This window comes from Nocardia vinacea NBRC 16497 (assembly GCF_000308835.1).
Lineage (GTDB): Bacteria > Actinomycetota > Actinomycetes > Mycobacteriales > Mycobacteriaceae > Nocardia > Nocardia vinacea.
In genome coordinates, this window is the sequence record NZ_BAGN01000155.1 from 1 (window position 1) to 50,129 (window position 50,129).

Consider the following 50,129-nt stretch of genomic DNA (forward strand, 5'->3'; position numbering starts at 1 on the left):
GTCCAGGACAGATCCTTGAGCCCCTCCGCGTCGCGCACCACGACGATGGTGTCGGGCCCCTTCGTCGGCAGCCCCGCCTCGCGCACCGCGGCACCCGCCGTCGTCCCGGCCGGCACCCGAACGAGGGCGACAGGGCTGATAGGTGCTGAGGTGGTCACGGCGAGAGACTCCTTGGCGTTGGCTGGCGGGCGTGTTCCCGCGCTGGTGCGGGCGGTTGCCCACGGGTCATCGTCGGAGGCGAATTGCTCCGGCGCGACCATGCTATCGGCACCCTGGCGGCCCCGCGTCGATGGACTCGGATCGCCGCGTCGCGGGTCGACCGGTGCCGTTGCACGAGACCAGAACGTGACATCCGACAAGCGGTTCGGTATGCGACCGCGACCGGTTCGATCCGGTGCGCCCGGCCGCGTTCGGATCCGACGCCGGGTTCGAGGGTATGGGCTCGAAGGATCGCGCTTAGTACGTACGTTCGGGCCGCTCCGGCCATTTCTGCCACGTCCAGGCGAAACGCGCACGCTCACCTGGCATTCGTGTGAGGCACCGATTACCTTGCGGGCGATCAGCTTTCGGCAGCGAGCCGAGCCAGGAGCGTCTTGCGTTCGGCGGCGGGCCGCTTCGGGCAGCTGGTGCACATTTCGCAGCCGGGCACCTCGAAGACCAGGCAGCACGAGATCCGGCGGACAAAGGTCCGCCCGTCGACGTCCACGAACCGTGGTACCGGCAGTTTCCCTCCGACTTCACTCGCAAGCCGCGCCCCGGCTTCGGGATTCCCCGCATCCAGGGCCCGGTTCCCGATGGCATCGGCGGCAATCGCCCAGAGTGACGGCACTCCCGCACCGGAGACCGCCGCTACGGGGCCGATCACGGCCGCCAAGGTCTCCCGCAACGCCTTCGCGCAGGCATGGTCCAGCGCGGCGTCGGTCTCATGCGGTGCACCGCTGTCACCCGGCGCGGCCCCGAGACCTCGACCTGCGACGGAGTGGATGTGGACTCGTTCTATCCCGCCGTCCGGGCGGACCTCGCAGTCGAGGCGGTCCAGGCACGGCTCCGGCGCGGGTTCCTCGTTCGCGTAGGCGCATGCGAGCTGTTCGACCAGTGCCGATGCGACCATGCACCACCAGAGCGTGCCGGAGACGCGCGGTTCGGTGGTACCCCAGGAGCGTCCCATTTCCGCGATGCGTGCCGACAGCCAGTCCGGTTCGGTCAGGGTGCGGCCGGGGACCGCGTTCACCATTTCAGGGGACTGCGCAACCACTGCCATTCGACTCCGATCCAGCCGCCGACCAACCCGAATGTTCCCAATACCCACAGTGTTGCGAGAACCAGCGCAAAGGTCATCACCGCCGCGAACACCCGCATGGCCGGGCCCCGTGCGGAGTACCACGCCATGCCCTGCCGGTACTTGTCACGCAGCCAGCCGAGCACTCGGCGCGCCCAGGCGAATTCGGTGGCCAGGATGCCGAGTCCGGCGAATACGATCGCCCAGCCGGGGCCGGGATAGGGAATCGCCAGGATTCCGACGACCAGCACCGCGATGCCGACCACCGCGACCCCGATCCGGTAGGCGAGGTTCAGCGTAGGCCGCGTGGCCAGCCGGGCGCGGAAGGCGCGCCATCCGGTGCGCGTGGGTTCGGATTCCAACTCGACACTCATCTCCATCAGCCTACGAGCGACATGCGTGGACCCGCCCGAGCGAGGTCGGACGGGTCCAGCTGTCATCGGCTCAGACGAGTTCCGGCGTGACCCGCGCGCCGCCGTTGTCGTCGATATGAGCGAGCCCGTTCACGGTCACCTCGATGACGCGTGCGCTGGCGATATCGAAGAACAATCCCGATACCGTCACGTCACGCTCGGCCATCGCCGCACGCACCGCGGGATGCCGGTGCAGAGTTTCCAACTGCACGGCCACATTGACCATGCTCAGCTGGTCGACCTCGCCGAATCCAGCGGCCGCGGCCGCCTGTGCCACCGGGTGCCCGAGCTGGAACTGCTCCAGGCTCGGATGGGCGTGGGCGAGCCAGGGTTCGATACCCGGTCCAGTGTCGGCGCCCGAATGCAGCGCCTTCATCGCTCCGCACGACGAATGCCCGCACACCACGATGGACCGCACATTCAATTCGTTGAGCGCGAAGACCAGTGCGGCCTCCACCGACGCGTCTCCGCTGTCCGGCACCAGATTGCCCACATTGCGCACCGTGAACATGTCACCCGGACCGCTGTTGGTGATGACATTCGGAACCACTCGGGAGTCCGCGCAGGTCAGGAAGAAGGTATCGGGATCCTGACGGTCACGCAGTTCGTCCAGATGCGGCCGCACGACATGGGCGTGGCTGCGGTGGTAGGCGGCGACACCCGAGGTCACCCGGTCGGCATTCGCGTCGTCACCGCGCCACGGGCCGAGGATCTCGTCGAGCACCGCGCGCCCGAATCCGCGGGCGGGCGGACCCGCGGTAGCGTGCGCCATCCGCGCACTGCCGATTTCCACGAAATCGACTGCGCCACCGGTGCTTTCCTGCTGCCGCACCCAGTCCTCGATGGCTTCGAAGGCGGCATGGTCGAGGAAGTCGACCGTCATCTCGACGGTGACGTCCACGCCTGCGGGCACTTTCGCGAATTCCGCGGACAGCTTCGGCAGCGCGAGGAAGGTGCAGGAGCCGTCGATGCTCAGCAGCCAGCGCTGCGAACCGGGAATCTGCTTGGCCGCCACGGCAACTCGAACAACGCGCCACAGCAGCAGACCGAAAGCCAAAGCCAGACCGATGATTACGCCTTCCAGCAAATTCAGGAAGACCACACCGAGGATGGTGACGGCATAGATGAGCAGATCGCCGGTGCGCCTGGCCATCTTGATGTGGGCCAGCTTCACCAGCTGGATACCGATGACGATCAGCAGACCAGCGAGCGCGGACTTCGGAATCTGCTGCACCACCCCAGCCAGGACGACCGAGAACAGCAGAATCCAGCAGCCGTGCAGCACTGCCGATGCACGGCTGCGGGCACCCGCCTGCACGTTGGTGGCACTGCGCACGATCACGCCGGTGACCGGCAGACCGCCTAGTAGACCCGAGAGCACATTGGCCGAGCCCTGACCGATCAGCTCACGGTCGAAATTGGTGCGCTTACCGGTGTGCATCTTGTCCACGGCCACCGCCGATAGCAGACTCTCGACGCTGGCGATGAGCGCGACGGTCAGAATCATCAGCGCCACCGCGGACCAGTCGCCGCTGGGGATCTGCGGCAGTCCGATGGCGTCGAACAGCGAGCCGTTCAACACGATTCGCTCGGCCTCGAAGGGCAGCACCAGCGACAACACCGTGCCGACCAAGACCGCCACCAGCGGTCCCGGCACCACCCGCACCTTGGCGGGCAGCCGGCGCCAGCCGAGCATGATCGCGATGACCACCGCGCCGATGATTGCGTCATCGCCGTGCAACGACAACAGTTGCGACGGCAACTGGGTGATGTTGTTCCAGGCGGAACTATGCGAGGACCCACCGAGCAGCACGTGAACCTGTTGCAGCGCAATGGTTATGCCGATGCCCGCGAGCATCGCGTGCACCACCACCGGCGCGACGGCCAACGCGGCCCGCGCAATCCGGCTCAGCCCGAATAGGATTTGCAGCACACCGGCCGCGACGACAATGAACGTGGTTGTCCGCCAGCCGAATTGGTTGATGGATTCGGCAACGACCACGGTCAGACCCGCGGCGGGGCCGCTGACCTGCAGAATCGAACCACCGAGCGTGCCCGCGACGATGCCACCGATGACGGCGGCGATGAGTCCGGCGGCGACGGGCGCACCGGAGGCGACGGCGATGCCGAGGGACAGCGGCAACGCGACGAGGAAGACCACGATAGAGGACGGCAGATCGTGGCGCAGGATCGATGTCAATCGATCGGACAGAGGTTCGGAACTGCGATGGCCCTTGCCCTGTTCAGTGGGCGGTAACGGTGGTGCGGCTACAGCGCTATCAATAGCCATTGACTTCTCCTTCGCCGACTCGGCGCGAACGCCGAGGTCGGTTGACGATCAAAATGTCCAACAGGGCACAGAACGCGAACCGGCATCTCGCGGTGAAGCAGTTCCCGACACGGCAACGGGTCGAGAGGTAAATCGCATTAAGGCTATTAGTAAAGGCTTAGCAAAGCCTGAGAAGTTGCCGAAAAGTGCCCGGATCCATACCTCCGAATCGACGTGAAACGCGACACATCCGTGCCGAGTTCGCCTGTCGGGCCGAATCATTCGGCCCGACAGCACGCGACTAGACGGGCTCGGCGGCGACGCCCCGCACATCGGCCGGCTCATCGAACGCCTCGACCGTCAACTCGTCATCGAACTCGGCAATACCGTCCATGGTGACCTCGATGACCCGGGCGGTCGCGAGATCGAAGAACAGTCCGGACACCGACACGCCCCGTTCCTCGATCCCGCGCCGGACCACGGGGTGGGCATGCAGCCGCTCCAATTGCAGTGCCACATTCACCATGCCGAGCTGGTCGACCGGCCCGAATCCGGCGAATGCCGCGGCATCGGCGACCGGATGTCCGAGCCGGAACCGGTCCAGGCTGGGCCGCGCGTACGCGAGCCAGTCGCCCAGCCCCGGCCCCGTGCGAACCTCTCGGTGCAATGCGTCCATCGCCCCGCAACCGGAGTGCCCGCAGACCACAACCGCTCGCACGTCCAGCTTCTCCAGCGCGTAGACCAGCGCGGCCTCCACCGAAACATCGCTGCCACCGGACGGGACCAGATTGCCCACGTTGCGGACGGTGAACAGATCCCCCGGCCCGCTATTGGTGATGACATTCGGCACGATACGGGCATCGGCGCAGGTCAGAAAGAAGGTGTCGGCGTCGGGCCGGTTGCGTAGTCCGTGGAGATGGGGGCGCATCAGATGGGCGTGGCCGCGGTGGTAGGCGGCGATACCGGCCGCGATCGGATCCGCCCGATTACCCGTCCGCCGCCACGGCCCGATGACCTCATCGATGACCTGGCGCGAGCGCCCACGCTCCGGCGGGCCCACCACCGCGGTCGCCATCCGCGCGCTACCGATTTCCACGAAATCGACTGTGCCACCGGCGGCCTCACGCAGACCGGCCCAGTCGGCGATCAGCTCATAGGAGGCGTGGTCGAGGAAGTCGACCGTCATCTCGATGGTCACGTCCACGTCGGCGGGGACCTTCGACAGCTCCGCGGTCAGCTTGGGCAGCGCGAGGAAGGTGCAGGTGCCATCGATGGTGATCAGCCAGCGGCGGGCATCGGCCACCGGTTCGGCATGGATGCTCACCCGCACCACCCGCCACAGCAGCAGGCCGAAGGCGAGTACGAGCCCGATCACCATGCCCTGCAACAGATTCAGGAACACCACACCCAGTACCGTGGCCACGTAGACGAACAGATCGCCGTTGCGCCGAGCCAACCGGATATGGGCCAGCTTCACCAGTTGTACGCCGACGAGGATGAGCAGCCCCGCGAGTGCCGCCTTGGGAATCTGCTGCACCAACCCGGCCAGCGCGACCGCGAACAGCAGGATCCACACACCGTGCAGCACCGTCGCGGCCCTGGTCCGCGCCCCCGCATGGGCATTGGTAATGCTGCGGACGATCACGGCCGCGATCGGCAGACCCCCGAGCAGACCCGACACCACATTGGCCGAGCCCTGCCCGATCAGCTCACGATCGAAATTGGTTCGATGGTCGGGACGCGACTTGTCCACCGCGACCGCCGAGAGCAGGCTCTCCACACTGGCAATCAGCGCGATCGTCACCATGGCCATCGCGACGGCGAACCAACTGCCGGACGGGATCGCGGGCAAACCGATGGAATCGAGCAGCGACCCGTTCAGCACGACACGCTCGACATGGGTCGGCAGTATCAGCGACAGGATCGTGGCGACCACCACGGCAACGAGCGGCCCCGGCACGACGCGGATCGAGAGCGGGAGGAACTTCCACCCGATCAGGATGACGATCACCACCAGACCGACGAACAGATCGCCGCGATGCACCGACATCAACTGATGGGGCAGCTGGATGAGGCTGGCGAACGATGAACTCAGCGAGTTGCCGCCGAGCAGAATATGCACCTGCTGCAGGGCGATGATCACGCCGATACCGGCGAGCATCGCATGGACCACGACCGGTGCGATGGCGAGCGCGCCGCGCGCAACGCGACTGAGCCCGAACAGAATCTGTAACAGGCCCGCGCCGATAGTGATGAAACAGGTAGCGGCCCAACCGAATTGGTGCACGCTCTCGGCGACGACAACGGTAAGACTGGCCGTCGGCCCGCTGACCTGGACGGCCGAGCCACCTAGTAGCCCGGCGACGACACCACCGACGACGGCGGCGATCAGGCCTGCGGCGACCGGGGCACCGGAGGCGACCGCGATACCGAGCGAAAGTGGTAGTGCGACAAGGAAAACCACGACCGAGGCGGGTAGATCGTGGCGGCCGACGGCGGCGAGACTCACTGGAAGACTTGCGCGAAGCGGCGACGTCCGTGGTGCGGGATCGGTGTCGGTGGACATTATTCTCCTTCGCCGAAACGGCGTGGAGCCGATCGGTTCATCGGTCGAACATGTACTGGCATCGAAAGCGAGCGGCGGGCGAAGCTTTCTGAGAACGCTGGGTGCTACATCTGCTCTACATGGAGCAGCCTCGTGAAGCAGTGACCCATGACGCGAAGGTCAGGCGCAATAGTAAAGACTTCGCAAAGCACATGGAAAGGCTTATGTTGCAAATGGGGCCAACTGCTATCAAAATGTGACCCAAGTCACAGCATGACAAAGGGGATCCCGAATCGGGTCGATCGGAGCTTCGACGAACACCGCGCCGATAAGAAAGAAGGTCGGGCACTCGCAGTGCACCGACCTCGTCCAGTGGGTGGTCCCAGCTGGTTTCGAACCAGCGACCTTCCGCGTGTGAGGCGGACGCTCTCCCGCTGAGCTATGGGACCGAACTTGGTGTTCGAGCGGCGGCGGAGCAGCCGTTCGAACGAGATGGAACCTTAGCACGCACCACCGGCGTCCCACCAAATCGCCACCCCGACACGGGTGATCGGCCGTCGACCTTTGCAACCAGCGTTGTTGCGGGGTCGTGAATTGCGAAGTGGTGCAGCAGGTCCCGGAGGGGCCATCCACACGAATAGCCGCGGATCACCCATCGGACTTCGCAGGGCGGGTTTCGGCTTCGATCTCGCCCGGCGGCATGGCCGGTCAGCGCCGACCGCTGAACCGCTTGCCGACGCCCCTGCCCTACGGCGAGTTCGGATGCGGCGCATGCGAAGGCACGACTCGGCCGATCCGAGCGCGTTTGCCCGTGGGTGCGCCCCCAACCTCTCGAACAACACGTATGTAATTCAACTTCAGGCCCTTCTACCAGCGGATTTGTAGGTTGCGCCGAACGTCGGCTAATGTTCTGTCTCGCACCACGGAGGGCCGCAAGCCCCCGGAGATGCAAATGCGGATGTAGCGCAGCTGGTAGCGCATCACCTTGCCAAGGTGAGGGTCGCGGGTTCGAATCCCGTCATCCGCTCGAGGAGTAGGGCCAGGCAATAGTAAAGCCTTCCCCCTTCGCACGGTGGAGTGGCCGAGTGGTGAGGCAACGGCCTGCAAAGCCGTGCACACGGGTTCGATTCCCGTCTCCACCTCGCGCGATTAGCTCAGCGGGAGAGCGCTTCCCTGACACGGAAGAGGTCACTGGTTCAATCCCAGTATCGCGCACCACCGTTTCTCCAGGTCAGCCCCGGTTTTTACCGGGGCTGACTTTGTTTGTGCCCACCACTCGGCATTCCGAAGCCGGCGTTGGGCCTGTTCCGCGTCACGGCGCCTCGCCACGTCCCTGGCGGCTACCCGAATACGCGAACTCGCGCAGTTGCCGGATGGTTTTCGGGACTATCTCGACCTCGGCGGGATGATTGATCATCGGGTCGAAGTAGTCGGTGCGGTGCTCGCCATCGGCCAGGCGCAGGTTGATTTCGGCGAGTTTGCGGGTCGGACCGCCGATCGGGCTGCTGATCAGATCGAAATGTACCTCGTGCCCGTGCAGGTGTTCTTCGAGTGCTTCGATCGAGGCGGATTTCGGTTGTGCCGCATCGGGTTCGGCGAATACCCAGGTGGTCATCGCATTGCCGAAACGGTAAGGCATCACGCCGCCGTACCTGGCGCGGGCCCAGCCCGTCGCGACGGTGATCACGAACCGTCCGATCATGCTTCGGCCTGTGGTCGCAAGAGCGAAGTCCCACGGCTTGTCGTCGCGATCCAGGACGCGAAAGGCGAGCCCGAGTACATCCGGGATGGGCCCCGGCAACCCAGTGCCCTTCGACAGGCGGGCGATGACGGCCCGTTCACCGCTGCCGAACAGGTTCTCGAACTCGTGTTCGGCGTGCAGCCGACCTGACAGGTGCAGTCCGTCAGGATGGAAAACCCGCGCATGCCGGAGCCTGGCCCCGGTTGCGAACGCGCTTCGCACAACTGCGGCAGATAGATCGACCATGGCGAGTCCTCCGAGGTAGACGACGTGTCGTCTCCCGGTTGCCCCGCGCGCAGCCGGATAAACGGCAGACGACTCGAGCCGGCGATGGCCCGATCCGGAACCACGTTCGATGTCGCGCCGTCGAACGACGTATGACCATGACGACGAGCAACGCGACCTCAGCGGCTCCTCGACCGCATGAACGACACAGATCCTGCCGATGTCAATGGACTAGGTGATCGGCCCAGGGGGACGGGAGGGCAGCGCTGGATATGTCGGCGATTTCCTGCAGGCGTGAAGTGGGGATTCCCAAGCGGCTCAGTTGGATCAGGCCCTGGGAGATGACGATGATGTGGGCGCTGAGGGCCGAGAGAGTGGAGAGGTCGGCGTTGTCTGGCGCAGCGACTCGTAGGCGGTCGGCCACGCCTTCTTCCATGGCAGCGGTGGTGCGGGTGCCGATGGTGGCGACTTCGGGGATGCGGGTGCCGAGTTGGGCGATGCTGTTGATCATGAGGCAGCCGCGGCGGTCGGGGTGAGCGGCGCAGTCGTCGATGACTGCCCGGAAGAGGGCGCGGACGGCGGTGCGCGGTGCGCCGGGCGCGGATGTGACGACCTCGCGGACGAAGCGTGCGCGGCGTTCGCAGTAGCGCTCGAAGGCGGTGAGGAACAGGCCGCGTTTATTGCCGTAAGCGGCGTAGATGCTGCCGTTCCCGACGCCGGTCGCGCGGGATACATCCTCCACCGATGTTTCGTCGAAACCCTTCGACCAGAACAACTCCGTCGCGGCATCGAGCAGGTTCGATTCATCGAACTGTCGTGGCCGTCCCATGCGCTCACCGTACCAACCGGGTCGTGATGTCGAGCACCTCACTTGTTCTGGAGGCGTGCCTCCATAATAATGGTTGACATGTCCGCAAAATTCGGTGGTACGGCCCGCAGGCGAGTCGGTGTGCTGGTTTTCGACAGCGTCAAGATGCTCGACTTCGTCGGTCCCGCGGAGGTATTCGTGGAGGCGAACCAGTCGGTGGACGGTTATGAGGTGGTACTCGTTTCGGCCGACGGCAAGGACGTGCACACCTCGATCGGCGCGCGCACGCAGGTAAGCTGCGCGGCGGCCGACGCGGGTCGCTTCGACACAGTGGTGATTCCGGGCAGCGAGTTGCCCGTGGAAAAATTCGCGACTCCCGAGGTGCTGGCGGCGGCACGCCACCTGTCGTCGCATACCCGGCGGATCGCGTCGATCTGCAGCGGCGCGTTCGTCCTGGCCCAGCTCGGACTGCTCGACGGCAGGCGGGCGACGACCCATTGGAAATTCACCGGTGACCTGGCGCGCCGGTTCCCATCGGTACTGGTGGAACCGGATGCGATTTTCGTGCGCGACGGCAACCTCTACAGTTCGGCCGGTGTCGCGGCCGGTGTGGATCTCGCGCTGGCGCTGGTAGAGCAGGACCATGGTGCCGATGTCGCCCGACGGGTGGCACAGTCACTGGTGGTGCATATGCAACGTGCCGGTGGACAGTCGCAGTTCTCGGCATCACTGAGCGGGCCCGCGCCTCGCAGTCCGCTGCTGCGCGGGGTCGTCGATCTGATCTGCGCGGACCCCGCATACCCGCATACCGTGCAGAGCCTCGCCGCGCACGCACGCGTCAGCATCCGGCACCTGACCCGGCTGTTCCGCACGGAGCTCCAACGTTCGCCCGCGGAGTATGTCGCGTTCATTCGGTTCGGCGTGGCCAGGGACATGTTGCACGCCGGACGCAGCGTGACCGAGGCGGCGATGGCCGCCGGATACGGCAATAGCGAGGCATTGCGGCGGGCGTTCGTGGCGCGGCTGGGCATTTCGCCGCTCAAGTATCAGCAGCGGTTCCGGACGACCGGTTCGCTCGTGGGAGCCGAACTCGCGGCAGTGGTGTCCTGATCGGAGGTATTTCCGGCCGGTGCAGGGGGGCGCGGACACCGGGAAGCAGCGGAAACTGCTGTCGGCACAGCGTCATATCGAGAAAGGACCGCGATGTCCCCCGCGTCAACCCCCACAGTTGTCCTCGTGCACGGCGCCTTCGCCGATGCGTCGAGTTGGTCGCCGGTCACCCAGCGGCTGCTCGACCAGGGCCACCGGGTCGTGGCACCGCCGGTGTTCAACCGCAGCCTGTCCGGCGATGCCGCCTACATCCGGGCGGTCGTCGAGCAGATCGATGGCCCGGTACTGCTGGCCGGGCATTCCTACGGCGGCGCGGTGATCACCGTCGCCGGTGTTGCCGAGAATGTCGTCGGCCTCGTCTATGTGTCGGGTTACGCGTTGGAGGAGGGCGAAAGCCTCGGCCAATTGCAGGGCCGGTTCGCGGATTCCGAGCTGGCAGCGCATCTGGTCTACACCTCGTACCCGGTCGACGGCGAAACGACCGGAACCGATGTATCCGTTGAAATCGACGCGTTCCCAGCCATTTTCGCGGATGGGGTCGATGCGGCGACGGCGCGGGTGCTCGCGGTGTCGCAGCGGCCGCTGTCGGCGACCGCGTTCGGTGAGCCCGCCGCCGTGGCGGCCTGGAAGACCAGGCCCGCCTGGGGAATTGTGTCCAGCGCCGATCGCACCATCAATCCGGATGTCGAGCGTTATGGCTATGAACGGGCCGGGCTGCGGGCGGTCGTCGAGATCGACGCACCGCACCTGGTGATGCAGACCCATCCGGACCGGGTCGCGTCCGTCATCACCGACGCGATCGCCGAATTGTCCTGATCCACAACACAAGAGAAAGGCACTACCATGTCAGGTAATCCGTTGGGCATCTCGCTCGAGCAGGCGGCGCAGGAGTTCGTCGACGCCACCTCGCAGCCGCCGTTCCTCTACCAGCTCGCCCCGGAGGAGGGGCGCAAGGCGGTGGATTCGGTGCAGGATTCGCCGATTTTCAAGCCGGAGATCGACGAGGAGTGGGTCACGGTCGACGGCGGTCCGACCGGGTCGGTGCGGGCGCGCATCGTCAAGCCGCAGGGTGTCACCGAGGTACTGCCCGTGATCGTCTACACCCATGGCGCGGGTTGGGTTTTCGGCGATGCACACACCCACGACCGGCTCGTGCGCGATCTCGCCGTCGGGGTGCGCGCGGCCGTTGTCTTTCCCGAATACGATCGCTCGCCGGAGGTGCGGTACCCGGTGGCCAACGAGCAGTCCTACCGGGTCGCCCAGTGGGTTACGACCGACGGCGCCGAGCACGGTCTCGACGCGTCTCGGATCGCGGTCGCGGGTGATTCGGTCGGCGGCAATATGGCCATCGCGCTGACGCTCATGGCGAAGGAACGCGGCGACCTCTCGTTCGCACAGCAGGTGCTGTTCTACCCGGTGACCGACGCCAACTTCGACACCGGTTCGTACCAGCAGTTCGCCGAGGGTTACTTTCTGACTCGCGCAGGGATGCAATGGTTCTGGGATCAGTACACCACCAGCGCCGAAGACCGTGCGCAGATCACCGTGTCGCCGCTGCGGGCCAGCACCGAGCAGTTGAGCGGGCTGCCGCCCGCGCTGGTCATCACCGCCGAGGCAGATGTGTTGCGCGATGAGGGCGAAGCCTTTGCCGGCAAGCTGCGCGCGGCGGGCGTGCCGGTGACGCAGGTGCGCTACGGGGGGATCATCCACGACTTCGTCATGGTGAACGCGATGCACGATACCCATGCGGCCAAAGCCGCTGTCGCACAGGCGGTTGCGACGCTGAAGGCCGCCCTGCACACAGCGTGACCACACCTCGTCCGCAAACAGATCAGGAGAAATCCATGACCGCTCCAACCATCGTGCTCGTCCACGGCGCGTTCGCCGATTCCTCCAGTTGGAACGGCGTCATCGAACGCCTACGCGCACAAGGACATTCCGTCATCGCCGCCGCAAATCCACTGCGCGGCCTCGACAGTGACGCGGCTTACATCGCGTCGGTCGTCGACGGCATCGAGGGCCGGTGCGTGCTCGTCGGGCACTCTTATGGCGGCAGTGTCATCACCGTGGCGGCCGAGGGGAAAGCCGATGTCACCGCATTGGTTTACATTGCCGCGTTCATTCCCGACGAGAACGAGAGCGCGCTGCAGCTGAGCGACAAGTTCCCCGGCTCCACCTTGGGGGCGGCCACCCGTCCCGCGAGCTACCCCCTGTCCGACGGGAGCACCGGCACCGAACTCTATATCCGCCAGGAGGAGTTCCACCGGCAGTTCGCCGCCGACGTTCCGGCGGAAACGGCTGAGCTGATGGCCACGACACAGCGGCCGGTCGCCCTCGCCGCGCTGCAGGAGACTGCTTCCGCGGCCGCATGGAAGTCGGTGTCCGCGTTCGCATTGCTGACCACCGACGATAAGAACATCCCCATCGAGGCGCAGCGGTTCATGGCCGAACGCGCCGGGGCCGACACCGTCGAAATCTCCGCCTCGCATGCGGTCTCGGTATCCGAGCCCGAGGCGGTCACCGACCTCATCGTCCGCGCGGTCGAACGCTAGTACGCCTCGAACCGGCTCGCGCCGCGCGGAATCGCGGCGCGAGTCCGGGTCAGGTCGGTGTGGTGTCGGGAGGTTGGGTTCGGCGGCGCTGCGCGGTGTCGATGATGCCTTCCAAGGGGCGGCCCTGGCTGATGGTGAGGACGGTTTGAGCTAATTGGGCGCAGGTCTCGTCTACGGCCCGGCGGGCGCGGTCGCGTTGGGCGGTGATGGTGGCGAATATGAGGGCGGTCAGCGCGACCGAGCCGTTGAAGGCCTGCAGGGTGATCATTTTGGCGGTCAGGTCGAGGCCGGTGAAGGCCGGGAAGTCGCGGGCCACGGCGACGATGGCGACGGTCGAGGCGATGAGGGCGCAGGGCAGGGCGCCGGCGAGGTGGAAGCGCATCGCGGCCCAGATCAGGAAGGGGAAGACCAGGAAGAGCAGGTTTGCCGACACCACGGTGGCCGATACCGCGACGACGAATGTGCCCGCCGCTAGCATCGCGGCCTCGATGACCCGTAACGGGCTGAGGGCCTTGGGTATCCGGATACCTTTGCCGACGAGGATGAGCGGTGCGATCAGGAGTACGCCCATGGCGTCGCCGGTCCACCACACCAACCAGGCGCCCCAGAAACCGTGTGCGGAAACCGTACCGGCCACGAGCAAGGTGACGGTACCGAGCGTTGCGCTGATCAGCATTGCGGCAAGGGCACCGAGGAAGACGAGTTCGAGTACGTCACGTACGCCAACGAAATCACTGCGAAACCCGACCCTTTTGAGCAGCAGGTACGCGACCACCGGAGCGGCCGTGTTGCCGAGGGCGATCATGAGGACGGCAGGAAGCGTCGGCCCGAGCAAGGCATTCACCGCCAACGCGCCCAGCGTGACGCCCGTCCAGGCACGCAGGCCGAATATGAACAGACATGCGAGGGCGACCCCGGTCGACGGCCACAGCGGCGTGACTTGATCGCCGACCAAGGCAAAACGCAACCCGACTTCGGCAGCCACAAAATACGCGACCGCCGCGACAATGATCCACAGCGCCGACTCGGCGTTGCTGCGGAAACGACCCACGACGTGAGCATAGAACCGTTTCCCACGACGATCAGGAAATATCGACGACGGCCCGGACAGCGAGGCCGAGCCGGCAGACACGGATAGGCCAGATTCGGCGGCCGATCGATGGGATGGGCCGGGTTGTCGGTGGTCGGCGTTAGGCTACGGCGCACATGTCGAGTGGAGCCGAGTCGTGGTCAGGGGTCGCAGGTGACGGCAAGCGAGGCCGATGGGCGGGATCGGGCCGCTGACTATGCCGATCCCGAGATGCTGGACGATATCGCCGGGGATGTGTCGTTCGATCTCGAGGAGATCAACGAGCTATTGGGGGAATTGATCGAGATGCGCGGGGATCGCAAGCGGCGCGATGCCGACATCGTGGGGTTTCGGCTCGGGGTGAGCGGGGAGGCGCCGGAGACGTTGGCGCGGATCGGTGCGCGATTCGATCTGTCGCGGGATCGGGCTCGACAGTTGCATACCCGAGCAGTGGCGCAGATTCTGCGGGAAGCGCAGCTGAGTGGACATCGGGCGGCCGAGGTGTTCGGGACGCGGTACCCGGTGGGGGCACGAGATCAGCAGTTGGTACGGGCGCTGTTGGTGGAGACCTATGCGACGGATGCCGATCTGGCCGCCAATGAGTTGGCTTATCTGAAGCTACGGCTGGCGGGGCATGCGGGCGAGGATGCCAAGCGGGTCGCCGGATATGTCATGCAGCGGATCATGGCGTGGCAGAAGAAGACGAACCGGCGGTTGGCGAAACTGCACGAGCCGCTCGCGACGAGTGAGCTGAATTCATGGTTGGGACAGGTCGATTGGCCCGCCTCCGCACCGGACCCCGCTCCCCTGCCGAACGCCTCCGCGCGCACGGTCGACGGCGACGACGAAGGACGCGGGCGGTTCTATCTCGACAAGGTCGGACGCGATATCGGGTTCGATTCCGGCTTGGAGGCTCGGCTGCTTCAGACGGTGAACGCGAGCGATCTGGTCGAGACGTTCCAGGAACAACCGAGTGCGGTCACCTTCGAAATAGACGGTGCGGAGCGAATCTACTACCCAACCATCGCCGCACGGCTGGCCGATGGCCGCGTCGTCCTGATCGATGTCGAACCGCTGGGACATGTCGGCTTCCACATCAATCGGATCAAGTCGGTGGCCGGTCGCGCGCATGCGCATGCCAACGGCTGGGGCTGGCTGGTGTGGACCGGCAGCAGGATCGGGATCCCAGATCTATTGCGGCGCAAGGTAGCTGCGGAGGCGGAGAGTCGACTGTGGGAGTTGGTCGAGCGCGGACCGGTGTACTGGTCCGCGCTGCGGCAGTTGCGTGCGGAGGTCGAGCTGGATCTGCTCGACCTGATCGCGCTGGTGCTGCGCAACGAATGGCGTTGGGACCGTGCGCCGTTCCGGTTGACCGGCAACCACCCGGCTGACCGCCTCAGCGCACGAACATCGCTCCCGCGATGAATGTCACGATCAGCATCATCGCGCAATAGGTGATCAGCTGCCAGTGACCGATCGCCTTCTGCAGACTCACGATGGTGGCACGCAGGCTTGCGTCGATGCGGTGGTGGTTGTCGAGCTTGCGCTTGACCTCGGCCAGCGAGTCCGCGCGCTCCTGTGCGGACTCCTCGGCGCGTTCCAGCCGGGTGGCGAGCTTCATGATCTGTTTCTGCTTGTCCCGCACGGTTTTTCGGGACAGGGCCAAGGTGGTGCGTTGGTTGACCAACTCCTGGCGCTGCCGAGCGATGACGCTGGCCTGCGTCCTCGTGTGGTGTTCCCAGTCGGTCACGGTGGCCCATCCTCCTGTCATCACATCGCGGTAGCCCCAAGCGATTTCGCCCCGCACCCAGCCGTACAGGAAATCGCGCAGTTCATAGGGTTCACGGCGCGGCAGGACGACCGCGCTGTTCGAGGTGTCCAACATGCCCTCCTCGGCCCGGTAATCGCAGGCGGGCGGCGCGAAGTCGGCGATGCCGAGCGCGGGCAGATGCCCGACCCAATAGCCCGGCGGGCACAGCCACAGCACCCCATCACATCCGGCGGTGCGCAGCCGCGTCGTGTGGTGCTGCGCCGATTCCCGATCCAGCGGACCGGTACGGACCTCGATGGCATACTGCCGATCACCACTGCGCCAGAGCACGTCCACCGGGACGTCACCCACCCGGCGGTCCACCTCGGCCACCTCCGCACCGTAGGACGCGAGCCGACCGCACAGCCAATACTTCAGCCGCTGGATATCCCATTGCGCGGCGGCACATTCCGGACATGTGCAGCCGTATCCCCCTGCCCCGACCGGTCCGCCGACGGGTGCGCGACCATCCGGCACCCGGGTGTCCGCGACGCGACCGTCCGACAACCCCAATTCGGCGAGCATCGCCCGACGCCCGCACGCCCGCTCGACGCGCTGCTTCGTTCTCACGCGACCTCACCCCTGCCCAAAACCACCGCAGGTCAAGTACGACCTACGCCATAGATCAAGAGTGCGTCAGCTTTGGCCCGCCCGCCAGCCCCCTATACCCCGCGCTCGGGTGCGCCACAACCCGCGAACACGCTCCGACCAGCCGATGTGCGCTGTCTCACAAGCGATTTCATTGCGACACGCGAGAGCATTGCCACAGTTATTCCGGTGATTGATAGTTGCGGCCATTCCTGGGACACGGCCGATACCGCCGAACGAGCGAACGAAAGCCGCGATGTAACCGGACGAAACGTGCACAGCGGGGCAACGGCCGGTCCTCGAACCGCGTCGGTACCGATCGACAGATAGAATCGGCCGGCCACGAGCGGAGTTTCGGGCGATACGGGGAAGAAGGTATGGGATGGACCACGACGAGCGGAGTGGCGAATCGATCGGCGCACTCTTGTCGAGTCTCGCGACGACCCTGCGCGAGGTGAGCAATAAACTCGACGCGGTCGCCGCCCACGTGGATGACGACCGTAACCTGGCCGGTCGCCTGGCCAAGTTGGAGGCGTGGGCTTTCCGTACCGGGGAGGATGTTTCGAAGATCGGGTCACGGTTGGAGCAGGTCGTCACCGTCGAGCCCAGTGACGAACCGGCTGAGCCCGCGCTGCGGATCCGCCCGGAACCCGCGCCCGCGACCAGGGAACGGCGCGAACCGATTCCGTCACGTCGCGACCGCCTCGATGCCGTCAACGGGCGAGCCGACACCACGAGCGCGCACACCGAGACCGGCCGCAACGGCCTCCCGGACATCACCACCGTGCTCAGCGAAACGCCGACCGGACGCAACAACCGCCCCGACACCACCGGAACCGACGAGCGTCTCGAGCCCGAGACCGGCCGCAACGAGCTCGTCACGCCGACGACCGGAGCCAACAGGCGCCTAGCGACCCCGACGGGACGTCTGGACGCCACGACCGGGCGCAACGAGCGGCTGAAAGCGCCCGAAGACATCGCGGCACGTCCCGCACGGACCGACTTCACCGCGCCGATCACCCGCACCGAACACCTCGACCCCTTCGGCCCCGCAACGCCCAACGACTCCCTCTCCCTCCCCGCACGGACACCGCAGCCCGTGCCGCCCGCGGTCCCCCCGACCTACCGCAGCGAACCGCTCTCCGCACCCACCTCGCGCCCCGAATGGCTCGACTCGGCCACACCCGCAGGCACCGAACCTTCCGCGCCGACCTACACCAACTCCCAGCCCGCGACCACCGGCGACCGGCTCGACTACGGCTCGATCGGCTCGAGTAACGGCCGCCTGGAGCCGCTCACCTCCCCGCCCCGCAACGGCTACGAATCCCCAACGCCCACAACCCGTCCCGACAGCGGTATGACCGCACCACGCACCGAGGACAACGGCGCACCGACCCCTGGCGCACACCGCGCGGGCACCGGCGAGGACACCTCGCACGTCGACAAGCTGCAGGCCATGCTCGACGAGCTCAAGCGCAACCCGCACGGCCCCTTCGGTCGCCCGGAACCGTCCTCCGCGCCGAACGAACTACCCGGCGTGGACCCGAATTTCGCGATCCGCACCGAGGGCTGAGCAACTCACTGGCCGGACGGGTCCAGCCCGAAGAGGGTGCCGCGAATCAATTCGCGTAGCCATCGGTGACCGTTGTCGGCGGTATTACGGGGGTGCCACGCCATGGCGATGGCGATTTCGGGGAGGGGCAGGGGGATTTCGAAGGCGCACAAGCCGAGTACGGTGCGCGTTGTCGCAGTGAGGGCGGCGGGGACTGGGCAGATCAGATCGCCGGAGCGGACCGCTAGCAGGGCGCTGGTGAGGTCGGGGACGGTGGCCACGACGCGGCGAGTGCGGCCGTGCAGGGCCAGGCGGTCATCGATGGGGCCGCGGGCGCGACCCCGGCGGGAGATACCCAGGTGGGCAGCAGCGGCGAACCGCGCCACCGTCACACGGTCGGTGATCAGCGGATGTTCCGGTGCGGCAACGCCGATCACGCGGTCGCGCAATACCCGCTGCACGGTGGTCTCGGGATCGGTGTGCTCGATAACGCCGACCTCGATATCGACGCGACCGTCACGCAGCGCGGCGGCGCCCTCGTCGCGATCCGGGAGCAGGTGCAGTGTCACGCCGGGCGCCTGTGCGCGGACGGCGGCCAACAGCGGCGTCGCCAATTCCCCGAGGACCATATCGCCCGCCTGCACCGCGAAGTCGCGCTTCAGCGTGGTCGGGTCGAGCGCGCCGCGCTGGGTGAGCAGCGTACGTCCCCGCTCCACCAGAACGCTGACCTCGTGACGTAATTCGAGTGCGCGCGGCGTCGGCACCAGATTGCGGCCCGCCCGCACCAGCAGCGGATCGCCGAGCACGTGACGCAGCCGGGCCAGCGTTCGGCTCATCGCGGGCGCCGAAGTGTGTAGCCGCTCGGCAGCCTGGGTGACACTGTTGGTCTCCAGCAGCGCATCCAGAGCAACCAGCAGATTCATGTCGAGGGCATCCACTCCTGGATTATCCAGAATGGAAAGACTCGTAACCAACATTGCATTGGTGATAATCCGTCGCGTCGACCTCGACGGCGCTGTCCGGCCCGGCCGTCGCCTCCCATCGGAAGGACTGCACACCCGTGCGACGCCGGTCACATTTTGAACTTCTTCGACTCGAAACCCACAGTTGCACTGGGCAAATCGATGGGCTCGGCCGAGGGAACGGATTCTGTTCCGATCTCGCATCCCTCCGGCGACAACCATCGCCGGGGCCATTGGTCGGCAAGCGCCGAGAGATCCCCTCCCCGGCGATCGTCGACGTCGATCGAACCTGTACATGCGCCGTACGCGATGCCGTGTCCGACCTACAACCCGTGAGCGCCGAGGAGAACCCCGGCAATCCCCAGGCGCACTCCGAGCAATCGACCTACGGCGTGCGCTGTTCGGCGGAGACCTGAGGCGCCATTTCCGGCGCCGCTGTCACCACCGGCCCCTTCGACCGCTCCGCGAGTCCACGATACGAAGACGGCTTGATCATCCGGAACCATTGTGCCGCACGGGTTCTGCGCGGCAGCCGGAATTTCAGGTCGGCGAGCATCTCGTCGATATTGTGGATCGAGAACGGCGTGATGGCGCCGCCGTGCGCGTGATGGCCGCCCGTGCGTTCAGCCATCCAGCGCAGCCGCTCATCGACGTGCGCGGTCATCTCCTCCTGTGTCGGCAGAGCGAGGCGGCCGCGCAACAGCGCGGCGGTCCAGTGCGCGCCGACCTCGGCGCTGAGCGTGCTGATGACCGAGGAGTTGTACCCCACGAAGCTCAGATTCGGCACGCCGATCGGCAGGATCTGCCGGTACAGGCGGAAATTGCCCTCGTCGTCGGTGAGCTGACGCTGTACGTACGGGGTGAGGAACGGCACCCGCTGGTGGAATCCGGTGGCGCAGATGACGATATCGGCCTGCAGGGTCGTACCATTCGACAGTCGCACCTGGTTCGCGGCCATCTCGGTGATGGTGCTGTCGCGGTGCACCGCGATCAGTCCCATCCCCACCCGCTCGAAGAAATCCTCGGTGACCAGGCTGACCGTGCTCTCCGCGATATCCTCGAAGCGCCCCTCCGGCACCAGCCCCAGCTCGCGCAGATGCGACTTCTTGGTGGCGAGCTCCTGGATCACATCGAGGTTGCTGTCGCGGAAGCTGTGCCCGGAACCGTGCAGGAACCGTTCGATCCGCCCGAGCTCCTGATAGCGGAAGTGCGCCTCCCCGAGCCTGGTCAGCATCAGCCGTTCGTAGTCGACCAGTCCGCGCGCCAACTTGCGCGGCATCTTCCACAGCAGTCGGCGGGCGACCACATTCGTCGAGGCCGCGACGTGACTGACCGCCTCGGCGATATCGCAGGCCGCCTTGCCATAGCCGACCACCACGACAGATTTGCCGCGCGCCCACTCGGCATCCAGGAACTCCGAGGCGTGCCCGATCTGCCCGCCCGCCTGCCGGAACCGCTCGACGCCCGGAAAGTCGGGCACCGCGGGCTCACTGAATATTCCGTTGGCGATGACCAGATGGTCGCAGGAGGTGCGGTGGATACCGATGTGGTCGCGGATCTCCAGCAACCAACCACTGTCGACCGGATCGGCCGCGACCACCTCGGTGCCGAGGCGCAGGCTCTCGCCGAAGCCGAAATGCCGCACGTACCCGTCGAGGTACTGCTGCATCTGCTGCCCGTCCGGCACGCGCGGATAGTCGTCGGGCATCGGGAAGTCGGAGAAGTGATATGTGTGTTTGCTGTTCTGTGCGCGCAGGCCGGGATACCGGCGCGTCGCACTCCATACTCCGCCGACGTCCGAGGTCCGATCGAATACTTCGACCGGAAACCCCTCCTGGCGCAACACCTTCGCGCAGGCGAGGCCTGCGATGCCCGCACCTACGATTGCGATGCGGTTCCCGCTCGTCATGGCACGGAGATTACGTCGCTCGCGCGAATGCGGCAAAGCCTCGGTGCGATTTCACGAAGTTGAACGGGGAGTGACTACAATCCTGGCCTTGTCGCGCGGCACGGTGGTGATATTGCGCACCCGTCCGCGCTCGCGTTTCGCTCCCTCGGGCCGGGCGAGGGTGTAGCGGGACAGGATCTCGCGCAGCACCGTGGTGCCCTCCATCAGCGAGAATCCGGCGCCGATGCAGCGGCGCACGCCGCCGCCGAAGGGCAGCCAGGTATTCGGTTCGACCTCGCCGTCGAGGAAGCGCGAAGGACGGAAGGTCCAGGTGTCGGGATAGTTGGCCGGGCTCCGGTGCGCCAGCAGGATCGAACAGCTGACCACGGTGCCCGCGGGCAGCTCCCAGCCGCCGATGGTCATATCCCTGGTGAGTTTGCGGACCGCGCCGGGAATCACGGTGCGCATCCGCATCGCCTCCTTCATCACGGCCTCGAGCGCCTTGTCGTCATCGATGCGGACCGCTTCGTAGGCGTCGCGTTGTACCTGCGGGTTGACCGAGAGTTCGTGCAGCGCCCAGGACAGCGCGGCCGCGGTGGTTTCGTGACCGGCGAGCAGCAGGGTGATGAGTTGATCGCGCAGTTCGGGATCGGTGAGGGGCGGATCGGACTCGGTATCGCCGCCCGCCTGCAGCAACCGGGACAGGACGTCGGTGCGTTCGGCCAGGTCGGGGGCGGTGCGCCGGGCCGTGATCTCGGCGTACAGCAGATCATCGATGGCGGCCATATCGGCATGGAAGGACTTCCACGGCGGATACTTCCGCAGCACCGGTTTCATCAGGCCGATGTACTGCAGCGGGCCGATATCGACGATGCGCCCCAGGCGTGGTGCGAGCGCGGACCGAGTGCGCTCATCGGTGACGCCGAAGACCACCCGCATGATCACCTCGAGGGTGAGCGCGTTCATCCGGTCGAGGGTGATGACCGTCGAACCGGGCCGCCAGCGGTCGACCTCCGCGGCCGCGATCTCGGCGACCAGATCCCGATAGCCGCGCAGGGCCGCGCCATTGAATGCGGGCATGAGCAATCGGCGGGCCCTGGCGTGTTCGGCTTCGTCGGTCATCAGCACCGAATGCTCGCCCATCACCGGACCGAGGATCTGATTGCCTTCGCCCGCGTGCAGGTCGCGTGGGTCGCCCGCGAAGATCTCCTTGATGTGTTCGGGGCGGGTGAATACGACGAGGTTCTGTGCGAACGGCGGCACATGCAGCGAGAAGACATCGCCGTAGCGACGCCGCACCGGGGGCAGCACCTGGGCGCGGTTACGGATGTACAGCAGGCCCTGCAGAAATGCGGGGATCGGCGGACCGGGTGGATACGCCGCAGTCATCGTTTCCCTCCGCATCCGGCGCCGGACGCATCGTTACGCCCGGTTCTCTGCACTGTTCCACAGTTGTCCGGCGTGACGGAAGACCCTGGGGCACAGCGCCTGATCAACGGGGCAGTCCGCCGTTCTGCGCACTACCCCGAACCCGGACTCAACGTAGGGCGGGTGCCCCTGCCAATTCCACGGGCAGATCCTGCAACCCCCGGATGAGCATGCTCTCCCGCCAACGCAATTCCCCACCGTCGGCCGCCAAGCGCAGATCCGGATACTGCTCGACCAACCTCGTGATCGCGATGCGCGCCTCCAACCGAGCCAGCCCGGCACCGAGGCAGTAGTGGATGCCGTGGCCGAACGCCAAGTGGCCCGATGTGGAGCGCTGCGGGTCGAACTCTGCGGCGTCGCTGAAGTGCCGTTCGTCGTGGTTGGCCGAACCCAGTGCGACGAGCACCATCTCGCCCGCGGGAATATCGATGCCGCCCAGCGTGAGCGGTTCGGTCGTGTAGCGCAAGGTCGCGACGTTCACCGGACCGTCGTAGCGCAGCATCTCCTCGATCAGGGCGGGCACCGCCTCGGTATTCCCGTGCAGCGCACGATAGCGCGGCGGATCCGACAGCAGGGTGAGCACGGTGTTGCCGATCAGATTGACCGTGGTCTCGTGACCCGCGACCAGGATGAGGAACACCATGGAGATCAGCTCGTCATCGGTGAGACGGTCACCGTCGGCATTGGCGGCGATCAAGTCCGAGACGAGATCCGCCCCCAGCCCCTCGGCCCGCCGCCGCGTGATCAGCTGCTCGAAATAGTCGGCGATGGCATCGGTCGCGTGCCGAATCTCCTCCGGGGTCGCGGTCGACAGCTCGACGATGATGCGCGACCACTCCCGGAAATCCGCGCGATCGGCCACCGGCACACCGAGTAGTTCGCAGATGACGGTGATGGGCAGCGGAAACGCGTACTCCGACAACAGATCCACCGGGCCCGCGGCGTCCGCGGCGATCCGGTCCAGGAGTTCGTCGGCGATGGCCAGCACGCGCGGGGCCAGTACCTCGATCCGGGCGGGCGCGAATGCGGGGGCGACCAGCCGGCGCAGCCGGGCGTGTCCCGGCGGATCGGTATTCAGCAGGTGGTAGCTGATCCGGGTATTCACCGCGCCGAGGCTGGTGTCCCCGATGCGCAGACCACGGGCCTTGCGGCTGGCGTCGGTGCGCGGGTCCTTGCGGATGGCAGGATGACGCAGCACCTCACGGGCGACGTCCAGATCCACCACCAGCCAGGCGCGGACGCCGGTATTCAACTCGATGGGGTGTACCGGGCCTTCGGCGCGCAGCCCTTCGTAGAAGGCATACGGTGTACGAAAGAAGTCCTGCGGCAGCTTTCTCATTCGACGGCCCTTCCCGTTCGCGAGTTGTCTTGCGCCCCTTCGATAGTGGCACGCGATAACGATCTCGACCACCCGCGCGTCGACCGTAGCGACCGAACCTGACCAAAAGGTCGACCGTCGCGCGTACGCATCCGACGAAAGGATGACTGCGACCGCCTCTCCAGGCACGGCCGCGGCCGGGCCGATACCCTCCGCAGATGGGATCGATTTCTCCCGTCCTGCGCGGAGCCCGGATCGCGAATTCGTTCGCCTTCGGGTTGCAGGGCTTTTTCTTCGCGGTGGTACTCACCGAACTGCCCCAGCAGAAGGATCGCTTCGACCTGTCCGATGGCCTGATCGCCGGTTCGGTCGTGCTGGTTTCGATCCTCGCCGGCGTCGGCAGCGTGGCGGCCGAGCAGGTGGCCACGCGGTGGTCGAGCCGGGTCACGGTGCGGATCGGACTGCTGGGAATCACGGTCACCGGATGCGCCATCGCGCTGGCCCCGAATATCCCTGTGCTGGCGATCGCACTCGGGTGCTATGGAATCGCGGTCGGCATCGTCGATGCGAGCACGAATATGCAGGGTGTATTCATTCAGCACGGGTACGGGAAATTCATCCTGTCCTCGTTCTACGGGGTGTGGAGTGCCGGATCGATCCTCGGCGCGCTGTTCGTATCCGCCTGCGAGGCATTGGATGTCACGCTGCGCGAATCGCTCTTTGCGGCGGCGGGCGTAGTTCTCGTGGTCGGGTTGGTGACCGGCCCACGCCTGCTCGGCGCCGCGGAGGCGGAGTCCGGCCCGGCGGAGGTGACAGTCAGCGAACCCTCAGCATCCCGAATGGTTCCGCTGCGCATGTATCTCGCCTTCGGCATTACGGCATCACTCGTGTTCGCGATCGATCTCGCCGTCAGCAACTGGTCGGCGCTGTACCTGAAGGAGGATCTGCTCGCCAGTTCTTCCACCGCGGCGTTGGCGTTGGCGGTCTATCAGTGTGCGTCGCTGGCCGCCAGACTGAGCGGGGATCTGTGGGTGCGCCGGCTCGGTGGACGCCGGGTGGTGCGCATCGCGGGGGCGATCGGCGTGCTCGGACTGGCCGTCGCGGTGGTCGCGCCCGGGCCGGTTGTCGCGATCGTCGGCTTCCTGATCGGCGGTTTCGGTACCGGCGTCGTCGCACCGCTGTGCTTCAGCGAGGCCGGACAACTGACCAGCGGACGGCAACTCGACGCACTGATCGCGCGCCTGAATCTGTTCAACTACGTGGGCACACTCGTCGGCGGCGGGCTGGTCGGCGCGATTGCCGCCGGATTCGGGCATCGGATCGGTTTCGTGATCCCCGTCCTGTTCATGGCAATCGTTATCGGACTCGCGCATGTATTCCATTCCCGTTCCGAACCGGATGAGCTTTCCGCGTCGAACGGAGGTCGTGCTGTACTGGACACATGAGCAACATCCCAGTCACCGTCGACCGGGCCGGATTATGGGACGCCGAGGCCCTCAGTGACGTTGCGGCCGCGACCTTTCCGCTCGCCTGTCCACCGCACGCTACCGCAGACGATATCGAGATCTTCATCGCCGAGGTGCTCTCCGGTGAACGCTTCGGCGAATATCTGAGCGACCCCACCCGGATCGTGCTCAAGGCGGTCGCGGGCGGCGATATCGTCGGCTACGCGATGTTGCACTACGGTGACCCGGCCGATCCCGACGTCGCCAAGGCCGTCGACCTGCGGCCGGCCGTCGAGATCAGCAAGATGTACGTACTGCCCGGCCACCATGGCGCCGGTGTGTCGAAGGCGCTGATGAACGCGTCGCTGAAGCAGGCCCGCGAGGAGGCGGTTGCCGGGGTGTGGCTCGGGGTCAACCGGGAGAATGAGCGCGCCCAGCGGTTCTATCTCAAGCACGGGTTCGAGCGGGTCGGCACCAAGACCTTCACCGTGGGTAGCCAGTTGCATCACGATTTCGTTATGCGCCGGGTTTTCTGACCGGCTCAGGCGACGAACTCGACCAACGCCGCATGGAAGTTCGGGTCCACGACGGCCATCAGGTGATCGCCGGACACGATCCGCAAGGTTGCGTCGGGCAGGGCGGCCGCGAGTCGATCGGGCTCGGCGGCGAACGGATCCTTATCGCCCGCCAGTACCAGGCTCGGCATGGTGATCTCGGCCAGTGTCTTTATCGGCTCGTCATCCAGGCCGGTCGCGACCGCCTCGATGGCATCGCGGTCGGCGCGCACTGCGTCGGCGAGGATCCGGAACATCATCGCGATCGGTGGTGTGCCCGCGCCGTCACCGCGCATGGCGGCGCGTAGATCGTCGATATCGATGACGCGCCGGTCGACGCCGCCGCAATCGAGCACACCGGAGCCGATGCCGCCCACAGCCAGCTTGCGCACCCGCTCATCCGCTCCCGCGACCAGCAGCGAGATGATCGCGCCCATCGAATAACCCACCTGCACAACGTCATCGAAGCCCAGCTCGTCGTAGAGCGCGCTGACGTCGCGCGCCATCCCCGCCCATGAATACCGCGCCGGATCATGGGGTTTCTCGGAACGACCGTGTCCGCGCGCATCCAGTGACACCACGGTGTGCCCGACGGCCTGCAGGGCACCGATCACACCGGTGGCCATCCAGTTGGCATTCGTATCGGCCACTACCCCGTGTTGCAGTACGACCGGGATGCCCTCGCCCTCCCACACGCGGTAGTTGAGCTCCAGTCCGTCCCAGGTCTTGAACGTCGTCATGACCGGATCGTAGCCCGCCCCAACGGTTGACAAGTTCTTTAAGTTCAGTATTTACTGAACATATCAGTCCTTGCGGAACGCGCAGGAACTAGAAGACTTCTCGAAGGAGCATCATGACCACCGCCGCGATCCGCACCGAGGGCCTGACCAAGCACTACGGCAAGCATGTCGCACTCACCGATCTGAACCTCGAGGTCGGCCAGGGCGAGGTGTTCGGGTTTCTCGGGCCCAACGGTGCGGGAAAGTCCACCACCATCCGCATCCTGCTGGATCTGATCCGACCGACTTCGGGCCGTGTCGAGGTGTTCGGCGTCGAGCCACGCGTCGGCGATGCGCAATTACGCGGGCGCATCGGTTACCTGCCGGGCGAACTCGAGATCGAGGGTCGCAATACCGCTCGTGAACTGCTCGCCTTCCTCGCCGATCTGCGCGGCGATGTCGCACCGAATCGGATCACCGACCTGGCCGATCTGCTCGATCTGGACCTGTCGAAGAAGGTCGGCGCGATGTCCAAGGGCAATAAGCAGAAGGTCGGCATTATCGCCGCCTTCATGCACAACCCGGATCTACTGATTCTCGACGAACCCACCTCCGGACTGGATCCGCTACTGCAGCAACGCTTTCTGGATCTCGTCGACGCGGCCAAACGCAACGGACAGACGGTGTTCATGTCCTCGCACATTCTCAGCGAGGTGCAGCAGACCGCCGATCGGGCGGTCATCATGCGCGCCGGGAAACTGCTCGGCACCGAGAATGTCGAGGATCTGCGCAGGCGTTCGCCGCGCTCGGTCGAATTGGTTTTCGGCGAGGACATTTTCGGCGACGACTTCGCCGGACTGCCCGGTGTGCGCGATCTGACCGTCGATGGAAAAACCTTGCGCTGCACCACCGAAGGCGAGGTCGACACGCTCTTCAAGATGGCCGCGAAATACCAACTGGTGAGCGTGCTGTCCACCGAGCCGGATCTCGAACAGATCTTCTTCAGCCGCTACGGGCGCTGATCAAACATCATCCGAATCATTTATCGCACAGGAGAATTCGTCATGACTCGCTCGGTCTTCACGCAGACCTTGAAGGAACAGCGGCGCGGCCTGATCGGCTGGTCGATCGGCTTCGCCGTTATCCCGATGATGTATCTGCCGTCCTACCAGTCGCTGAAGGAGCAGGGTTCGCTCGATATCAAGCAGAACACGATGTACGAGGCCATGGGTGTCAGCGATTTCGCCAGCGCCAGTGGCTATTTGAACGCGACGGTGTACTCGCTGATGGGTCTGCTGCTGATGCTGATCTTCGCGGTCACCTTCGCGAGCCGCTCGGTGGCACAGGAGGAGAACGGGATGCTGGATCTGCTTCTCGCACAACCGATCAACCGGATGAATCTGCTGCTGCAGCGATTCGCAGCACTGGCCGCGCAGACCGCGATCGCCACCACCGTGCTCACCCTGAGCGTTATCGCCGGGGCCGAGCGGGGTGGGCTGGAGGTACCCACCGGCAATATCGTGGCCGCAAGTGCCGGGCTCGGATTGCTGGCTCTGGCCGTCGGCGCGATCACACTGCTGGTGGGCGCGGCCACCGGAAAGCGTTCGGTGACACTGGGTTCGGCGTCGCTGATCGCGGTGGCGGGCTATCTGGCCAATAACCTCGGCGGTGATTTCGTGCGCAAGCTGTCGCCCTTCTACTGGGCCAATGGGGGCGCGCCGCTGGTGCACGGCTGGAACGTTATCCACCTGGTGGTGCTGGTCGTCGTTGCCGCGGTCGCCCTGGTGCTGGCGCTGAGCGCCTTCGATCGCCGCGATCTGGCGGTCTGATCGTCCGATACGGGGTGGGCCGACACGGTCCGCCCCGTTTACCGCTCTCCGTATTCTGGAAGGGATACTTCTCCGATGGGCACCACCGACAACGAGCAGACAACCGGACCGGCTCCGGAAAAGTTGGCATTCGTCGAGGATTTCGCGCTCGTACTGGAGCGGATGGGCCTCGTCCGGATGACGGGTCGGGCCGCGGGGTGGTTGCTGGTCAGCGATCCGCCGCAGCAGACCTTCGGCCAGATCGCCGATGCGCTGCAGGCCTCCAAGGGTTCCATCTCGTCGGCATTGAAGACGCTGGTCACCATGCGCTGGGTGGACAAGATCTCCAAGCCGGGCGATCGCAAGGACTACTACTCGATCCGGCCCGGAATTCTGCCGGAGCTGACCCGTCAGCAGAGCGGCATGTACACCGATCTCACCAATATGACCGCGCGCGGGCTAGCACTATTCGACGACCCGAATGGTGCTGACGCCGAACGGGTTCGGGATATGCACGAGTTCTTCGTGTGGATGGGCAAGGAACTGCCCGCGCTGATCGATCGGTGGTATGCCGAGCATCCCTCCTGAATCAGGCCAGCAGCTTCACCTTCAGTGCCGCGATATCGGTGGCCGACAGCTTCAATCCCTCGCGGACATAATTGTCGAAACTGCCGTAGCTCTGGTTCGCCTGGTCGAAGGCGGCGTCCAGCCATGCGGCCGAGACGCCGTTGAGCGGATCGTTCGGGCCGGCATTGCGGTACTGGTTGGACAGCAGGTAATCCTGCGTGACGGTATCGCGGTCCACGCCGAGGATGGTCAGCAGGACCGCGGACGTCCAGCCGGTGCGGTCCTTGCCCGCGGTGCAGTGGAAGACTACGGCGCCGTCGGTGTCGACGATGTCGCGTAGCACCGAGGCGAAGGCCTCGTTCGCGCCGGGCGCGGTGATGAATGCGCGGTACAGGTCATTGCCACCGGTGAGGGTGGTGACCAGGGTTTGCGGCGGAGCCTGACCGATGACATCGTTCCAGTTCGCGACCGCACCAGCGGGGAGGCGGTCGGCCGCAATGGTCCGCTCGTAGACGGTGCGCAGATCGTCGACCACGCGCACCTGACGGTCGGTCAGCACGGCTAGATCGGCCGGAGTCGCATTGTTGAGCTGACCGGTGCGGTAGACCAACCCGGTGCGCACCCAGTGTCCGTCGGCGGTGCGGTAGCCGCCCGCGTCACGGCCGTTCTGCACGCCCTGCAGGTTCAGCGCGCGGTCGAAGGTGACCGGATCGGCAACCTTGACCGGATCGGCCGGTGCGACGCCTGCCACCGGCCCGAAGGCGACGGTGAGACCGGCAGCGAGTGCGACCGGAAGTCGAAGGGAACGACGGACCATGACAGTGCTCCAATCATCGGCGTGAACCGGTCTCAGGGGCGCCGATCCGCTAGGCGGCAACCTCGAAGCGCGAAAGCGCCAGCAGACGGGAAATCGCACGCAGGTACTTCTTGCGGTAGCCACCGTCGAGCATCTCCTTGGAGAAGATCTCGTCCAGCTTCGCACCCGAAACCGTCACCGGAACGCTCGCGTCGTACAGCCGGTCCGCCAGTACGACGATCCGCAGCGCGACCGCCTGATCGGTCACCGCATGCACATTCGAAATGAATACCGACGACACCCCGGAGATCAGCGCGCCGTACTTCGACGGGTGCAGCGTGCTCAGATGCTTCAGCAACGCGTCGAATTCGTCGAGCGTGGAACCCGGTGTGGCAGAAGCACGTTCGGTGAGCAGCTCCGGCGAAGTGGGTTCGGGAGCGGGCGGCAGATCGCGGTGCCGGTAGTCCGGACCGTCGACGCGCACGGCCTCGAAGATCGAACCGAGCTTCTTGATCTCGCGCAGGAAGTCCTGGGCGGCGAAGCGGCCCTCCCCCAGCTGGCCCGGCAGGGTGTTGGAGGTGGCGGCAATTGAGACACCGCGCGCCGACAGCTCGGTCAGCAGCCGCGAGACCAGCATGGTGTCGCCGGGATCGTCGAGTTCGAATTCGTCGATGCACAGCACGCTGTTCGCCGCGAGCCGCTCGACGGCGTTGTTGAAGCCGAGTGCGCCAACGAGATTGGTGAGTTCACCGAAAGTGCCGAAGGATTTCGGCGCGGGCGCGCTGTGGAAGATGGAGGCAAGCAGGTGGGTCTTGCCGACGCCGAAGCCGCCGTCGAGGTAGAGCCCGGCGCCGCTGATCTGTTTCTTCTTCCCGAACAGGCTCTTCTTATTCGCCGCCTGATGGATCTTGGCGACCTGACCGGCGAAATCCTCGGCCTTGCGGACCGCGGCCGCCTGGGTCGGCTCCTTGGGATCGGGAATGTAGGAGGCGAAACTGACCTCGTCGAACATGGGCGGTGGCACCATCTGGGCGACCAACTGGTCCGCCGGAACCTCCGGATGGCGATCGACAAGGTGCTCTTGCATGCTGGAAGCCTAATGACGTGGTGTGATCTTTCTTCATGCAGCGTATCCACAATGCGATCCAGCTCACAGGACTGAGCCGGGACGAGCTCGCCGACCTGTACGCCTACCCCACCGAACTCGAGGCCCCTTGGGTCCGCGCCAATTTCGTCTCCAGCATCGACGGCTCCGCCACCAGCGACAATGTCTCCGAAGGCCTCGGCACCCCCGCTGACAAAACCGTCTTCATGCTGCTGCGCCAATTGGCCGATGTGATCGTGATCGGCGCGGGTACCGCGCGGGCGGAGAACTACGGCGGCGCCGGAACGGACCCGGTTTTCCGGCGCGCCCTTTACGACCGCGGCATCGGCGGACATCGCGACGGTGCGCCGCCACCGATCGCCGTGGTGACAGCGAGCGCTACCTTGGAGCCGGACGCACGGCTGTTCACCGATACCAAAGTTCCGACGCTGATCATTACGACCAGCACCGCGCCGGAGGATCGCAAACAGCAACTCGCCGATGCAGGCGCGCACGTCATCGAGGCGGGCGGTGTCGCTATCACCCCGCAGGGCCTGCTCAACACCCTCACCGACCTCGGGCTACAGCGCGTGCTGTGCGAAGGCGGTCCACATCTGTTCGGTGAGCTGCTGGAGGCGGATGCGGTCGACGAACTGTGCATCACCACCGCGCCGATCCTGGTGGGCGGTACCGCGCGCCGAATCTCGCTGTCGGCACACGAGTTCCGGGTACCGATGGTGCGCAGGCATATCCTGCTCGACGACGACGGCACCATGCTGACCCGCTGGACCCGTTCATGAACAAACCGCACGAACCTGGCAGGCTGTAGCGCATGCGCTGGACTCGGGCCGTCGTGCTGGCATCGACACTCTCGATCATGATCGCCGGATGCGGTGCGGGACCTTCCGATCGCCCCGGCGTCGCCGTCGAGCGCGCGCCGCAGGGCGGAGCGGGTCCGCACCCGACCACGGTCATCGCGCCGCCGCCGGATGCCGGTGTCCCCAAGACCGATCTGACCTGGCGCGATTGCACCACACCCACACTCGACCTACTCGGCCTCGGCCCAGCACCGTCCGGCCTGGTCCTGGACTGCGCCGAATACACCACCCCGATCGATTCGACCGGCGGTGTGCTCGGCAACTTCCGCACCGGCGCTATGCGGGCACGGCTGCCGCAGACCCCGACCGATGTCGCGCCGCTGGTCATCACCTCCGGCGCGGACCGCTCCTCCACCGCGACACTCGCCGGGCTCGCTGTCGGCGCGGGCAACGGGCTGCTCACCAGCCGCCCGATCGTCGCCGTGGACCGGCGCGGCCTCGGCACCTCGCAACCGATCGACTGCATGACCGCCGAGTCGCGCCGCGGCCTGGCCGATAACGGGCAATTCGGGCCGGGCGCAAGCGATCCCGTCGAAGCGGTGACCGGATTCAGCCAGGACGCCACCATCGCCTGCCGCGACTTCCTACAGCCCTATGAGGGCACCTTCGACGCACCGCACGCCGCCGATGACATCGAGCAGTTGCGCAGGCAGTGGCAGGTCGATCGGATCGACCTGCTCGGTTCGGGCAACGGTGCGAAGGTCGCGCTCAGCTACGCGCGCAAATTCGGCGACCACCTGGCGCGCCTGGTGCTGGACTCACCGGAGGCGGTCGGTACCGATGCCGTCACCCGCACCGAACAGCGCGTCCAGGGCGCGGAGGCGGCGGTGGCGGCATTCGCCCAGCGTTGTACGGGAGTCGGCTGCTCACTCGGCGCCGACCCACGTGCGGCGATCATCGATCTGGTGCGCAAGGCGAGCAGCGGCGGACTCGGTGATATCTCCGCGAATGCGCTGCTGACCGGGTTGTCGGGCTTCCTGGCCGGTCCGCGCGATCAATCCGCACATATCGCGGAACTCGCCGACGCGCTCTCGGCCGCCGGGCGCGGCGATCGCGGCCCGCTCGGGACGCTGATCCAGCGCGAAACCGCCGCCACCGCGGCCGACGGTCAGTTCGTCAACCGTTGCACCGACAACCAGCTGCCGCCGAGCCCCACCAAGGCCAAGGAGCTCGCGGACACCTGGGGTACCAAATACCCGGTCTTCGGCAGGTCAGCCGCCATCGGGATGATGGAATGCGTCGCCTGGCCGGTCAGCGCCGCGCCGCCGCTGCCGGAGAAGCTGGACCTGCCGGTTCTCGTGCTCGGCGGGGTCGCGGATCCGTTGGTCGGCGATGGCGGTCAAGCCTCGGTGACCGGTGCGCTCGGCGCCGCGGGCGCGCGCAAGGCGGCGATCACCTGGCAGGGTTGGGGACATCCGGTTTTCGCTCATTCCGGATGTGCGCAGCGGGCTCTCACCGACTACCTGAAGGACGCGAAACTGCCTGCTGATGGCACCGCTTGCCCCGCATGAGCGAGCGAATCAAAGGCACAGCCCCGTTAGGGGGATGACGGAGCCGAGCGCCGGCGAGGCGTAGTCACATGGGCGAGCGCAGCGAGCGCATCAAAAGACACAGCCCCGTTAGGGGATGACGGAGCCGAGCGCCAGCGAGGCGTAGTCATTTCCCCTAACCTCGGCGCGCCAGGTAGGTCCCGGCAACCGTCGCATGCGGATCCGGTGTACCGTGCCCCAGTGTTACTTCGACAGCTCGAGCCTCGCACCGCTCGCACCACCGCCGAGGTGATCAAGTTCGCACTCTGGCCCCTTGCGGTCATGACTGTGCTCAACCGGGTCTTCATCAAGGCAGTCAACGGGTTCATCACCGATGATTTCAAACCGGTCTACAACGCGTCGCTGGCATTCCTCAACCACCGACCGGTGTACACCGCGAACTACAATCTGGTGGATCCGCACTACTTGTATCCCCCGAGCGGCACGCTGCTGATCGCGCCTCTGGCGCTGATCGATCCGGAGAAGTCGCGCTGGTGCTTCATCCTGCTGAATGCCGCCGCCATCATCCTGGCCTGGTACCTGCTGCTCAAGCTGTTCAAGTTCACGGTGTCGTCGGTGGCGGCGCCGGCCCTGCTGCTGGCCATGTTCAGCTCCGAAACCGTTATCAACACACTGGTTTTCACCAATGTGAACGGATGCGTGCTGCTGGCCGAGGTGGCCTTCATCATGCTGCTGCTCGCACGTCGGGATCTGTGGGCCGGTGCGATATTGGGTTTGAGTATCGCGGTGAAACCGACGCTCGCACCGCTGGTGCTGATCGCGGCGGCGCGCGGGCAGTGGAAGGTGTTCTACACAGCTATCGGTGTCCCGGTCGCGCTCACCGCTGTCGCCTGGCCGCTGTCGAAGGACGCGGACAAGTTCTTCACCCGTACGGCGCGCTACATCTTCGAGTCCCGGGACTACTTCAACAGCGCGATCGTCGGCAATGCCGCGTACTACGGTCTGCCGCTGTGGCTGACCTGGGGCATTCGCATCGTGATGGGCGTAGTGGTGGCCATCTCGCTGTGGCTGCTGTACCGCTACTACCGCGAGGACGAACTGTTCTTCGTGACGACTTCGTCCGGTGTGCTGATGACCGCGTCGTTCCTGCTGTCCTCACTGGGGCAGATGTACTACTCGATGATGCTGTTCCCGCTGCTGATGTCGGTGGTGCTGCGCAATTCGGTGCTGCGGAACTGGCCGGCGTGGCTGGCGGTCTTCGGATTCATGTCCTACGACAAGTGGCTCTCGGACCGCTGGCAGGGCCTCGGGCGCAATCTGGAGTATCTGCGCATCACCTTCGGCTGGGGTCTGCTGCTGATCGTCATCACGTGTGTGCTCGGTGACCGGTATCTGGCGGCGCGACGGGAAGGTCGGCTGCAGTTCGGTATCGATCCGGAGTGGATGCGCTCGGCGCCGGATTCGCGGGATACCGCCGAAGAAGCACCGCTGGTGGTCGAGGCGGAGACGGCGTACGAAAGCACTCCCGGCGAGGCGACGAACGGCAGTGAATTGCTCGATGAACCCCGCGCGGGTGCACTCAAGTAGCGACGGGACAGTCGGCGCAGGCGTCGAAAAACTATTAGCGTGGAGCAATGAGTTCTGACGCCGACACGTCCCTACCCGCGCCCCGGATCCAGCTGACCCCACAGGAGTGGAAGGCCAAGCTGAATCCGGAGGAATACGCGGTGCTGCGACAGGCCGCGACCGAACGTCCGTTCATCGGCGAGTACACCGACACAAAGACCGAGGGCGTCTATGTGTGCCGGGCGTGCGGGGCCGAATTGTTCCGCAGCACCGAGAAATTCGATTCGCATTGCGGCTGGCCGTCGTTCTTCGACCCGGCGAAGTCGGAGGCGGTCATTCTGCGCTCCGACGACACACTCGGCATGCACCGGGTCGAAGTGCTGTGCGCGAACTGCCACAGCCACCTCGGCCACGTCTTCGAGGGCGAGGGATACAACACGCCCACCGATAAGCGCTATTGCATCAACTCCATCGCCCTGCAACTGCACCCCTCGGGCAGTGCAGCGGAGTAGAACGACTGCGGCGCTGAGCGAAAGATACAGACCGACCGGCTTGTTGCGCATGCCCCGAAAAACTGGGGCATGCGCAATCGGTCAGTAGCTCAGGGCAGCGCGGCTATGAGTTTTTCGATTTCGACGCGGGGGCCGGTGAAGAAGGGGACCTCTTCGCGCACGTGCAGGCGGGCCTCGGTGGCGCGCAGGTCACGCATGAGGTCGACGATGCGGTGCAATTCCGGGGCCTCGAAGGCGAGGATCCACTCGTAGTCGCCGAGAGCGAAGGAGCTGACGGTGTTGGCGCGCACATCCGGGTAGCCGCGTGCGGCCTTGCCGTGGTCGGCGAGCATCTTGCGGCGCTCGTCGTCGGGCAGCAGATACCACTCGTAGGAGCGCACGAACGGGTAGACGCAGATGTAGTTGCCCGGATCCTCACCGGCCAGGAACGCCGGAATGTGGCTCTTGTTGAATTCGGCGGGCCGATGCAGCGCCACATTGCTCCAGACCGGGGCGCTGGCCCGGCCCAGTTCGGTGGTGCGCCGGAAATCCGCGTACGCCGACTGCAGATCCTCGACCCGCTCGGCATGCGACCAGATCATGAAATCGGCATCGGCACGCATCCCCGCGACGTCATAGATGCCGCGAACCACGACATCACGCTCGGCGAGCCCATCGAAGAACGCCCGCGCCTCCTTGATGGCGGCCTCACGGTCGTCCCCCAGCACCCCCGGCTGCACCTGGAATACCGAGAACATCAGGTAGCGGATGGTGGAATTGAGTGCTTGATAGTCGAGTCGCGCCATGATTCCTATCGTGCCACTGCGGCGAATCGATGCATCCGTGCGGGCCGTTCCCGACGCGGATGTGCACGCCGTATCTCCGCGATTACACCGCGGTGGGCAGCATGCGACGCAGTGCCGATCAGGTCGCCGCGGCTCCGGTCATTGCACTGCAACCCGGTCGCAGCGCCGCGCTGGCGCAACGCCGATCTGGACGCCGCAGGTCGGGCCCTGACCACCGGAAGTCGCATTGCGGGGCGCCGATCACGATGCCGGAGCTCAGATCTGGCGCCGGCCATAGTCGCGGTCCGTGGCACAGCTTCCGCGGCTCAGGTCATGCCGCTGAACTGGGTGGCGCTGTGCTGATCAGGCGGCGGTGTGGGTCAAGGTGGTGGCTATGCGGTGGGCGGCGGCCGTGCCGGAGGCTACGCAGGCGGGGACGCCGACGCCGTGGAGGTACGCGCCCGCTATCGCGAGGCCCTCGAAGTCGGCTGTGGTGGATTCGATTTCGGCTATGCGGTCGAGGTGACCGGGGGCGTATTGGGCGAGACCGCCGGGCCAGCGTTGAACCACGGCCGAGATCGGTTCGATGGTGGCACCGGTGACGGTGGCGAGGTCTTCGGTGGCGGCGGTGATGAGTTCGGCGTCGGACCAAGTCTGGGTGGAGTCGTCGCCGAATTTGCCGAATGAGGCTCGGACGGCGGCGGTTTCGCGTTCGGCGAGATGGGTCCACTTGCGGCTCGACAGCGTGAACGCCTTGGCACGCAAGGGTTCTCCGGTGGCGACCAGGATGCCGGAGTTCTGCGGCAGCGCGGCATCGCGTGGAAGAGCAAGGGCCACAACGACAGACGACGACAGTTCGATGCCGGCGGCAGCCGATGCGGCGGCGGGCGCGAAGGAGCGCAGCAGGTTCGCGGTCACGGGGGCGGGGGTGGCGAGCACCACCGCGTCTACTGCGCCGATCGGTTCGAGTACCCAGCCGTGGGTCGCGCGGGTCAGGTGGGTGGCCGAGGTCGCGGTGATGAATTCCGCCTCGGACTTGACGGCCAATGCGTCGAGGAGCACCCGGTAACCGTCGCGAAGGCCGCCGAAAACCGGTGCGTTCGAGGGCGGCGGCATCGCGGCGGCGACCGCTGAGGTGAGGCTCGACGCACCGTTGTCGAGTGCGGCGGCCAGGGTCGGCAGCGCGGCACGCACCCCGATGGAACGCGAACTGCCCGCATAGACGCCACCGAGCAGCGGATCGACGCTGCGCTCGGCGACCTGCGCACCGAAACGGTCGGCGACCAGACTGTAGACGTCGATATCAGCGTCCGGGTACCAGGCCAGCGGCCGTCGCGCCTCCGCATCGATCCGCTCGAGTGTCTCGGCATCGACCAACCCGCGCATCGACTCGGCATCCGACGGAATGCCCATCAACGTGCGTTCCGGCAGCGGATGCGCGCTGCCCTGCGCCCAGACCAACGGCCGCAACCCGGCGGGCACCACCAACTGCGACTCCAGCCCGAGCTCGCGCAGCAGCGCGGGCACCTCCGGCCGCCGCCCGACGAACGCCTCCGCCCCGAGATCCAAAGGCTCCCCGGCCAATTCGCCGGTATACAGAATCCCGCCCAGCCGCGCGCCCCGATCGATGACCACGATCTCCGCATGTGCCCCCAGCAGCCCCCGTAACCGGTACGCCGCGACAAGCCCGCTGATCCCGCCACCGACCACCGCGATTCTCATGTCGCGACCGTAGCCCGCCAGCGGATCCGCACCGACCACACCCCTCACCTTCGTGACCGAGCACACGGTCGGCGTCCCGAGTCCGAGTACCGGGGCGGGTGTTTTCAACGGTCGCCGCGCAGCCGCGCCCGGATCTCCGGCTTGAGCACTTTGCCGATTTTCGAGCGCGGCAGATCAGGCCAGATCTCCACCTGCTTGGGAGTTTTCACCCCGCCGAGGCGCGCCTTGGTGTGCTCGCGCAGTTCGTCGCCGGTCGCGGTGTGACCGGCATGCAATTGGACGACAGCGGTGACCCGCTCGCCCCACTTATCGTCGGGCAGCCCGATGACCGCGCAGTCCTGCACCGCCGGATGGGTCAGCAGCGCCTGTTCGACCTCGGCGGAGTACACGTTGAATCCGCCGGTGATGATCATGTCCTTGGCCCGGTCGACGACGTAGAGGTAGTTGTCGGCATCGAGGTAACCGATGTCCCCGGTGTGATGCCAGCCGTACCGCGACACCTCGGCGGTCGCATCCGGATTCTTGTGGTACCCGGCCATCACCAGCGGACCTCTGACCACGATTTCGCCGCGCTCACCCGAGGGAAGCAGCCGGCCCTCGGCATCCATGATGGCCACCTGGGTGAGCGGGGTCGGCCGTCCGGCCGATGACAGACGTTCGGTGGCGATCGAGCCGTCGGGACGGAAGTGATCTTTCGGCGCCAGCGTAGCAACCATCATGGGCGCTTCGGACTGTCCGAACAGCTGACCCATGACCGGGCCGATCCGGTCCAGCGCGGCGGCCAGCCGGGCCGTCGACATCGGGGCAGCGCCGTACCAAAGGCACTGCAGCGAACCGAGATTCGCTTCCGGCAGCGCCGGATGATCCAGCAGCATGTAGATGAGTGTCGGCGGTAGGAAGGTGTGGGTGATCCGGTGCCGCTCGATCAACGTGAGAAATTCACCGAGATCCGGGGCGGGCATCACCACGATCTCACCGCCGAGGGTCAGGATCGGAAAGCACAGCACGCCCGCCGCGTGAGTAAGGGGTGCCAGCGCCAGGTAGCGGGGCCGAAGTTCGAATGGATAGCTCATCAGGGTCAGTGCGGTCATCGCCTCGATATTGTGGCCGGTGAGCCGGACCCCCTTCGGCCGTCCGGTCGTGCCACCGGTGCCGACCAGCATGGCGAGTTCGTCGATCGGCTCGATCTGCGTCGGATCGGCCGGACATTCGCGCACCCAGTCTTCGAAACATGTTGCGTCGGCGGCATTTCCGTCCAAACAGACCAGAGTCCGCAGCCCGGGGAGTTGCGGTGCGATGGCCGAAACGAGTGGTGCGAAGGCGGATTGGAAGATCAGGCAGGTGCAGTCGAAAAGGTCGAGCAGTTCCCGATTCTCCGCCGCCTCGTTGCGTGGATTGATCGGACACCACACCGCCCCGGCGCGGGCGATGCCGAAAACGCAGGCGAAGGCCAGTGTGTCGTTCGCCGACAGGATCGCGACCCGCTCGCCCGGCCGGATGCCGGATCGCGCCAATGCCCCGGCGATGCGCCACGACAACTGTTGCACCTGCGCATAGGTCAGCGTGCGCCCGTTCATGGTCAGGCAGGGTGCGGCGGCGCCGAGTGAAGCGCCCTTGTCGAGATAGTCGGTCAAACGCACGGTAATCCTCTACGGAAGCTGTTGTGGAAGTGGCCGATTCGGGCCACGGGCAGCGCGGTGCGCCCGTGGCCCGAGACCGCGATCAACGGTGCACGTTCAGGACCGGTTCACTGACCAACCCGAAACCGCGCAGTACTCCGAGCAGTTCCCGATGACCGAAGGCCTGGCACGCCGAGGCGAACCCGGTTCGTTTCGGCGGTGTCTGTAGCAACGCATTCGCGGCAAACACCTGCATCAGGCCGGTCTGCTTGTAGTTGCAATTCCCGTAGATCACACAGTGGGCACGCGCCAGCGGTCCGGACGCGTGCACGGAATCGAGCGAGGTGTTGATGCGCGGATTCTCCCGCGGCGGCATCTCGTCGCGCACCAGTGCGGCCTGTTCGGCCAGGACGCGATATTTCTCCTGCACCGGAAGGTCTTTGACCTGCTCGACAACCGCCTGCACGATCTGCGGCACACCCTGCATCAACGGCCGGTTGAAAACGCCGCCGAGCACCTTCACATTCGCGACCCGTGGATCGCGCTTGAACCACACCGGATGTGAGGTACCACCCCAAGGCAGTGCGAGCCCGATCTCGTGTTGGCCGGGCACCACCACGTCGTAGAGTCCGCCGTCCGCGGGCCACTCCACATACTGGTTCTGTTCGAGGTAGTAGGCCTTGGACAGCGCGGCATTGACCAGGATCGTCTTCGTGGACGCGACCGTCGGGAAGCCCTTCCAGAAGACCTGGATATCGAGTGTGTCCAGACCGGGGGTTTCCAGACAGATATTCGCCGCGATCTCGCCGGTGGTGTACATCTGCGCCACGCCCGGCGCGAGCAGCAGTCCGCGCGCGGCCATTTCGGCGCCGTACTGCTCATCGCAGTCGATCAGCCAATCCTGTTCGCCGGTGGTGTCGAGATAGTGGGTCCCGGCTGCCACGCAGGCCTGTACCACCTCGTGGCCGTATTGTGCGAACGGGCCGACGGTGTTGCAGACGACCCCGGCGCCACGAAACAGCTCGGTCAGCGTTGCGACCTCGTGCGCAACCTCGACGACCTCGTGTTCCACGGTGTCGATACCGGGAATCTTGTCGATCGCCTCCTGCAGCCGGGTCTTGTCCCGGCCCGCGGCGACGAACGGAATATTGAATTCGCGCAGATATTCACAGACCAGACGGCCGGTGTATCCGGATGCGCCGTAGACGACGACGGGCTTATCGGTGCTCATGGGATCTCGAACCTTTCGTTGTCGCAGTACTCACATGCCCATGCCGCCATCGACCGGCAGACCAGCACCGGTGATGAAGCGCGCGGCATCGGAGGCGAGGAACACCACTGCGTCGGCCATATCGGCAACCTCGCCGAGCCGTCCCTGCGGTGTCTGTTCGATGACGGCGCCGACGGCGGCTTCCGCACTGGGGAACAAGCCGATCCGAGCGACATCGCCGGCCAGCTGGGCACCCATCTCGGTCGGGACGAGTCCGGGGTATACGCAGTTCACCCGCACGCCGTAGCCGAGCTTCCCGGACTCCATCGCCGCGACCCTGGTGAGCCGATCCACCGCGGACTTGGTCGCCGAATACACCGAAATACCGGGAAAGGCGATGGTCGCGGCGACCGAGGCGATATTCACGATGGCGCCACCGCGCCCCGCCGGGCCGCCGGGCCGCATCGCGCGTAACGCGTGTTTGATGCCCAATGCGGTGCCGAGCACATTCACCTCGAGCATCCGGCGCACTTCTTCCGGATCGAGATCGACTACGAGGCTGGTGATTTCGACACCGGCGTTGTTCACCACGATGTCCAGGCCACCGAGCGTCGCGACGGTATCGGTGACCGCCTGCGCCCAGTTCGCGTCATCGGTGATATCGAGCGGCACGAATTCGGCCGTGGCGCCGCCGGCCCGCAACGCTTCTACGGTCTCCTTACCGAGATCCTCGCGCACATCGCCGATCGCGACCGCCGCTCCGGCGCGGGCCAGCGCCTCGGCCATACCCGCGCCGAGTCCTCGCGCACCACCGGTTACCAGGGCCGTGCGCCCGGCCAGGTCGTACCCACTCATCCGGCATCTCCTCCTCGAGATTTGTCCATTCGGCTTTCGCATTCGACTGATCGAATGCGACGTGGATCACAGTGTGCGCGCATCCTTGACGACCGTCAAGATTTTCTTTGACAGTCGTCAAGCTTTTCTTGCACGATCGTCAAATCAGCTGGTCGCCCGTTCCCGATACCGCGATACACTGGGCGAATTCACACGAGCGGTGACGGAGAGAAGCCACGATGACCGAAATCGTCGAAACCAGGCGGGATCGAATCGCGCGCCGACAGGTCGACAAATTCGGCGAGCGGCGCGCACAGCTGGCCGCCGCCGCACTGCACACTCTCGCCGAACTCGGCTATGCCCGGACCAGCCTGCGGGAGATCGCGCAGAAATCCGAGTTCACCCACGGCGTGCTGCACTACTACTTCAACGACAAGGTCGAGCTGATCACCCACGCGGTGCGGCAATACGAGCAGGTGTGCGTCACTCGTTACGACGACATCGTCGCCGCCGCGACAACGGCCGAACAACTCCGGCACGACTTCGGGGCGGCAATGGCGGCCACGCTGGACGCCGACGCGCCACTACACCGGCTCTGGTACGACTTGCGCAACCAGAGTCTGTTCGAGGAGTCCTTCCGCGATGACGTGCTCGAAATCGACGGCCATCGCGAGGAGATGATCCGCAACGTCGTCGACCGCTTCGCCGAGCTGTCGGGTCGACCGCTCCTGGTCCCCTCCGCCACGGCCTACGCCATCTTCGACGGCCTCTTCCAACAGGCGCTGCTGCGCAAACTCGCCGGACACAGCGATGCCGTCGACACGCTCGCCATCGAAGCCGCCGCCCTGCTCGACGTGGTGATCGGACAGCGCAAGCCCTAGCCGACCTCCGGAATTGCACTGTTGCACAGCCATTTACGGCCGCACATAGAGCGCGATCTGGGCGACGCGTCCGTTATGTCATTCGTTTACGGAGGGGGTCAAGGCGCACCGGAGATGATCAGGTCCACATGGTCGCGCGTGTGTTCGGTGGCGAAATGGGCGTCTTCGGCGGCCATCCACTGCTCCCACAGGGACAGGGTGTGCACGCCGTCGCGTTCGAGACCGCGCGCCAGACGCACCGCGCGCGGGGTGTCGATCCATACCGCGAGCGATAGCCGGTCGCGGACGACGGCGCGGGCCGAGGAGACACCTTCGAGAATGAGCACTCCCCCGGGACTGACATCGTGCCATTCGGCCAAATCCCGCTTGTCCCAGTCGTATCGCTGATATCGACCGACACGGCCCTGGGCGATCGGCACCAGCACCTGCTGTTCGAGCCGCGGCCACCAGGGGAGTTCGTTGTTTCCGGCCGCGAAGTCGTCGGTGTGTACCACCTGGGCATCGCACAGTGCCGCCAAAGATGCTCCGAACGTTGACTTTCCGGCTCCAGCCGGTCCGTCCACCGCCACCAGGCGGGTCGAACCGAGTCGCGGCGCGAGGGCGGCGACCCGACCCGCGATCTTCTCGACCGCCGGACTGCTACCCAGCGGCACAGGCCGACCGGTCGGTCACAGTTCGTGGACGAGTTGCACCAGGGCGGTCAGCACGCCCGGGTCGGTATCGGGCAGCACGCCGTGTCCGAGGTTGAAGATATGACCGGCCGCACCCATGGTGATCGCCTCATCGGCCTCGTGTGCGATGCGCCGCGCCTCGGCCTCGACGGCAGCGGATCCGGCGAACAGCACGGCCGGATCCAGGTTGCCCTGCAATGCTTTTCCGGGTCCGACCCGACGCACCGCCTCGGTCAGCGGCACCCGCCAATCGACGCCCACGACATCGGCGCCGGCCTCGCCCATCGCACCGAGCAACTCACCGGTCCCGACCCCGAAGTGGATCCGCGGCACCCCGGCCGCGGCGACCTCCGCGAACACCCGCTCCGAATGCGGCAGCACGAATTCGCGATAGTCGGCCAGCGAGAGCGCACCGGCCCACGAATCGAACAACTGCACGGCGTCCACACCGGCGGCCAACTGTGCCTGCAGGAAGGCGATGGTGATATCGGTCAGGACGCCGAGCAGCTCGTGCCAGGTCTTCGGGTCGGCGTGCATCATCGCCTTGGTGCGCTCGTGGTTCTTACTCGGGCCGCCCTCGACCAGATACGACGCGAGCGTGAACGGCGCACCGGCGAATCCGATCAGCGGCGTATCGCCGAGCGCATCGGTCAGCAGCTTCACCCCGTCGGTCACCGCGCCCACCTCTTCGGGCCGCAGCCGCGGCAGCGCGCGCACATCCGCGATGGTGCGCACCGGCGAGGCGATCACCGGCCCGACGCCGGCCACGATATCGAGATCGATACCGGCGGCCTTCAGCGGAACGACGATGTCGGAGAACAAGATCGCCGCATCGACACCGTGGCGCCGGATCGGCTGCATGGTGATCTCACACACCAGCTCCGGGTCGAAGCACGACTCCAGCATGCCGACGCCCTTGCGCAGTTCGCGGTACTCGGGCAGCGACCGTCCGGCCTGCCGCATGAACCACACCGGACGACGGCTCGGTGCGGCGCCGGTGGCGGCGGCCAGGAACGGGGCATCGGTCAACCGGCGACGGGTTTGAGTGCTCATCACCGCCTATCGTATGCGGCCCGCAAGGCCCTCTAGCGGCGCGCCTCCGACTGCGTCGGGCACGCAAGGTCTACCGTCGCTTCCGTGACACCGCTCGACTTCCGCGACGGAGCCGCACCGACCGAAGGACCCAACGGCGAGCCAGCTCAATTTCGCGCCGCGGTCGATGCGATGGGCACCGCAACCGTGCACCCTCGAATCGAGCTGGCACCGATCCGACCCCCACAACGCCTGGCACCCTTTTCGTACGCACTAGGCGCGGAAGTCAAACACCCCGAAACCAATGTGGTGCCGGTCGATTCCGAGGGCGACGCCTTCGGCAGGCTGATCCTGCTGCACGATCCCGAGGGCGCCGAAGCCTGGCACGGTATCTTCCGCTTGGTGGCCTACATCCAGGCCGATATCGATGCGGCACTGGCCACCGACCCGCTGCTGCCCGAGGTCGCCTGGAGCTGGCTGGTCGACGCGCTCGAAACCCGCGGCGAACCGTTCACCGCGCTCGGCGGCACCGTCACCTCCACCAGTTCGGTGCGCTACGGCGATATCGCCGGACCACCGCGCGCGCACCAATTGGAACTGCGCGCGTCCTGGACGGCGATGACCACCGATATGCGCCCGCACGTGGAAGGCTTCTGCGAAGTGCTGGCCTACGCGGCCGGTTTGCCGCCCGCCGGAATCACCCATCTGCGACCGGAGTCGTATACCAGCAACGACCACACCTGATCGCCACGTAAAGTTCAGGTTTATGTCGGTAGCAGACGAGTCCGAGCAAAGCAACACGCCACCAGAAAGCACGGCGGAGCCGCTGCTCATGCCTGCCGACGGTGTGCCCCCCGTACTCGTTACCGCAGCAGAGGTCGCCGCCGCCGCCGCTCGGCTCGCGGTCGGCACCGGTCCACTGGCCGTCGATGCCGAACGCGCCTCCGGCTTCCGGTACTCGGCGCGTGCCTACTTGATCCAGTTGCGGCGCGCGGGTTCGGGCAGTTTCCTGATCGATCCGATTCCGGTCGCCGATGCGCTCGAACCGCTGGCCGCCGCGATCAACGATCTGGAGTGGGTGCTGCATTCGGCGGACCAGGATCTACCCGGACTCGCCGAACTCGGTCTGCGCCCCGCGCGACTGTTCGACACCGAATTGGGGGGCAGGCTCGCCGGTTTCGAGCGCGTCGGCCTGGCAGCCATGGTGGAGCGGCTGCTCGGCCGTGCACTGCGCAAGGGACACGGTGCGGCCGACTGGTCGACCCGGCCGCTGCCCGACGATTGGCTGAACTACGCGGCACTCGATGTCGAATTGCTGCTCGAGCTGCGCGACGAGGTGGCCGCCTCGCTCGACGCCCAGCACAAGACCGATTGGGCCGCACAGGAATTCGAGCATGTCCGGATCACCGAACCCGGTACGCCGAAGGCCGACCGCTGGCGGCGCACCTCCGGCATCCACACCCTGCGCCGCACCCGCCAGCTGGCCATCGTGCGCGAACTGTGGACCACCAGGGATACCCTCGCCCGCACCCGCGACGTCGCCCCGGCCCGCATCCTCCCGGATGCCGCGATCATCGCCGCCGCGAATGCCGAACCGCGCACCATCGCCCAACTGCGCACCCTGCCGGTCTTCGGCGGGCCACGCCAACGCCGCTACTCCCGCGACTGGCTCGCCGCCGTGGACCGCGGCCGCACCCTCCCCGACACCGACCTACCACCCCTGACCCAGCCGTTCGAGGGACCGCCCCCGGTGAACCGCTGGGAGCGCCGTGATCCGGCCGCCGCCGCCCGCCTGGTTCGAGCACGCGCGGCGATGGGCGAACTGTCCATCGAGCACGCGATTCCGGTGGAGAATCTACTCTCCCCCGACCTGGTGCGCCGCTTGTGCTGGGACGGGCTCCCCGATTACGACCGTGTGGGCGAGCTTGACGACCTATCCGCCGCAATCGACGGATTCCTCAAGTCGGGCGGCGCCCGACCCTGGCAGCGCGAACTCGCGGTCCCCCGACTCGCCGCCGCCCTGACCCCAACCACCGAGTAGGCCGAACTCGGCGTTCAGGACGAGATCGCGACGGCGGTCTCGACGGTCTGCTTGAAGACCTGTAGGCCGTGCTCCATGGACGCGCCGAATGCGTCGGTGAGTTCGTGCGGCAGGGTGTCGTGAATCCAGACGAAGCGACTGCCGTCGGCGTGCGGGAAGACCTGCATGGACGAGTTGTCGTGCTCCGGGGTGACGCTCCCGCCGACGATCGAGAACACGATCCGGCGTTCGGCTTCGTCGAGTGCGATGAACCGTTCGTGCAGGACCGTGCCGTTCGCGAAGGTGACGATGCGCAGGTCCGGACCGTCGAGGGTGCTGTCGGTGACGAAGCCGGGCGCCATTCGGACCGGGCCCTGCGCGAAGTCGCCGATGATCGACCACAACTCCTCGGCGGGGGCCTCGACGATGATCTCCCTCTTGACCGATCCCATGACTGATCCTCCTGTACCGGAGCGGAGTCTCCGCTCGGGATAACTTCTGTTCCCGAAACGGTAGTTAGGTAACCAGCCATCGTCAATGGGCGGTTACTATTGACTTCATGTCCGACACAGTCGATGCCGCACCTGCGGCGCTCGCTCGTCTGGTGGAATTCGTCAACACCCGCCGCGCGGACGGCGACGCCATCGGCACACCCGAGCAATTGACGATTTGGCTCCGCACACATGAATTGCTGCCGGAGGGCTCGGCTGATACGGCCGCACAACAGCGAACCGCCCGAGTCCGCGAGGGGCTGCGCGCGCTACTCGCCACAAACAATGCCGAACCCGTCACCAGCCCCCGTCCGGACGGTCTGAACCCAGCGGCCCGCACCGAACTCGCCGCGCTCACCGCGGCGCTGCCACTGACTCTGGACGTGACCAGCACCCCGCCCCGCTTGGTCCCGCACACCAACGACGGCGTCGACCACGCCCTGGCCACCCTGCTCGCCGATGTCGCCACCGCCGTCGCGTCAGGCACCTGGTCACGCCTCAAGACCTGCCGAGAACCGAGCTGCCGCTGGGCCTTCTACGATCATTCCCGCAACCGCGGCCGCACCTGGTGCTCGATGGACGTCTGCGGCAATCGCGTGAAAGTCCGTGCCTCCCACCGCCGCAACGCAGCACGATAGTCACAGTCGCGCAGACCGGCTATCGCCTACGGGACGCGACCAGAGCGTACCGAAGCGGACCGGCACCGGGTAACCCGTCAATCGAGCCCTGCGATCACCGGTCGAAAGCACCAATGATGGTGCCGCCCAGCGCCGGTCGGCACCGGAGCGACAACCCCTGACTCAGCGTGCGTCGAGCCAGCCCGAGATGCGGCGGGCGATATCGGTCGCCGTAAGTCCGAGCTCTTCGTGCACCTCGTTGCGAGACGCATGGTCCAGGAAGTGCTGCGGCACACCGAGATCGCGGGTCGGCACATCCAAGCCCGCACTGCGCAAGCGCGCGGAAACGGTGGACCCGATACCGCCGTGCAGACCGCCGTCCTCCAGAGTCACTACGAGACGGTAGTTTTCGGCGAGCTTGACGACGGTATCGGAAACCGGCAGCACCCACCGCGGATCGATGGCCGTGACCGAAATACCTTCCGGCTCCAGCAGATCCGCGACCGCGACCGCGGTCGACGCGAAGGGGCCCACCGCGACCAGCAGTACATCACCGCGCTGGGCTCGGGCAGAGCCGCCCTCACGCTCGGGCAGCCGCAGCACATCGACCCCATCGAGCCGCTCGACGGCCGAAATATCCTCGGCCACACTGCCCTTCGGAAAGCGGATGGCGGTCGGTCCGTCGCTCACCGCGAGCGCCTCGGCCAACTCCTCACGCAACGTCGCCGCATCACGCGGGGCCGCAACGCGCATGCCGGGAATGATGCCGAGCACCGACAGATCCCACATGCCATTGTGCGAGGCACCGTCCGGACCGGTGATTCCAGCGCGATCCAGCACCACCGTCACCGGCTGCTTCAGCAGCGCGACATCCATCAGCAACTGGTCGAAGGCGCGGTTGAGGAACGTCGAGTAGATCGCCACCACCGGATGCATGCCGCCGAGGGCGAGTCCAGCCGCCGAGGCCATCGCATGCTGTTCGGCGATGCCGACATCGAACATCCGCTCCGGGAATCGCTCCCCGAATGCCGCCAGACCGGTCGGTCCGGGCATGGCCGCGGTGATCGCGACGATATCGTCGCGTTTCTCCGCATGCGCGATCAGCTCCTGGGAGAACACCGAGGTCCAGCCGAGCGCCTTGGGGCCGCCGAGCGGGCGGCCGGTGAGCGGATCGATCGGATCACAGGCGTGCATCTGGTCGGCGACGTGGTTCTCAGCGTGCGAGTAGCCGCGCCCCTTCTGCGTCACCACGTGCACGACCACCGGCCCGCCGAAATCCTTCGCGCGACGCAGTGCCGCCTCCAATGCGACGGTGTCGTGGCCGTCCACCGGCCCGACGTACTTCAGCCCGAGATCGCTGAACAGCTCCTGCGGACTCACCGCATCCTTGATCCCGGCCTTCACCGCATGCACCATCGAGTACGCGGATTCACCGACGCGCGGAATGCTCTTGAGGATCCGCTTCCCCGCATCCAGCGCATGCTCGTAGGCGGGCTGAGTGCGCAGCGCGGTCAACCGGTCGGCGAGGCCGCCGATGGTCGGCGCATAGGAGCGCCCGTTGTCGTTGACCACAACGACGACGGGCCGGTCCGGCGCGGCGGCGATATTGTTCAGCGCCTCCCAGCACATGCCCCCGGTGAGCGCGCCGTCGCCGACGACCGCGACCACATGCCGGTTCTGCCCGGTCAGCGCGAAGGCCTTCGCCAGACCGTCGGCATAGGACAGCGAGGCCGAGGCGTGCGAGGACTCGACCCAGTCGTGGGCGCTCTCGGATCGGCTCGGGTAGCCGGACAATCCACCCTGCTTGCGCAGCGTGTCGAACTGATCCTTGCGACCGGTGAGGATCTTGTGCACGTAGGCCTGATGCCCGGTGTCGAAGATCAACGGATCGGCCGGCGAGTCGAAGATCCGGTGTAGTGCGATGGTCAGCTCGACCACGCCGAGATTGGGGCCGAGGTGCCCGCCGGTGACGGCGACCTTCTGCACCAGGAACTCGCGAATCTCCTCCGCCAGTTCACCCAATTCGGCGACGGTCAGCCGTCGCAGGTCTTCGGGCGTATCGACCCGGGAAAGCACTCCCACCTGAACTCGCTCCCTCCGGATAGCGCATCTGATCCGATCAGTCTACGGAGCCGTGCCAGTGGCTCCGCACGACAATGCCCCGCCACCAGCCGACTTCGCGTGGAAGTGTGAGCCTCCACACGAATCGCCAGCCCATCCGAAGACAAGCTCGGGCGGACGAGTTCGCCGGTCCACGTAACGTTACCCAGCTTAGAGTGGACCTGTGGCCCTGCCCGAGCAGATGGTTCCGCAAACGGTCGACCCCGGGGTCGTGGCACGCATCGTCACCGATGTCTACGAATTGTGCCGCGGCGACGATTCCGGGGAACTCGCCGACTACATCCCCGAACTGGCTGCCGTACAACCCGATTCGTTCGGACTGTGCCTGGCCACCGCGGACGGTCGGGTCTACGGTACCGGTGACGTCACCACCGAGTTCACCATCCAGTCGATCTCCAAACCGTTCACCTACGCACTCGCACTGGCCGATCGGGGCATCGCGACCGTCGCCGAACACATCGACGTCGAGCCCTCCGGCGACGCGTTCAACGAAATCAGCCTGGATCCGGTGACCGAACGCCCGCGCAATCCGATGATCAATGCGGGCGCCATCACCGCGGCCGCACTCGTCAACGGCCGCGACCCGACCGACCGCTTCGAACGCATCCGGCGCTGTTACTCCCGTTTCGCCGGGCGCGAGCTCACCATGAACCAGGCGGTGTACGCATCGGAGGCGCGCACCGGATTCCGCAATCGCGCCATCGGCTACATGCTGCGCTCCTTCGGCATCATCGAATCCGATCCGGACGAGGCGGTCGACCGGTATTTCCGGCAGTGCTCGATCGATGTCACCTGCCGCGACCTCGCGCTGATGGCCGCGACATTGGCCAATAACGGACTCAACCCGCTGACCCACGAACGTGCACTGACCGCGGCCCTCACCGAACGCGTGCTCAGTGTGATGACCACCTGCGGCATGTACAACGCCGCGGGCGACTGGGTGACCACCGTCGGTCTACCCGCCAAGAGCGGTGTCGGCGGCGGCATCCTGGCCGTGCTGCCCGGCCAGATCGGCATCGCCGTCTATTCCCCTCGGCTGGATACACACGGCAACAGCGTGCGCGGTGTCGCGGCCTGCCGGGCGCTGTCGCAGCGGCTCGAATTGCACTTCCTGCACGTCACCCGGTCCGCGCGCACCGCGATCCGCGCCGCGTACACGGTGGCAGAGGTG

At 66.1% G+C, this 50,129-nt stretch carries 45 protein-coding genes and 4 tRNA genes; 23 read left to right on the top strand and 26 right to left on the bottom strand.

Translation table 11 applies throughout. From position 1 onward, the window contains the following. From ON44_RS50330 to ON44_RS20395, 6 genes are all read right to left on the bottom strand, one after another. A partial coding sequence (locus tag ON44_RS50330) for a hypothetical protein (protein ID WP_040692448.1) occupies positions 1-260 on the bottom strand: 260 nt, incomplete at its 3' end. A gap of 299 nt (positions 261-559) precedes the next feature. Continuing rightward, on the bottom strand, positions 560-1,261 hold the full coding sequence (locus ON44_RS20375) for a (2Fe-2S)-binding protein (protein WP_245567251.1): 702 nt from the start codon (positions 1,259-1,261) through the stop codon (positions 560-562). Further along, the gene (locus ON44_RS20380) at positions 1,228-1,653 is read right to left on the bottom strand and encodes a TIGR02611 family protein (protein WP_085998580.1); all 426 of its coding nucleotides are present in this window, start codon (positions 1,651-1,653) and stop codon (positions 1,228-1,230) included. Before ON44_RS20380 ends, ON44_RS20375 begins: the two co-directional genes overlap by 34 nt. Before the next feature lie 70 nt (positions 1,654-1,723). Continuing rightward, the gene (locus ON44_RS20385; protein WP_051182238.1) at positions 1,724-3,982 is read right to left on the bottom strand and encodes a solute carrier family 23 protein; all 2,259 of its coding nucleotides are present in this window, start codon (positions 3,980-3,982) and stop codon (positions 1,724-1,726) included. Between the two features lie 280 nt (positions 3,983-4,262). Continuing rightward, complete coding sequence (locus ON44_RS20390) at positions 4,263-6,527, bottom strand: SulP family inorganic anion transporter (protein ID WP_083898015.1); 2,265 nt, start codon at positions 6,525-6,527, stop codon at positions 4,263-4,265. 356 nt (positions 6,528-6,883) lie between these two features. Further along, positions 6,884-6,955 (bottom strand) — tRNA-Val (locus ON44_RS20395). Positions 6,956-7,460: 505 nt separating this feature from the next. Here ON44_RS20395 and ON44_RS20400 point away from each other — a divergent pair. The 3 genes from ON44_RS20400 (at position 7,461) to ON44_RS20410 (ending at position 7,724) form a co-directional block, all read left to right on the top strand. Next, a tRNA-Gly gene (locus ON44_RS20400) sits at positions 7,461-7,533 on the top strand. A gap of 44 nt (positions 7,534-7,577) precedes the next feature. Next, positions 7,578-7,648 (top strand) — tRNA-Cys (locus ON44_RS20405). A gap of 1 nt (position 7,649) precedes the next feature. Next, positions 7,650-7,724 (top strand) — tRNA-Val (locus ON44_RS20410). Positions 7,725-7,818: 94 nt separating this feature from the next. Here ON44_RS20410 and ON44_RS20415 read toward each other — a convergent pair. Then, positions 7,819-8,493, bottom strand: coding sequence for a hypothetical protein (locus ON44_RS20415; protein WP_040692454.1), 675 nt, complete (start codon positions 8,491-8,493; stop codon positions 7,819-7,821). 202 nt (positions 8,494-8,695) lie between these two features. Further along, positions 8,696-9,301: a TetR/AcrR family transcriptional regulator gene (locus ON44_RS20420; RefSeq protein WP_051182239.1), complete on the bottom strand. Its 606-nt coding sequence runs from the start codon at positions 9,299-9,301 to the stop codon at positions 8,696-8,698. A gap of 78 nt (positions 9,302-9,379) precedes the next feature. Here ON44_RS20420 and ON44_RS20425 point away from each other — a divergent pair, with 78 nt between their 5' ends. The 4 genes from ON44_RS20425 (at position 9,380) to ON44_RS20440 (ending at position 12,942) form a co-directional block, all read left to right on the top strand. Continuing rightward, positions 9,380-10,390: a GlxA family transcriptional regulator gene (locus ON44_RS20425; protein WP_051182240.1), complete on the top strand. Its 1,011-nt coding sequence runs from the start codon at positions 9,380-9,382 to the stop codon at positions 10,388-10,390. Between the two features lie 93 nt (positions 10,391-10,483). After that, positions 10,484-11,206 carry an alpha/beta fold hydrolase gene (locus ON44_RS20430; protein ID WP_040692455.1) on the top strand — a complete coding sequence of 241 codons (723 nt, stop codon included), beginning with the start codon at positions 10,484-10,486 and terminating at the stop codon, positions 11,204-11,206. Between the two features lie 27 nt (positions 11,207-11,233). After that, positions 11,234-12,199 (top strand): alpha/beta hydrolase, encoded by a 966-nt coding sequence (locus ON44_RS20435; RefSeq protein ID WP_040692456.1) that lies wholly within the window; start codon positions 11,234-11,236, stop codon positions 12,197-12,199. A gap of 35 nt (positions 12,200-12,234) precedes the next feature. Beyond that, positions 12,235-12,942: an alpha/beta fold hydrolase gene (locus tag ON44_RS20440; RefSeq protein ID WP_040692457.1), complete on the top strand. Its 708-nt coding sequence runs from the start codon at positions 12,235-12,237 to the stop codon at positions 12,940-12,942. A gap of 49 nt (positions 12,943-12,991) precedes the next feature. Here the strand turns inward: ON44_RS20440 and ON44_RS20445 are convergent, their stop codons facing one another. Further along, complete coding sequence (locus ON44_RS20445; RefSeq protein ID WP_051182241.1) at positions 12,992-13,993, bottom strand: MASE1 domain-containing protein; 1,002 nt, start codon at positions 13,991-13,993, stop codon at positions 12,992-12,994. 192 nt (positions 13,994-14,185) lie between these two features. On the opposite strand from ON44_RS20445, the gene ON44_RS20450 reads away from it, so the two are divergent. Further along, complete coding sequence (locus tag ON44_RS20450; protein WP_245567252.1) at positions 14,186-15,436, top strand: sigma-70 family RNA polymerase sigma factor; 1,251 nt, start codon at positions 14,186-14,188, stop codon at positions 15,434-15,436. Here the strand turns inward: ON44_RS20450 and ON44_RS20455 are convergent. Continuing rightward, entirely contained in the window at positions 15,408-16,391 is a 984-nt protein-coding gene (locus tag ON44_RS20455; protein WP_245567253.1) for a hypothetical protein, read from the bottom strand. The two genes, ON44_RS20450 and ON44_RS20455, sit on opposite strands and share 29 nt — an antisense overlap. A gap of 400 nt (positions 16,392-16,791) precedes the next feature. Here ON44_RS20455 and ON44_RS20460 point away from each other — a divergent pair, with 400 nt between their 5' ends. Further along, a complete protein-coding gene (locus tag ON44_RS20460) occupies positions 16,792-17,982 on the top strand; it encodes a hypothetical protein (protein WP_040692459.1) in 1,191 nt (396 codons plus the stop codon). Positions 17,983-17,987: 5 nt separating this feature from the next. Here ON44_RS20460 and ON44_RS20465 read toward each other — a convergent pair whose 3' ends face one another. From ON44_RS20465 to ON44_RS20485, 4 genes are all read right to left on the bottom strand, one after another. Then, positions 17,988-18,938 carry a LysR family transcriptional regulator gene (locus ON44_RS20465; RefSeq protein ID WP_051182242.1) on the bottom strand — a complete coding sequence of 317 codons (951 nt, stop codon included), beginning with the start codon at positions 18,936-18,938 and terminating at the stop codon, positions 17,988-17,990. Between the two features lie 370 nt (positions 18,939-19,308). Next, on the bottom strand, positions 19,309-20,832 hold the full coding sequence (locus tag ON44_RS20475; protein WP_063721595.1) for a flavin-containing monooxygenase: 1,524 nt from the start codon (positions 20,830-20,832) through the stop codon (positions 19,309-19,311). A 51-nt stretch (positions 20,833-20,883) separates the two neighbouring features. After that, positions 20,884-22,200 carry a cytochrome P450 gene (locus ON44_RS20480; protein WP_083898017.1) on the bottom strand — a complete coding sequence of 439 codons (1,317 nt, stop codon included), beginning with the start codon at positions 22,198-22,200 and terminating at the stop codon, positions 20,884-20,886. Between the two features lie 148 nt (positions 22,201-22,348). Beyond that, positions 22,349-23,578, bottom strand: a complete 1,230-nt coding sequence (locus ON44_RS20485; protein WP_040692465.1) for a cytochrome P450 family protein — start codon at positions 23,576-23,578, stop codon at positions 22,349-22,351. Positions 23,579-23,775: 197 nt separating this feature from the next. Here ON44_RS20485 and ON44_RS20490 point away from each other — a divergent pair, with 197 nt between their 5' ends. Both ON44_RS20490 and ON44_RS20495 read left to right on the top strand, forming a co-directional pair. Further along, the gene (locus ON44_RS20490; RefSeq protein ID WP_040692467.1) at positions 23,776-25,002 is read left to right on the top strand and encodes an MFS transporter; all 1,227 of its coding nucleotides are present in this window, start codon (positions 23,776-23,778) and stop codon (positions 25,000-25,002) included. Beyond that, complete coding sequence (locus ON44_RS20495) at positions 24,999-25,538, top strand: GNAT family N-acetyltransferase (protein ID WP_373283190.1); 540 nt, start codon at positions 24,999-25,001, stop codon at positions 25,536-25,538. The genes ON44_RS20490 and ON44_RS20495 overlap by 4 nt, the downstream gene beginning before the upstream one ends. 5 nt (positions 25,539-25,543) lie before the next feature. Here ON44_RS20495 and ON44_RS20500 read toward each other — a convergent pair whose 3' ends face one another. Beyond that, positions 25,544-26,296: an alpha/beta fold hydrolase gene (locus ON44_RS20500; protein ID WP_040692472.1), complete on the bottom strand. Its 753-nt coding sequence runs from the start codon at positions 26,294-26,296 to the stop codon at positions 25,544-25,546. A gap of 113 nt (positions 26,297-26,409) precedes the next feature. On the opposite strand from ON44_RS20500, the gene ON44_RS20505 reads away from it, so the two are divergent. The 3 genes from ON44_RS20505 (at position 26,410) to ON44_RS20515 (ending at position 28,671) form a co-directional block, all read left to right on the top strand. Next, entirely contained in the window at positions 26,410-27,297 is an 888-nt protein-coding gene (locus tag ON44_RS20505; protein WP_040692475.1) for an ABC transporter ATP-binding protein, read from the top strand. A gap of 42 nt (positions 27,298-27,339) precedes the next feature. Next, on the top strand, positions 27,340-28,104 hold the full coding sequence (locus ON44_RS20510) for a DUF2705 family protein (RefSeq protein WP_040692477.1): 765 nt from the start codon (positions 27,340-27,342) through the stop codon (positions 28,102-28,104). A 75-nt stretch (positions 28,105-28,179) separates the two neighbouring features. Beyond that, complete coding sequence (locus tag ON44_RS20515) at positions 28,180-28,671, top strand: GbsR/MarR family transcriptional regulator (protein WP_051182243.1); 492 nt, start codon at positions 28,180-28,182, stop codon at positions 28,669-28,671. A gap of 1 nt (position 28,672) precedes the next feature. Here ON44_RS20515 and ON44_RS20520 read toward each other — a convergent pair whose 3' ends face one another. Together ON44_RS20520 and zapE are read right to left on the bottom strand one after the other, a co-directional pair. After that, positions 28,673-29,467 (bottom strand): tyrosine-protein phosphatase, encoded by a 795-nt coding sequence (locus ON44_RS20520; RefSeq protein ID WP_040692478.1) that lies wholly within the window; start codon positions 29,465-29,467, stop codon positions 28,673-28,675. Positions 29,468-29,516: 49 nt separating this feature from the next. Then, a complete protein-coding gene (zapE, locus tag ON44_RS20525; protein WP_040692480.1) occupies positions 29,517-30,533 on the bottom strand; it encodes a cell division protein ZapE in 1,017 nt (338 codons plus the stop codon). A 35-nt stretch (positions 30,534-30,568) separates the two neighbouring features. Here zapE and ON44_RS20530 point away from each other — a divergent pair, with 35 nt between their 5' ends. From ON44_RS20530 to msrB, 4 genes are all read left to right on the top strand, one after another. After that, complete coding sequence (locus tag ON44_RS20530) at positions 30,569-31,330, top strand: pyrimidine reductase family protein (RefSeq protein ID WP_040692483.1); 762 nt, start codon at positions 30,569-30,571, stop codon at positions 31,328-31,330. A gap of 32 nt (positions 31,331-31,362) precedes the next feature. Continuing rightward, positions 31,363-32,919 carry an alpha/beta hydrolase gene (locus ON44_RS20535; RefSeq protein ID WP_040692484.1) on the top strand — a complete coding sequence of 519 codons (1,557 nt, stop codon included), beginning with the start codon at positions 31,363-31,365 and terminating at the stop codon, positions 32,917-32,919. 219 nt (positions 32,920-33,138) lie between these two features. Next, entirely contained in the window at positions 33,139-34,485 is a 1,347-nt protein-coding gene (locus tag ON44_RS20540) for a glycosyltransferase family 87 protein (protein ID WP_245567254.1), read from the top strand. Positions 34,486-34,532: 47 nt separating this feature from the next. Next, positions 34,533-34,976, top strand: a complete 444-nt coding sequence (msrB, locus tag ON44_RS20545) for a peptide-methionine (R)-S-oxide reductase MsrB (RefSeq protein ID WP_040692485.1) — start codon at positions 34,533-34,535, stop codon at positions 34,974-34,976. Between the two features lie 89 nt (positions 34,977-35,065). On the opposite strand, the gene hemQ is transcribed toward msrB, so the two are convergent. The 5 genes from hemQ to ON44_RS20570 all read right to left on the bottom strand — a co-directional run bounded on the left by hemQ (position 35,066) and on the right by ON44_RS20570 (position 41,146). Further along, positions 35,066-35,761, bottom strand: a complete 696-nt coding sequence (hemQ, locus tag ON44_RS20550) for a hydrogen peroxide-dependent heme synthase (RefSeq protein ID WP_040692486.1) — start codon at positions 35,759-35,761, stop codon at positions 35,066-35,068. Between the two features lie 342 nt (positions 35,762-36,103). Next, complete coding sequence (locus ON44_RS20555) at positions 36,104-37,462, bottom strand: protoporphyrinogen oxidase (RefSeq protein WP_040692522.1); 1,359 nt, start codon at positions 37,460-37,462, stop codon at positions 36,104-36,106. Positions 37,463-37,566: 104 nt separating this feature from the next. Then, a complete protein-coding gene (locus tag ON44_RS20560; RefSeq protein WP_040692488.1) occupies positions 37,567-39,102 on the bottom strand; it encodes an acyl-CoA synthetase in 1,536 nt (511 codons plus the stop codon). 82 nt (positions 39,103-39,184) lie between these two features. Further along, a complete protein-coding gene (locus tag ON44_RS20565) occupies positions 39,185-40,312 on the bottom strand; it encodes a DUF5938 domain-containing protein (RefSeq protein ID WP_040692490.1) in 1,128 nt (375 codons plus the stop codon). Between the two features lie 30 nt (positions 40,313-40,342). Continuing rightward, entirely contained in the window at positions 40,343-41,146 is an 804-nt protein-coding gene (locus ON44_RS20570; protein ID WP_040692492.1) for an SDR family NAD(P)-dependent oxidoreductase, read from the bottom strand. A 218-nt stretch (positions 41,147-41,364) separates the two neighbouring features. Here ON44_RS20570 and ON44_RS20575 point away from each other — a divergent pair, with 218 nt between their 5' ends. Further along, entirely contained in the window at positions 41,365-42,006 is a 642-nt protein-coding gene (locus ON44_RS20575; RefSeq protein ID WP_040692494.1) for a TetR/AcrR family transcriptional regulator, read from the top strand. A gap of 98 nt (positions 42,007-42,104) precedes the next feature. Here the strand turns inward: ON44_RS20575 and ON44_RS20580 are convergent, their stop codons facing one another. Both ON44_RS20580 and hemE read right to left on the bottom strand, forming a co-directional pair. Beyond that, entirely contained in the window at positions 42,105-42,659 is a 555-nt protein-coding gene (locus ON44_RS20580; protein ID WP_040692495.1) for a uridine kinase family protein, read from the bottom strand. Between the two features lie 15 nt (positions 42,660-42,674). Next, entirely contained in the window at positions 42,675-43,730 is a 1,056-nt protein-coding gene (gene hemE, locus ON44_RS20585; protein ID WP_040692496.1) for a uroporphyrinogen decarboxylase, read from the bottom strand. Between the two features lie 171 nt (positions 43,731-43,901). Between hemE and ON44_RS20590 the strand changes: the two genes are divergently transcribed. Further along, complete coding sequence (locus ON44_RS20590) at positions 43,902-44,453, top strand: DUF3000 domain-containing protein (protein WP_040692523.1); 552 nt, start codon at positions 43,902-43,904, stop codon at positions 44,451-44,453. Between the two features lie 22 nt (positions 44,454-44,475). After that, positions 44,476-45,750: an HRDC domain-containing protein gene (locus ON44_RS20595; protein ID WP_040692497.1), complete on the top strand. Its 1,275-nt coding sequence runs from the start codon at positions 44,476-44,478 to the stop codon at positions 45,748-45,750. 14 nt (positions 45,751-45,764) lie between these two features. On the opposite strand, the gene ON44_RS20600 is transcribed toward ON44_RS20595, so the two are convergent. Further along, positions 45,765-46,181: an SRPBCC family protein gene (locus tag ON44_RS20600; protein ID WP_040692499.1), complete on the bottom strand. Its 417-nt coding sequence runs from the start codon at positions 46,179-46,181 to the stop codon at positions 45,765-45,767. Between the two features lie 107 nt (positions 46,182-46,288). Between ON44_RS20600 and ON44_RS20605 the strand changes: the two genes are divergently transcribed. Beyond that, positions 46,289-46,858 (top strand): CGNR zinc finger domain-containing protein, encoded by a 570-nt coding sequence (locus ON44_RS20605; RefSeq protein WP_040692501.1) that lies wholly within the window; start codon positions 46,289-46,291, stop codon positions 46,856-46,858. Positions 46,859-47,020: 162 nt separating this feature from the next. On the opposite strand, the gene dxs is transcribed toward ON44_RS20605, so the two are convergent. Further along, positions 47,021-48,919, bottom strand: coding sequence for a 1-deoxy-D-xylulose-5-phosphate synthase (gene dxs, locus ON44_RS20610; RefSeq protein WP_040692504.1), 1,899 nt, complete (start codon positions 48,917-48,919; stop codon positions 47,021-47,023). 220 nt (positions 48,920-49,139) lie between these two features. Between dxs and glsA the strand changes: the two genes are divergently transcribed. Then, positions 49,140-50,129, top strand: a 990-nt coding sequence (gene glsA, locus ON44_RS20615; RefSeq protein ID WP_040692524.1) for a glutaminase A, incomplete at its 3' end; no start/stop codon positions are given.

Excerpts from the sequence above, each read along its gene's own strand:
- ON44_RS20375 (WP_245567251.1), bottom strand. The coding sequence starts at position 1,261 with ATGGCAGTGGTTGCGCAGTCCCCTGAAATGGTGAACGCGGTCCCCGGC.
- ON44_RS20380 (WP_085998580.1), bottom strand. The coding sequence starts at position 1,653 with ATGAGTGTCGAGTTGGAATCCGAACCCACGCGCACCGGATGGCGCGCC.
- ON44_RS20385 (WP_051182238.1), bottom strand. The coding sequence starts at position 3,982 with ATGGCTATTGATAGCGCTGTAGCCGCACCACCGTTACCGCCCACTGAA.
- ON44_RS20390 (WP_083898015.1), bottom strand. The coding sequence starts at position 6,527 with ATGTCCACCGACACCGATCCCGCACCACGGACGTCGCCGCTTCGCGCA.
- ON44_RS20415 (WP_040692454.1), bottom strand. The coding sequence starts at position 8,493 with ATGGTCGATCTATCTGCCGCAGTTGTGCGAAGCGCGTTCGCAACCGGG.
- ON44_RS20420 (WP_051182239.1), bottom strand. The coding sequence starts at position 9,301 with ATGGGACGGCCACGACAGTTCGATGAATCGAACCTGCTCGATGCCGCG.
- ON44_RS20425 (WP_051182240.1), top strand. The coding sequence starts at position 9,380 with ATGTCCGCAAAATTCGGTGGTACGGCCCGCAGGCGAGTCGGTGTGCTG.
- ON44_RS20430 (WP_040692455.1), top strand. The coding sequence starts at position 10,484 with ATGTCCCCCGCGTCAACCCCCACAGTTGTCCTCGTGCACGGCGCCTTC.
- ON44_RS20435 (WP_040692456.1), top strand. The coding sequence starts at position 11,234 with ATGTCAGGTAATCCGTTGGGCATCTCGCTCGAGCAGGCGGCGCAGGAG.
- ON44_RS20440 (WP_040692457.1), top strand. The coding sequence starts at position 12,235 with ATGACCGCTCCAACCATCGTGCTCGTCCACGGCGCGTTCGCCGATTCC.
- ON44_RS20460 (WP_040692459.1), top strand. The coding sequence starts at position 16,792 with ATGGACCACGACGAGCGGAGTGGCGAATCGATCGGCGCACTCTTGTCG.
- ON44_RS20465 (WP_051182242.1), bottom strand. The coding sequence starts at position 18,938 with ATGTTGGTTACGAGTCTTTCCATTCTGGATAATCCAGGAGTGGATGCC.
- ON44_RS20475 (WP_063721595.1), bottom strand. The coding sequence starts at position 20,832 with ATGACGAGCGGGAACCGCATCGCAATCGTAGGTGCGGGCATCGCAGGC.
- ON44_RS20480 (WP_083898017.1), bottom strand. The coding sequence starts at position 22,200 with ATGACTGCGGCGTATCCACCCGGTCCGCCGATCCCCGCATTTCTGCAG.
- ON44_RS20485 (WP_040692465.1), bottom strand. The coding sequence starts at position 23,578 with ATGAGAAAGCTGCCGCAGGACTTCTTTCGTACACCGTATGCCTTCTAC.
- ON44_RS20490 (WP_040692467.1), top strand. The coding sequence starts at position 23,776 with ATGGGATCGATTTCTCCCGTCCTGCGCGGAGCCCGGATCGCGAATTCG.
- ON44_RS20495 (WP_373283190.1), top strand. The coding sequence starts at position 24,999 with ATGAGCAACATCCCAGTCACCGTCGACCGGGCCGGATTATGGGACGCC.
- ON44_RS20500 (WP_040692472.1), bottom strand. The coding sequence starts at position 26,296 with ATGACGACGTTCAAGACCTGGGACGGACTGGAGCTCAACTACCGCGTG.
- ON44_RS20505 (WP_040692475.1), top strand. The coding sequence starts at position 26,410 with ATGACCACCGCCGCGATCCGCACCGAGGGCCTGACCAAGCACTACGGC.
- ON44_RS20510 (WP_040692477.1), top strand. The coding sequence starts at position 27,340 with ATGACTCGCTCGGTCTTCACGCAGACCTTGAAGGAACAGCGGCGCGGC.
- ON44_RS20515 (WP_051182243.1), top strand. The coding sequence starts at position 28,180 with ATGGGCACCACCGACAACGAGCAGACAACCGGACCGGCTCCGGAAAAG.
- ON44_RS20520 (WP_040692478.1), bottom strand. The coding sequence starts at position 29,467 with ATGGTCCGTCGTTCCCTTCGACTTCCGGTCGCACTCGCTGCCGGTCTC.
- zapE (WP_040692480.1), bottom strand. The coding sequence starts at position 30,533 with ATGCAAGAGCACCTTGTCGATCGCCATCCGGAGGTTCCGGCGGACCAG.
- ON44_RS20530 (WP_040692483.1), top strand. The coding sequence starts at position 30,569 with ATGCAGCGTATCCACAATGCGATCCAGCTCACAGGACTGAGCCGGGAC.
- ON44_RS20535 (WP_040692484.1), top strand. The coding sequence starts at position 31,363 with ATGCGCTGGACTCGGGCCGTCGTGCTGGCATCGACACTCTCGATCATG.
- msrB (WP_040692485.1), top strand. The coding sequence starts at position 34,533 with ATGAGTTCTGACGCCGACACGTCCCTACCCGCGCCCCGGATCCAGCTG.
- hemQ (WP_040692486.1), bottom strand. The coding sequence starts at position 35,761 with ATGGCGCGACTCGACTATCAAGCACTCAATTCCACCATCCGCTACCTG.
- ON44_RS20555 (WP_040692522.1), bottom strand. The coding sequence starts at position 37,462 with ATGAGAATCGCGGTGGTCGGTGGCGGGATCAGCGGGCTTGTCGCGGCG.
- ON44_RS20565 (WP_040692490.1), bottom strand. The coding sequence starts at position 40,312 with ATGAGCACCGATAAGCCCGTCGTCGTCTACGGCGCATCCGGATACACC.
- ON44_RS20570 (WP_040692492.1), bottom strand. The coding sequence starts at position 41,146 with ATGAGTGGGTACGACCTGGCCGGGCGCACGGCCCTGGTAACCGGTGGT.
- ON44_RS20575 (WP_040692494.1), top strand. The coding sequence starts at position 41,365 with ATGACCGAAATCGTCGAAACCAGGCGGGATCGAATCGCGCGCCGACAG.
- hemE (WP_040692496.1), bottom strand. The coding sequence starts at position 43,730 with ATGAGCACTCAAACCCGTCGCCGGTTGACCGATGCCCCGTTCCTGGCC.
- ON44_RS20590 (WP_040692523.1), top strand. The coding sequence starts at position 43,902 with ATGGGCACCGCAACCGTGCACCCTCGAATCGAGCTGGCACCGATCCGA.
- ON44_RS20595 (WP_040692497.1), top strand. The coding sequence starts at position 44,476 with ATGTCGGTAGCAGACGAGTCCGAGCAAAGCAACACGCCACCAGAAAGC.
- ON44_RS20600 (WP_040692499.1), bottom strand. The coding sequence starts at position 46,181 with ATGGGATCGGTCAAGAGGGAGATCATCGTCGAGGCCCCCGCCGAGGAG.
- ON44_RS20605 (WP_040692501.1), top strand. The coding sequence starts at position 46,289 with ATGTCCGACACAGTCGATGCCGCACCTGCGGCGCTCGCTCGTCTGGTG.